Annotated in this window: 46 protein-coding genes, 2 tRNA genes and 2 pseudogenes (1 of these 50 running past the window's edge); 34 read left to right on the top strand and 16 right to left on the bottom strand. The window is 62.4% G+C overall.

Translation table 11 applies throughout. From position 1 onward, the window contains the following. The first annotated feature begins 17 nt into the window (after positions 1-17). From ABIC78_RS18015 to ABIC78_RS18045, 7 genes are all read left to right on the top strand, one after another. Positions 18-94: transfer RNA gene (locus tag ABIC78_RS18015), tRNA-Met, on the top strand. 186 nt (positions 95-280) lie between these two features. Then, a complete protein-coding gene (locus ABIC78_RS18020; protein ID WP_354491129.1) occupies positions 281-1,513 on the top strand; it encodes a tyrosine-type recombinase/integrase in 1,233 nt (410 codons plus the stop codon). Between the two features lie 477 nt (positions 1,514-1,990). Then, entirely contained in the window at positions 1,991-5,413 is a 3,423-nt protein-coding gene (locus ABIC78_RS18025; protein ID WP_354491131.1) for a DEAD/DEAH box helicase, read from the top strand. Then, complete coding sequence (locus ABIC78_RS18030) at positions 5,410-7,155, top strand: MarR family transcriptional regulator (protein WP_354491133.1); 1,746 nt, start codon at positions 5,410-5,412, stop codon at positions 7,153-7,155. Before ABIC78_RS18025 ends, ABIC78_RS18030 begins: the two co-directional genes overlap by 4 nt. A 213-nt stretch (positions 7,156-7,368) precedes the next feature. Beyond that, a complete protein-coding gene (locus tag ABIC78_RS18035; RefSeq protein ID WP_354491135.1) occupies positions 7,369-8,616 on the top strand; it encodes a hypothetical protein in 1,248 nt (415 codons plus the stop codon). A gap of 592 nt (positions 8,617-9,208) precedes the next feature. Then, positions 9,209-10,105: an ArdC family protein gene (locus ABIC78_RS18040; protein WP_354491136.1), complete on the top strand. Its 897-nt coding sequence runs from the start codon at positions 9,209-9,211 to the stop codon at positions 10,103-10,105. Continuing rightward, on the top strand, positions 10,102-10,377 hold the full coding sequence (locus ABIC78_RS18045; RefSeq protein ID WP_354491138.1) for a sigma factor-like helix-turn-helix DNA-binding protein: 276 nt from the start codon (positions 10,102-10,104) through the stop codon (positions 10,375-10,377). Before ABIC78_RS18040 ends, ABIC78_RS18045 begins: the two co-directional genes overlap by 4 nt. 55 nt (positions 10,378-10,432) lie before the next feature. On the opposite strand, the gene ABIC78_RS18050 is transcribed toward ABIC78_RS18045, so the two are convergent. From ABIC78_RS18050 to ABIC78_RS18065, 4 genes are all read right to left on the bottom strand, one after another. Further along, entirely contained in the window at positions 10,433-10,642 is a 210-nt protein-coding gene (locus tag ABIC78_RS18050; protein ID WP_169041624.1) for a helix-turn-helix transcriptional regulator, read from the bottom strand. Between the two features lie 284 nt (positions 10,643-10,926). Further along, positions 10,927-11,511 carry a hypothetical protein gene (locus ABIC78_RS18055; protein WP_354491140.1) on the bottom strand — a complete coding sequence of 195 codons (585 nt, stop codon included), beginning with the start codon at positions 11,509-11,511 and terminating at the stop codon, positions 10,927-10,929. A 433-nt stretch (positions 11,512-11,944) separates the two neighbouring features. After that, a complete protein-coding gene (locus ABIC78_RS18060; RefSeq protein WP_354491142.1) occupies positions 11,945-12,154 on the bottom strand; it encodes a helix-turn-helix transcriptional regulator in 210 nt (69 codons plus the stop codon). Positions 12,155-13,331: 1,177 nt separating this feature from the next. Then, complete coding sequence (locus ABIC78_RS18065) at positions 13,332-13,490, bottom strand: hypothetical protein (RefSeq protein WP_354491144.1); 159 nt, start codon at positions 13,488-13,490, stop codon at positions 13,332-13,334. Here ABIC78_RS18065 and ABIC78_RS18070 point away from each other — a divergent pair. Next, positions 13,459-13,806 (top strand): annotated as a pseudogene (locus ABIC78_RS18070) (IS5/IS1182 family transposase); the annotation flags it as partial. The gene ABIC78_RS18065 and the pseudogene ABIC78_RS18070 overlap by 32 nt on opposite strands. 99 nt (positions 13,807-13,905) lie before the next feature. Here the strand turns inward: ABIC78_RS18070 and ABIC78_RS18075 are convergent. Beyond that, complete coding sequence (locus ABIC78_RS18075) at positions 13,906-14,100, bottom strand: conjugal transfer protein TraD (RefSeq protein ID WP_502915695.1); 195 nt, start codon at positions 14,098-14,100, stop codon at positions 13,906-13,908. Positions 14,101-14,282: 182 nt separating this feature from the next. On the opposite strand from ABIC78_RS18075, the gene traA reads away from it, so the two are divergent. The 12 genes from traA to ABIC78_RS18135 all read left to right on the top strand — a co-directional run bounded on the left by traA (position 14,283) and on the right by ABIC78_RS18135 (position 27,301). Next, on the top strand, positions 14,283-17,234 hold the full coding sequence (gene traA, locus ABIC78_RS18080) for a Ti-type conjugative transfer relaxase TraA (protein ID WP_354491146.1): 2,952 nt from the start codon (positions 14,283-14,285) through the stop codon (positions 17,232-17,234). Between the two features lie 153 nt (positions 17,235-17,387). Then, positions 17,388-17,891 (top strand): hypothetical protein, encoded by a 504-nt coding sequence (locus ABIC78_RS18085; RefSeq protein WP_354491150.1) that lies wholly within the window; start codon positions 17,388-17,390, stop codon positions 17,889-17,891. 183 nt (positions 17,892-18,074) lie between these two features. Then, on the top strand, positions 18,075-18,908 hold the full coding sequence (locus tag ABIC78_RS18090; protein WP_354491152.1) for an IS5 family transposase: 834 nt from the start codon (positions 18,075-18,077) through the stop codon (positions 18,906-18,908). A gap of 199 nt (positions 18,909-19,107) precedes the next feature. Next, the gene (locus ABIC78_RS18095; RefSeq protein ID WP_354491277.1) at positions 19,108-19,437 is read left to right on the top strand and encodes a TrbC/VirB2 family protein; all 330 of its coding nucleotides are present in this window, start codon (positions 19,108-19,110) and stop codon (positions 19,435-19,437) included. 60 nt (positions 19,438-19,497) lie between these two features. Then, entirely contained in the window at positions 19,498-19,731 is a 234-nt protein-coding gene (locus tag ABIC78_RS18100; protein ID WP_354491279.1) for a VirB3 family type IV secretion system protein, read from the top strand. After that, a complete protein-coding gene (locus ABIC78_RS18105) occupies positions 19,710-22,091 on the top strand; it encodes a VirB4 family type IV secretion/conjugal transfer ATPase (RefSeq protein WP_354491154.1) in 2,382 nt (793 codons plus the stop codon). The genes ABIC78_RS18100 and ABIC78_RS18105 overlap by 22 nt, the downstream gene beginning before the upstream one ends. Before the next feature lie 3 nt (positions 22,092-22,094). Continuing rightward, positions 22,095-23,300 (top strand): type IV secretion system protein, encoded by a 1,206-nt coding sequence (locus ABIC78_RS18110; protein WP_354491156.1) that lies wholly within the window; start codon positions 22,095-22,097, stop codon positions 23,298-23,300. Beyond that, positions 23,297-24,127, top strand: coding sequence for a VirB8 family type IV secretion system protein (locus tag ABIC78_RS18115; protein WP_354491158.1), 831 nt, complete (start codon positions 23,297-23,299; stop codon positions 24,125-24,127). The genes ABIC78_RS18110 and ABIC78_RS18115 overlap by 4 nt, the downstream gene beginning before the upstream one ends. Beyond that, a complete protein-coding gene (locus ABIC78_RS18120; protein ID WP_354491160.1) occupies positions 24,124-24,903 on the top strand; it encodes a TrbG/VirB9 family P-type conjugative transfer protein in 780 nt (259 codons plus the stop codon). The genes ABIC78_RS18115 and ABIC78_RS18120 overlap by 4 nt, the downstream gene beginning before the upstream one ends. Then, positions 24,893-25,963: a TrbI/VirB10 family protein gene (locus ABIC78_RS18125; RefSeq protein WP_354491161.1), complete on the top strand. Its 1,071-nt coding sequence runs from the start codon at positions 24,893-24,895 to the stop codon at positions 25,961-25,963. Before ABIC78_RS18120 ends, ABIC78_RS18125 begins: the two co-directional genes overlap by 11 nt. A gap of 1 nt (position 25,964) precedes the next feature. After that, positions 25,965-26,933: a P-type DNA transfer ATPase VirB11 gene (gene virB11 / locus ABIC78_RS18130; protein ID WP_354491163.1), complete on the top strand. Its 969-nt coding sequence runs from the start codon at positions 25,965-25,967 to the stop codon at positions 26,931-26,933. After that, positions 26,930-27,301 (top strand): TrbC/VirB2 family protein, encoded by a 372-nt coding sequence (locus ABIC78_RS18135; RefSeq protein ID WP_354491165.1) that lies wholly within the window; start codon positions 26,930-26,932, stop codon positions 27,299-27,301. Before virB11 ends, ABIC78_RS18135 begins: the two co-directional genes overlap by 4 nt. 69 nt (positions 27,302-27,370) lie before the next feature. Here the strand turns inward: ABIC78_RS18135 and ABIC78_RS18140 are convergent, their stop codons facing one another. The 4 genes from ABIC78_RS18140 to ABIC78_RS18155 all read right to left on the bottom strand — a co-directional run bounded on the left by ABIC78_RS18140 (position 27,371) and on the right by ABIC78_RS18155 (position 33,875). Next, a complete protein-coding gene (locus ABIC78_RS18140; protein WP_354491167.1) occupies positions 27,371-28,249 on the bottom strand; it encodes a Calx-beta domain-containing protein in 879 nt (292 codons plus the stop codon). 503 nt (positions 28,250-28,752) lie between these two features. After that, complete coding sequence (locus ABIC78_RS18145) at positions 28,753-29,016, bottom strand: hypothetical protein (protein WP_354491169.1); 264 nt, start codon at positions 29,014-29,016, stop codon at positions 28,753-28,755. Between the two features lie 24 nt (positions 29,017-29,040). Then, positions 29,041-31,794 carry an RHS repeat domain-containing protein gene (locus tag ABIC78_RS18150; protein WP_354491171.1) on the bottom strand — a complete coding sequence of 918 codons (2,754 nt, stop codon included), beginning with the start codon at positions 31,792-31,794 and terminating at the stop codon, positions 29,041-29,043. After that, positions 31,791-33,875, bottom strand: coding sequence for a hypothetical protein (locus ABIC78_RS18155; RefSeq protein ID WP_354491173.1), 2,085 nt, complete (start codon positions 33,873-33,875; stop codon positions 31,791-31,793). The genes ABIC78_RS18150 and ABIC78_RS18155 overlap by 4 nt, the downstream gene beginning before the upstream one ends. 573 nt (positions 33,876-34,448) lie before the next feature. On the opposite strand from ABIC78_RS18155, the gene ABIC78_RS18160 reads away from it, so the two are divergent. Genes ABIC78_RS18160 through ABIC78_RS18170 form a run of 3 tightly spaced genes read left to right on the top strand, consistent with a single transcriptional unit; the run spans position 34,449 to position 37,652 of the window. After that, positions 34,449-35,375 (top strand): dihydrodipicolinate synthase family protein, encoded by a 927-nt coding sequence (locus ABIC78_RS18160; RefSeq protein WP_354491175.1) that lies wholly within the window; start codon positions 34,449-34,451, stop codon positions 35,373-35,375. Positions 35,376-35,385: 10 nt separating this feature from the next. Further along, positions 35,386-36,384 carry a 4-hydroxyproline epimerase gene (locus ABIC78_RS18165; protein WP_354491177.1) on the top strand — a complete coding sequence of 333 codons (999 nt, stop codon included), beginning with the start codon at positions 35,386-35,388 and terminating at the stop codon, positions 36,382-36,384. Positions 36,385-36,431: 47 nt separating this feature from the next. Beyond that, entirely contained in the window at positions 36,432-37,652 is a 1,221-nt protein-coding gene (locus tag ABIC78_RS18170) for an NAD(P)/FAD-dependent oxidoreductase (RefSeq protein ID WP_354491179.1), read from the top strand. Positions 37,653-37,670: 18 nt separating this feature from the next. Here the strand turns inward: ABIC78_RS18170 and ABIC78_RS18175 are convergent, their stop codons facing one another. Both ABIC78_RS18175 and ABIC78_RS18180 read right to left on the bottom strand, forming a co-directional pair. Beyond that, complete coding sequence (locus ABIC78_RS18175) at positions 37,671-39,920, bottom strand: xanthine dehydrogenase family protein molybdopterin-binding subunit (RefSeq protein ID WP_354491181.1); 2,250 nt, start codon at positions 39,918-39,920, stop codon at positions 37,671-37,673. Beyond that, on the bottom strand, positions 39,917-40,390 hold the full coding sequence (locus ABIC78_RS18180) for a (2Fe-2S)-binding protein (RefSeq protein WP_354491183.1): 474 nt from the start codon (positions 40,388-40,390) through the stop codon (positions 39,917-39,919). The genes ABIC78_RS18175 and ABIC78_RS18180 overlap by 4 nt, the downstream gene beginning before the upstream one ends. Positions 40,391-40,571: 181 nt before the next feature. Here ABIC78_RS18180 and htpG point away from each other — a divergent pair, with 181 nt between their 5' ends. The 5 genes from htpG (at position 40,572) to ABIC78_RS18205 (ending at position 47,642) form a co-directional block, all read left to right on the top strand. Continuing rightward, positions 40,572-42,473: a molecular chaperone HtpG gene (gene htpG / locus ABIC78_RS18185; RefSeq protein WP_354491185.1), complete on the top strand. Its 1,902-nt coding sequence runs from the start codon at positions 40,572-40,574 to the stop codon at positions 42,471-42,473. Positions 42,474-42,583: 110 nt separating this feature from the next. Further along, complete coding sequence (locus ABIC78_RS18190; RefSeq protein ID WP_354491187.1) at positions 42,584-43,270, top strand: 2'-5' RNA ligase family protein; 687 nt, start codon at positions 42,584-42,586, stop codon at positions 43,268-43,270. 387 nt (positions 43,271-43,657) lie between these two features. Continuing rightward, complete coding sequence (locus ABIC78_RS18195; protein WP_168352731.1) at positions 43,658-46,009, top strand: TonB-dependent receptor; 2,352 nt, start codon at positions 43,658-43,660, stop codon at positions 46,007-46,009. A gap of 279 nt (positions 46,010-46,288) precedes the next feature. Next, positions 46,289-47,197 carry a sugar phosphate isomerase/epimerase family protein gene (locus ABIC78_RS18200; RefSeq protein WP_171796494.1) on the top strand — a complete coding sequence of 303 codons (909 nt, stop codon included), beginning with the start codon at positions 46,289-46,291 and terminating at the stop codon, positions 47,195-47,197. A gap of 40 nt (positions 47,198-47,237) precedes the next feature. After that, positions 47,238-47,642: a C-glycoside deglycosidase beta subunit domain-containing protein gene (locus ABIC78_RS18205; RefSeq protein WP_171793662.1), complete on the top strand. Its 405-nt coding sequence runs from the start codon at positions 47,238-47,240 to the stop codon at positions 47,640-47,642. 99 nt (positions 47,643-47,741) lie between these two features. On the opposite strand, the gene ABIC78_RS18210 is transcribed toward ABIC78_RS18205, so the two are convergent. Further along, entirely contained in the window at positions 47,742-48,584 is an 843-nt protein-coding gene (locus ABIC78_RS18210) for a 3-keto-disaccharide hydrolase (RefSeq protein ID WP_054132727.1), read from the bottom strand. Between the two features lie 250 nt (positions 48,585-48,834). Between ABIC78_RS18210 and ABIC78_RS18215 the strand changes: the two genes are divergently transcribed. After that, entirely contained in the window at positions 48,835-49,443 is a 609-nt protein-coding gene (locus ABIC78_RS18215; protein WP_054132728.1) for a TetR/AcrR family transcriptional regulator, read from the top strand. Between the two features lie 113 nt (positions 49,444-49,556). Here ABIC78_RS18215 and dld read toward each other — a convergent pair whose 3' ends face one another. Further along, positions 49,557-51,251: a D-lactate dehydrogenase gene (gene dld, locus ABIC78_RS18220; RefSeq protein ID WP_022674717.1), complete on the bottom strand. Its 1,695-nt coding sequence runs from the start codon at positions 51,249-51,251 to the stop codon at positions 49,557-49,559. A 364-nt stretch (positions 51,252-51,615) separates the two neighbouring features. Here dld and ABIC78_RS18225 point away from each other — a divergent pair. Next, positions 51,616-51,744, top strand: a pseudogene (locus ABIC78_RS18225) (glycosyl hydrolase); the annotation flags it as partial. After that, complete coding sequence (locus ABIC78_RS18230; RefSeq protein ID WP_171796490.1) at positions 51,741-52,946, top strand: MFS transporter; 1,206 nt, start codon at positions 51,741-51,743, stop codon at positions 52,944-52,946. The pseudogene ABIC78_RS18225 and the gene ABIC78_RS18230, both read left to right, overlap by 4 nt. A gap of 168 nt (positions 52,947-53,114) precedes the next feature. Here ABIC78_RS18230 and ABIC78_RS18235 read toward each other — a convergent pair. Continuing rightward, positions 53,115-53,207 (bottom strand) — tRNA-Ser (locus ABIC78_RS18235). A gap of 322 nt (positions 53,208-53,529) precedes the next feature. On the opposite strand from ABIC78_RS18235, the gene ABIC78_RS18240 reads away from it, so the two are divergent. From ABIC78_RS18240 to ABIC78_RS18250, 3 genes are all read left to right on the top strand, one after another. After that, complete coding sequence (locus tag ABIC78_RS18240) at positions 53,530-54,339, top strand: DUF1134 domain-containing protein (protein WP_354491191.1); 810 nt, start codon at positions 53,530-53,532, stop codon at positions 54,337-54,339. 139 nt (positions 54,340-54,478) lie between these two features. Then, positions 54,479-55,654, top strand: coding sequence for an amino acid aminotransferase (locus ABIC78_RS18245; RefSeq protein WP_107717047.1), 1,176 nt, complete (start codon positions 54,479-54,481; stop codon positions 55,652-55,654). Positions 55,655-55,662: 8 nt separating this feature from the next. Further along, positions 55,663-56,721: an NAD(P)H-dependent flavin oxidoreductase gene (locus ABIC78_RS18250; RefSeq protein WP_354491193.1), complete on the top strand. Its 1,059-nt coding sequence runs from the start codon at positions 55,663-55,665 to the stop codon at positions 56,719-56,721. On the opposite strand, the gene ABIC78_RS18255 is transcribed toward ABIC78_RS18250, so the two are convergent. Together ABIC78_RS18255 and ribD are read right to left on the bottom strand one after the other, a co-directional pair. Then, positions 56,712-57,335, bottom strand: coding sequence for a riboflavin synthase (locus tag ABIC78_RS18255; protein ID WP_168352736.1), 624 nt, complete (start codon positions 57,333-57,335; stop codon positions 56,712-56,714). The genes ABIC78_RS18250 and ABIC78_RS18255 overlap by 10 nt on opposite strands. A gap of 22 nt (positions 57,336-57,357) precedes the next feature. Continuing rightward, positions 57,358-57,671: the 3' end of a bifunctional diaminohydroxyphosphoribosylaminopyrimidine deaminase/5-amino-6-(5-phosphoribosylamino)uracil reductase RibD gene (ribD, locus tag ABIC78_RS18260; protein WP_354491196.1), read on the bottom strand. 664 nt of this gene lie beyond the right edge of the window; 314 of the gene's 978 nt are visible here — the last part of the coding sequence; the start codon falls outside the window, past its right edge; the stop codon is at positions 57,358-57,360.

Raw genomic sequence — 57,671 nt, forward strand, 5'->3', positions numbered from 1 at the left:
ACGGGGCCGCAGCGCATCGCGGGGTGGAGCAGCCCGGTAGCTCGTCAGGCTCATAACCTGAAGGTCGCAGGTTCAAATCCTGCCCCCGCAACCATTCCCAATCATACCAAACCGCCTCAGGAAAACCCGAGGCGGATTTTTTGTGTCTTTTTCCGGGGCTTACTCGCGAGTCGCGAAGTCTCAATGTGCATCTCTGGACCTCACCAAACGCCAGGACGTCGATTTGCATTTGGGGGTATTTTGTGGGGTAATCGCTGCAACCCCAGCGGAGTACCCCCACATGGCGCTCAAGGAACTCGAAGTCCGCTACGCGACCAAGCGGCAAAAGGACTACAAGCTCGCCGACGGCGAGGGCCTGTACCTCCTCGTTCGGCCCAATGGCTCGAAGCTGTGGCGGATGAAGTACCGGTTCGACGGCAAGGAGAAGCTGCTCTCCTTCGGGCGCTATCCTGATCTCAGTCTTGCCGAGGCGAGGCTGCGCCGCGCGGAGGCCAGGGTGGCGCTGGGGCAGGGCAGGGACCCAGGCGCCAGCAACAGGTCGCCCGCCGGCAAGACGTTCGAGCAGGCGGCACGGGCCTGGCACGAGAATCGTGCGGGCAATCTCGACGCCGGCCATGCCAAGCGGCTGATGACGCGGCTTGAGCGCGATGTCTTTCCAGTGCTCGGCCATCGGCCACTGCGCTCTATCACCAGCGCCGACGTGCTGGCCATGGTCCGGACCGTAGAAGCGCGCGGCGCGCTCGACGTCAGCCGGCGGATCAAGCAGCATGTGAGCCAAGTCTATCGCTTTGCGATTCCTCAGGGCTGGGCGGATCAGGATCCTGCGGCCTATCTGTCTGACTTGTTGAAGCCGAAACCGCGGGTTCGCCACATGGCACGGGTCGGGCTGCAGGAACTGCCTGCGCTGGTTCGGGCAATCGACTGCTACGACGGTGAGGAGAATCCACGCCGTCGCGCCGTGACACGGGCGGCGTTGCTGTTCACGCTGCTGACCTGGGGACGGACCAACGAGACCCGCCTTGCTCGCTGGGACGAGTTCGAGCAACTCGATGGGCCGGAGCCGCTGTGGCGCGTGCCAACTGCGCGGATGAAGATGGAACGCGAGCACCTTGTGCCGCTATCGCGCCAGGTCGTGTCGCTGCTTCAAGACGTCAGGAGCTATTCGTCGGGTGCTTACGTCTTTGGCGGTGACAAGCTCGGGCAGCCGATTTCTCAGAACAGCATGATCTATGGTTGCTACCGCATGGGATATCGTGGTCGACAGACGGTCCATGGCTTCCGCGGTCTGGCATCCACGTGGGCCAACGAAGCCGAGTGCTATCGGGCCGATTGGATCGAGATGGCACTTGCCCACGTCGACCGCGACGACGTCCGCAGCGCCTATAACAGCGCGCTGTACTTGTCGCCGCGCCGACGCATGCTCCAGGATTGGGCGGATCAGGTGTATGGCTGCTTGAAGCAAATGAGGGAGGCCCCTCACGTTGAAGGTCTCGACCCGGCCCACGTCACTTGACACGCGGCTGCGGGCGAACTGAGGATCATCGGCAGGCAACCGTACCCAATAATGCAGAAACGCGTGGCTGTTCCCGACCAGTGTTGGTCGTTCAAGCTAGAACCAATTTACGTTCGGTTCTGCCGGAAGCCGACGATTGAGGTGGCCGAAAAAAGCCTCCGCGTCGTTCCCGTCGCAGCCATTCCGGGGCGAAGCAACTGTTCCTAATTGCCGGCCGTCCGCTCGGCGTGAGCTGATCAATCCCGATAATGCTGGAAAGGCTGGACCTGGAGAAGCCAGCTGTCTGCTTTGGAGCGCTGATTGAGGATACGTGATCTTTCGTTCATCGCTTAGGATTGAGGGAATGACACTATCGAATTCAGAGGCGATAAGCCTGCCTATATCTCGGTTAGCGGATGAGGACATCAGTCGCGTGAGGGCATTGGCATCTCTGCGCTCAGAGGCTTCCTCGTGTCAGGTTTTCGGCAGGGCAAATGCATGGCGCGCAAGCGGATTGGTAAGCGGGACAGACTCGATGATCGGTTTCGGTTTGCAGACGATTCCTTTTCGGGCGACGTCGGCATCTGGCAGTCGCAATTTCGAGCTGCCATCGGTGTGGAGGATGGCGAACGCTATTTGCTTCGCCTGTTCAAGAAGACCGGTACACCGCTCGATGACGATCTGCGTCGCCTGATCGCGCGTGGGCTACGCCGCGTCCGCCGGCTCCTAACGTCGCGACACTCGCGCGATCTGCTGGTCGATGTGCGTGGGCTCGTCGAGGATAGCGACGAATTCGCCATTCTCATGCTCGATCCCGGTACGCCGGTCTCCAGTCCTGCGCGGATCCGCGCCAAACAGGGGGTTTTCCTCTCCAGTGCAGGGCGAAAGCTGTTCTGGCGCAACATCACCCGTATCGCCGAAGCGTTGGCCGCCTGTCATGATACGGGCATCGTGCACGGCGCCGTCAGCGAAGATGCCATCTTTTCGCATGGTATCGACCGGGAGGACTATCGCCTCGGTGGATACGAGACGTGCGTGCACATCGGTGACGGCGATCTAGGCGGCGCTGGTCAATCGCTCAGGCCCACGGGGGCCATCTCCTTTCGCCAGGACTGGATGGATCTAGGCCGCGCCGCCGCCTCGATCCTGGGCGTGACGCCTGAAGGAGGGCCAGCGTTGCTCGCGATCGAGCGCCGCATGCTCGACCGCCTTGCCAACCCACCCCAGTACCAGCTGTTTGATGGATCGATCGTCTTGCGCGAATTGCGCGAGGTCATCAGCGAGCTCGACCGCGTGGGTTCGAGCACCGAGGGCGAGATGGTCCTCTACCCGACCGCCGACGCACTGCGCAGTGATCTCCCGCAACTCACCTCGGGCACGATTTCGGCAGACGACACACCTGCGGTGCTTCGTTTCGTCGAGGAGGATTTGCTCAGCCCAGGCGTGCGCGCCGACTTTTCGGATCGCACGATCGTCCGGGTGGTAACGGATTTGGCGATTTACACCGTCAGGGTCGGCGAGGGTCGTTTCGGTATGCTGACCTCGGCTAATAAACGTCAGCCCGGTGATCGGGTCTACGATGCGGTCGAACTGAAGCATCGTATTCACCTGTCGCGAACGCGGCTCAACGCTGAGGAACGGGTCCGCAAGCTCGGCCCCGGCGCGATCGCCTGGACACATCCCAGCGCCCAGCCGACCGCGCTTGACGCAGCGCGCGATGTACCGCCGTGGTATGCGCTGATCGTCCTCGAAGCCTTCACTTGGCTGCGCGATCAATTTCGTTTCTACCCCGTTGAGGTCCTTCAATCAGCCCCAGATGACGAGCAAAGCCTAGTCTGGGTCGTTCCGCGCAAGGAAAACGAACGAGACGAGCGTCGTCTTCGCATGGGTATGCGGACCGCGGAGGATGCCGTCCGCCGCGATCTGCGCGACGACGATGGCCGACCGCTGTGGACGCTCACCCTTTCCGACAAGCTTGGTGGCGAACGCGACCGTCCGGCCGAGCTTCGCTATCTTGGCAGCGGCTCCTATCGGGGCCGACAGGCCTTCGCCTTCAGCTCGAGCCAAGCTATCGTGCCACGGCAGGGCTATTATCTCCGTCCCAAGCGAGAGTCCGGCACGGAGCGCGCCATCCGCCGCCGATTGCAGAACGCCGTCGCTGCCAGAAGCAATGTCGAGTTGCTGCGAGCGCTCGATGATCCAGCACAGGTCGCGCTGGACGAGGCGCTTCGGGAAATTGCCGTGCCGGGCGATGCGCCCCCCGATCTTGACGACACCAAGAAGCGCGCCTGGCAATCGATCGCGGCAGGCAAGTCGATCAATATCGTCGTCGGCCCGCCAGGCGTCGGTAAGACGTTCCTGATCTCGCAACTGGTGAAGAGCATCCTGTCAATCACCAGCGACGCGCGCGTGCTGATCTCGGCGCAAAACCATGAGACGCTCGTCCAGATGGAAGACGAGCTCAGGAAGACGCTTTCGGCTGGGGCATCAATCGTAGTACGCGTGGAACGGTCGGGAAAGGAGCAAAAGCCAAGCACATTACGGGCGGCTTCCACTGCCTTGCTCGGCGCGACCGATACCATTGAACCGGCGATCGCGGCGTTCCTCGCCAGCCAGCAATATCAGATCAAGCAGGCGCTGCAGCCCGTTGACGAGGCGGAGCAGGCGGTCGCGGATCGGGTATTCCGAGATACCGACAATCTGCTGTTGCGCTCGTCCGATGTGACGCTTGCCACCACCTCTTCGTATGTCATCGAAGAGATGATCGCGGATGGCGAGCAATTCGACTGGGTTGTGATCGAAGAGGCAGCGCGCGCGCACGGTGCAGAGCTAATCGGCGCGCTCCTGCTTGGCAACCGTCGGATCATGATCGGCGATCATCGTCAGCTCTCGCCGTTCGATCTGGTCGATCGTCAGAAATTCTACGATATCGCGGTCGCATCCGAGCTGCTTGCCGATGCGCGGGCGCAAATCGCGACCATATCCGACTTACCGCCTGAAGTGGACACTACGCTCGAGCTGATCACATCGGACCAGCAGCTCCTTGCCGACGTCCTTGCGATTGCATCGCGGTTCGAAGAGGCGTTTCGATCCATCGCGGAGCGCGAGGAAGAGCGTGAGAAGCTGCTGGGCCGGCCAAGCTCGATCGCGAATATCTTGCTCGAGCAAAGCCGCATGCACCCAGCGATCAGCGAGCTGGTCTCCAACACCTTCTATGCCGGGAAACTCATTGCCTCGGACCGCGTGAAGGCACGACGCGGAACGGTCGCGGCAGACGTTTCGTTTCCAGCCGCGCCCATCGTCCTCGTCAATCTGCCGGCGCTCAGCATCAGCCGGAGGAAGGCTTTTGAGCGGCAGGTGAAAAAATCTTATCGCAACGACACCGAAGCGACAGCACTCCTGGCCGCACTGCGGCAGCTGCATCCGATGCGCATGACCGGGGAGCGCGCGCCGACGCTCGTAATCCTGTCGCCCTACGCGGCCCAGGTTGATCATTTCGAGGCGTCGCTGAAGCACCAGATCGATGGTGACGGTCGGCTGTTCGGCTTCGAGAGCCCGCGGCATGATGGAAAATTCTTCTACACCAGCGACAGTTTTCAGGGCGGCGAAGCCGATATCGTCGTGGCTAGCCTTGTGCGAAACAACGCACTGGTAGGCACGCGCGCACTTGGCTTCATCCGCAATCCCCAGCGTATGAACGTGCTTCTCAGCCGGTCTCGGCAGAAGCTCATTCTCGCCACAAGCCGGCAGTTCGTCGAGGACGCCATCGGGGGCGTCGACCCCGACCATAGAGGCGGCGAACTTGATTTTTTGAGCACCCTGTTCGCCGAGCTCGATCGCCTGGCTCAGACCGAATTCCCCGACGTCGGCTACGGCGCCGCCATCATCAACACCGACGAGCAGGGGAGACTGTGCTTGTGAAGATCTATCTTCCTGCCTGGCATTACCGTGCCCGCGCCATCGTTCAGCGGACTTGGGGATGGAGCCCCATTGAAGAAATGGTGCTTCTCGCGCTCGATCGCGCGCCGGGTACGATCGCAGAGGTCGCCGATGCGCTGCAAATCCCGCGTCAGGTCGCAAGTTCCACCGTCGCGCGCTTGATGCAATTCGGTCTGATCGAGGTGCGCCTGTCGCCGGCGCCGGTTCTGGCCACCAGCAGCGTTGGGCACGACTTCCTCCGATCGGACCGCGCCCTGCCAGAACGGACGGAGGATCGTGAGGTGCCTATCAGTATCGTGCTCGAGAAAGTCGGCCAATCGGTTCTGCGCAACCGTGACGTGTATACGGTTCCGCTCACCAGACTTCCCAAGGATGCACGATCCGTCGGTTTTCCGACAAGCGAAGTTGCCGAGACCGACGACAGTATGGCCGACCGGGTCAATCGCTTCATGGCGCCTATGCTTCGGGCGGGAGAATGGATGCGCGGGGTGCAAGCGATCAGTTCGGTGATCGAACAGCGATATCTGGTGCTTGATCTTGCGGATGTTCAAAACGGCGTCTTGCCAGAAGGTGCCAGCGACCATCTCATCCAGGCGCTCAAGGAGACTCTTAAGACGGGCATCTTGCCGAAGGTATCAAACCCGCCGGCAAATGCATCGCCATCCGCGCAGATAGCATTCGATCCCGATCAGCTCATCGTCGGGGCGGAGCAGCATTTGGAACATTTCGAACGTCTAGTGGCGAATGCGCGGTCCGATGTCTTCGTCCTATCAACTTTCGTCGCCGAACAATCGGATGAGCGGGGTAAAGAGCAGCGCGAGCGGATCTGGCGCGCGCTTGAGGATGCAGTCGGCCGCGGCGTTCGCTGCCATCTATTCTACGGATCAGCGCTCGATGGCCAAGCCAAGCACGCGATCGCAATGCAGGAACTTGGCAAGCGGCTGTCGGCGGTTCGCGCAGCCGCGGGCTTTGTATTAGTGCAGCGGGATTCGGTGCGAAGCCATGCAAAGATTGCCGCCGCCGACGACGGGCACGGCGGGGCAAGTGTAATCCTTGGGTCGTGCAACTGGCTGCAATCCCCCTTTTCATCGGTCGAAATGTCAGTCGAGCTGCACGATGCGTTAGGTGTTGCCATTGGGTTGGACGTACTGCGTACGATCGTGTCGAGCCTCTCAAGCGCAACGCGCGCGGTCGAGACGCTGAGTTTCATGGCGTCCGATCTGCGCAGGAGCCGATCGCTCCTCGCGCCGGCCTTGCACACCAGCAAAGTGGCACGTGCCGCTTTGACGCTGGTCTATGCACACGAGCATGAACAACTGCTCCGTACTGCGGCGCACGATGCCACTCACCGATTTGTCTGTTGCACAAACAAGCTCGGCGCCCCGATGGTGCCGGCTCTGTTTAATCCAGCTGAGGTGGCCGGCCGCCGCATTGCAGACGCGCGCGTTTATTTTTCGCGGTACACCGGGCCGACAAAGCGGCGTCATGTCGTAGCACACCGTGAGCGATTGAACGACGTGGTCGAGCTTTTGCCCGTGCGCGTGCCGCAGCTCCATGCCAAATTCCTTGCTTGGGACGATGACGATATTGTCGTCAGCAGCATGAACTGGGGGTCGCAGTCCGGTCTTCCGAGCAATCGACTCGACGAAATCGGTCTTCACCTTCGTGGTCCTGGGCTCGCAACCGCACTAATCGCCAAATTTGAAGGCGTCTTAACCGAGTAAAAAGTTGATGGGGACCGTTGGATACCATCTTAATAAAGCCATTTGATATTTTGGTAATATTTAGGTGGTTGTCGCCTCAATATTTGTAAGATTTCTGGGTGTTCGATTGCCAAGGTGCCGTGGCCAGCGAGCAATGTTTAGGCACAGGGATGAAAGCTGGCAAATAGGTCGCACAGGTTTGCGAGCTCAACCCAAGGGAATACGAGGGATCTGATGACGCGTACAGTCTTTTGGTCATGGCAAAGCGATCATCCTTTTCGGGAGAACAGGGGGCTCATTCGCGAAGCGTTGGTCCTAGCGTTGGAGCGGATCTCGGCGGATATGGCTGAAGCCGAACGTCCGGAACTTGATCATGACACCAAGGGTGTTCCCGGCTCGCCTCCGATCGTCGAAACCATTTTTAAAAAGATCGAGGGGGCGGGAGTGTTCATAGGGGATGTCACGCCGATCGCCCAATCGGCGGCCGGCAAGTATGTGGCAAATCCGAACGTTCTTATCGAGCTTGGTTACGCCAAGCATGCGCTCGGCACCAACCGGGTCATCACGGTGTGGAACATCGCGATGGCGTCCGCGCGGGTTGAAGATCTTCCCTTCGACATGCGACACCGCCGGGGACCCATCACTTACGAACTTCCCGTTGGGGCAGCACCCGCAGAGTTGAAAGCTGTCCGAAGTCGATTGGCGAGCAAGTTCGAAGAGGCCATCAAAGCGTGTCTTGAAGCTATGCCCCTTCAACAGTCTTTCGCTCTTCCGTGGCATCCAGCAGAGTCGGACGATGCAGGCATCTGGGAGGGCGGGCGGCAACCGCTGGTCGTGTCAATGAAACACGACGGTAGCCTCCGGCTTGCCATGGCTGCTGCACCATACGGCTATGCCCGGCTTTTACCGACGGTTTGGGAGGCAGTAGATGGGTTCTACGAAGTGCTGGAGAAACAGGGCAACCATCCTGTCCCGCTGGGCAGTTTTAGTGGCCTTGATTATGGGCGCACCGAAGGCGGTTACATCGCATTCCGGTCTAGCGAGACGATCCGGGAGATCGGTTTGACGCCAACGGCGACCCGCCTGTTCAAGGACACTGGCGAGCTTTGGGGGATCGCCGGCAATTTTTTCGTCGATTGTCAGAATGGCGCCCACCTGTTTTTCGACAATGCCGCCTATGAAGGTTGGGCATCTTGGCTACGAGCGAACATCCGGCTCTGCAAGGCTCTGGGGGGCAAAGGGCCGTTTCACATCAGGCTTGGCCTTGAAGGCTTGCGGCGGACAGTCTGGGAGTTGGGGTCGCGCGAAGGCGAGAAAGATTTTGAAGCGATTGAGCGTCGATTCAAGATCGAGATGGTTCTTGATGATCCGGTGCCCGACGTCGTGCAAGAACAACTACGGAAGGCCTTCGATCAGATCCGATCCGTCTATGGATTACAGCCCTTGGACGACCGACAGTTCGAGCGCATGGTGCGAGGATAAGGCATTGGTACTGTTTGAATTACCGGTTTCAGCGAAGCCAAGCGTTCCCGGCAGAGGCAGGGGCCGGCAGCCAAGTCCAGATCTCGGCATTCCGCTAGGCCGGGTTTGTCAGAATGCAGACGTCAGCATGTTGCCCTGCACCTGTTAGCGGGCATCATCGACCTGATAGATCATCAGCTTACCCATCCAGTCACGGATGGCATTTCAGGCCGTCTCGGCCTGACCGTGCTCTCCTTCCGCTGCGCTCCAGCCGAGCCGGCGCTGCCGTCTCGTCGGCATGGCCGGTGCGATCGCTGACACCTGGCCCGGCCAGTCTGGCCGGTCCTGTCGGTCCACCTTTGGCTCCCCTCCGGTTGTCGCCGCGCTCCTTGTGCGCGGCGGCGTCTGCCTCGGCTCCAGGGTGACGGGGGGCGTCACGGCCCTGTAGCCCTGCCGCGACCGGGTGCAACCCGGCCCGCTGCGCGGCTCCGGGTGCTCCACGCTGTTGCGCCCTTCGGTGCACCCCGCCGCCTGATGCGGGGCTCTTGGTCCGCTCCTGCCGCCCCCCGCCACCCCGGCGCCGGGCCATGGCGGTTTAAGGAGCTTGAAGATCATGAGCACCGTGAACACGAGCGAACGCCAGTCCCTCTATGCCGAGGTGACCTACCGCATCATTGCCGAACTCGAAGCCGGGCGCCTGCCCTGGGTGCAGCCCTGGGACGCCAGCCGCTGTCCCTGCACGCTGCCCCACAATGCCGGTTCGGGTAGGACTTATTCCGGAATAAACGTTCTCATTCTCTGGACCGCTGCCATCGAGCAGGGCTTTTCCTCGCAGCGCTGGCTGACCTATCGCCAGGCCGAAGCAGCAGGGGGCCATGTCCGGCGCGGCGAGAAGGGCACGGTGGTCTGCTATGCCGATCGCTTCACCCCGCGCGAGGAAGCTGTCAAAGCCAGGGACGAAGACCGCGAAGCGCGCACCGTGGCCTTTCTCAAGCGCTTTACCGTGTTCAACCTCGACCAGTGCGAGGACCTGCCCGAAGACATGATTGCCCCGGTGACACCGATTGCGCCAGAACTGGCGATTGCCGGCGCTGATCGCGTGATCCAGAACAGCGGGGTGACCTTCCACATCGGCGGCGGGGAGGCGTTCTATTCGCCCACCCATGACATGGTGCAGGTGCCGCCCCAGGCTGCCTTCCTCGAGCCGATCAACTGGTTTCGCACGGCCCTGCACGAACTTGGCCATGCCACGGGCCACAAGAGCCGGCTGGACCGGGACCAGACCGGCGAGTTTGGCTCTGCGTCCTACGCAAAAGAGGAACTTGTCGCGGAAATGGCCAGTGCCTTTGCCTGTGCGGCGCTGGGCATTGTGCCGACGGTGCGGCATGCCGACTATATCGGAGCATGGCTCGAAGTGCTGTGCGCCGACGAGAAGGCGATCTTCCGGGCTGCCAGTGCGGCAAGCAAAGCCGCCGACTTCCTCCTGGCCTGTGGGGAGGACCGGCCATGAGCCGGCCTCTCCCGCCCGAATGGGGCACGCCCGTCCTGCCCACCCTGTCGCCCCGCACGTTCTGGCGCCGGGGGCAGCGTGGTCTGCGCCGGATGACCAAGCGGCAGCGGGCGATCTTCGCGGCGGTGCGCTTCGAGGGCGCCAGCTATGCCGAACTGGCCCAGCGCTATGGCATCAGTGTCGAGGCGGTGCAGGCCGAGCTGGCCAAGGCACTCTCCACGCTGACCCGTGCGGTCTATGGGCACTGGTGGCAACGTTGGTGGCCGTGGTGAAAAATTCAGGCCGCCCGATGACTTGCCATCGGGCGGCACCGTTCTGTGGGGCGCATCAGGTGAAGTCGTCGACGGAATAGAACATCGGGTTCTGCAGCCACTGGTCGAGCGCGCTGCGGCGCCAGCCCACGCAGCGCGTGGCGATGCGCGACTGTTTCGGAAAGGTTCCGTTCTGGACCTTGCGATAGAGCGTCGCGCGCGAGAGCCCGGTTTCCTTGAGCACTTGGGGCAGCCGCACGAACGAATTGGGCGAGGCGGTATTCATGTGGCACATCCTTCCTGTTTGATGGGTTGGATTGGCCGGCCACGAGTAGAATTGGGGCGTTGCGGGAAAAGCGCAAGCACCTGAGAATCCAGCACATGCGGCTTTTGCCGTGAGCACACTACCGGGTACACCCAAGCGCTCCGACACGACCTCGCACGAACACTAAAAAAATTTTTGCGAGCAGGCGCTCGGCGGCTGGCAAGCCGCCAGGTCCAGCGGTGTCACGAGGTCGGTTGCACCTATTCGGCATCGCCGCGCGAATCACTCTCGCGCGTCGATGCCGATTAGAACGGTGCCCGGCGCAGTTTCCGTCGACCGTGCCCGGTCACCTCGGCGACGTGGTCTAGCAGCGCGGCGATGATGTCGCGAACCTCCCCGACGGCAAAGCCTCCCGTGTCAGGCTTGATACCGTGCGCGCGGCTGAGGTCGTTCCATTTCCAGTAGGGCGAGAGCACGTCCATCAGTCGCTCGGTCTCCGTGTCCTCGTAGCCAAAGCCAGTGGCGTTGGCATAGGCCAGGGAACGATCGACATGGAGGCCGATGTACTTGGCACACCACGCGTCGGGAAAACCCACGTCAAGAAGGTGCGACGACATCGCCAACTGCGCGACGATGCCGGCTGAGTAGAACAGATAGGCGGTGTCATCGGCCATGGGCGAGGCAAATGAACCCATGAACTCGCCCGCGCGCTGGAAGCGATCCAGGCTGAGCGCGCGGCCTTCGCGGGTGCGCAGGAGCCTGACGGGCCGCGCATCGTAGCGTCGCCATAGCGCGCCGAGCTCATAATTTTCGCTCGGCAACGTGATGATGGCAGCGCCAAGTGCAGGGGCGCCAGGGTTGGATGAAGTAGCAGGAACGATCGTGTCCATATGTACCTCCGGTCCGCGTCAGAAGCGGGAAGCGGAAGGTCTCAGGTCATCACGCGGACTGACCCCGAGCTCCCGCACGCTTGCGCGCGGGAGCCGCCGGAGCTGGTAACATGCCAATGACATGCGCCGCCGCCTTTAACCCGAAGGTTTGGACATGCGCGACGGCACCCCGGAAAACCATGTTTTCCGAGTTGAGCCATTGGCGGGATTACCAGTCCCGGCGCCGCCTTTTGCGCAGCGCGATCCCACGATACCAGACGCGAATCCGCGCGCCAAGTTTTTGCGTGAATTATGGAAAAGCGGGGCCGCGCCTTCAGCCCTGGCGCGAGGATGCCAATCTATCGATGGCCGGTGGTGGCAGTGCTGGTGGCCGCGGTGAAAATTCATGCCGCCCGTTGGCGAGCCATCGGGCGGCACCGTTGTGCGGGTTGCATCAGGTGAAGTCGTCGACCGAATAGAACATCAAGTTCTGCAACCACTGGTCGAGCGCGCTACGGCGCCAGCCCACGCAGTGCCTGGCGATGCGCGACTGCTTGGGAAAGGTCCCGTCCTGGACCTTGCGATAGAGCGTCGCGCGCGAGAGCCCGATTTCCTTGAGCACCTGGGGAAGACGCACGAAGGAATTGGGCGAGGCGGTATTCATGTGGCACATCCTTCCTGTTTGATGGATTGGCTGGCCACGAGTAGAATTGGGGCGTTGCGCGAAAAGCGCAACCGCCTGAGAATCCAGGGTATGTGGCATTTGCTGCGAGCACACCGCCTGGTACATCCGTGCGCACCGGCACGACCTCGCACAAACGCCCAAAAAATTTTAGCAACAGGCGGCTGGCGAACCGCCAGGTCTAGCGGCTTCATGTGATCCGCAGTTCCTTACCTGTGCTGGTGTGCGAATCAGCCTTGCGCGGCGATGCCGATCAGGAGGGTGCCCTGTGTAGTTTCCGTTTGCCGTGCCAGGCCCCCTCCACGGCGATTGTCGCGCTCGGAAGGCAGTGCCTCTTACATGGCAATAGCTGCCACATGCGAAGCGGTGACGCGCCTGCCCGCTGGCGGTGTCAATATCCATACGCCTTTATGTTATTTAGCATCCGTCAATTGCCCTTATCCCTGAAACGAAATATCGCCCCTGGGTAGACGATGTGGCAATTAGTGCCCGTCCGTCGCATGCCGATTTCGTCGCGGTATAGCGGTAATGCACTTGATAGGAAGATTCGCCTATCGGAGTAACATTCAGAAGTTCGATAGGATGCCGCAGATTTCCGTAGAAATTAGACAGTTGGAATGGCGCAAATGGTCCACTCAGCCGCTTTTCGGGTACCACAAGCAGAGCTGCCTCCTGCCCGCGACCATCATGAAGATAGCCGTAAAAACCTTGCACCGCCGCGAGCGCAGTTGCCGCGCCTTCAAGGGGCGGGGCGCTGGGCGCTATAGTTGGGGCCTCAGTCGCCGCTACAGTGGCCTGCGGCGGAACCATCGGTTGTGTCGCTGCGGCGGCATACCCAGTTGAGATATCCGCTGGCGTCGGTGCCGATTGAGTTGCTGCCGGTGGGATTTGCGCCGCGGAGGAGACGGCCGCACTCTGCGCTGGATGAAAGTAGATGAACATCGTCCAGATGCCGCCAGCAATCGTGGCTATAACCGGAAAAATTCTAACAACGGTCTCAATGATCGACCGCTCGCTTCGCGTATTCGTTGCCATAGCTGCCCCACTTCCCCATCAGGAGCGTTAGCATAACGGTGGCTCATTTGGCGAGACGGTACATCACCAAGATTTTCTGCCATGATGATGAAGACAATCCTTGCAAACTGGCAACTCACTGCCCTCACTGACCATCCACCTTGCGGATGGCGGAAACAACCGGCCCGTTATCCCGCACCGGCCACATGGCGCTGCTGTATTCTACGATCTTGAGCGCTGAGTCTTGCAGCGGGTAGCGCGCGAGCACGTCGAAGCGCAGCAATGCCGCCCATGCCTCGATCACAGATACAGACGCACCTCTGTTCAAGAAGGCACGCGGGCAAGCCTCAAAGCTTTGCCACATGGGCCATGTGCTGATGGAAAACCGCCACGGCCTGGTGGTCGATGCCATGCTGACACATGCCACAGGTATCCCGAGCGCGACGCGGGGTTGACCATGCTGGAGCGTTTGAACGGCTGCCACCGTAGCACGCTGGGCGCCGACAATGCCTACGACACCGCCGATTTCGTCGCCAATCTGCGCGCGATGAACGTGACGCTCTATGTCGCCAAAATACTTCCAAAGATGCTCAGTCATCGACGGCCGCACCACCCGGCACATAACCGCTATGCCGCCAGAATTCGTACCCTTGTGTCATGCCGCGCCTGTTGCAGGGGCAAGCGATAGCGGGCGCTGGTCGTGCGGCGCCGCGTTTGCATCATACCTCCCGTCGTTGCGGATCGGTGATGGCGGCGATCGACAGTAGTGCGCCAGCCAGTTCCTCGATGGTGAGGTGATCGGCGCCGGTGGCTTCGACCAGTTCGCCTAACTGGCCCTGCTTGCGCGCCTTGAGTTGCCTGGCCTTGGCGGTGAGGGCCTTGAGGTCCTCGTCATAGTTGCGGGGCTTACGCATGTCTGGTGTCCTGTGACGGCGGTCTGTTGCGCCGCGAGGCCTTCCAGTTATCGGCCTTGACGATCAATGCCAATTCCCTGAAACCTCATGGGATTCCGCCGTCCCGAGAATGATGAAATCTTTTGAGGGCGCGCTTATACGTCGTGCCGACGTGCGCTTTTAGGCGTATCTGGTGTGTCGCCATGGCGATCTACCACTTCTCGGCCAAAGTTGTTTCGCGCGGTGGCGGCTCGAGCGCCGTGGCCGCCGCTGCCTATCGCTCGGCCGATCGGCTCTATGACGCGCGGCTCGACCGGCACCATGATTTCTCCAACAAGACCGGCGTCGTGCACAGCGAAGTCATGCTGCCAGATGGCGCGCCAGAAGAGTGGCGTGACCGGGCGAAGCTGTGGAACGATGTCGAGGCAGTCGAAGTGCGCAAGGACGCGCAACTGGCGCGCGAGATCGAGTTCGCCATTCCGCGTGAGATGACCCAGGCCGATGGCATCCAATTGGCACGCAACTTCGTGCAGAAGGAGTTCGTCGACCGGGGCATGGTGGCCGATCTCAATGTGCACTGGGATGTGGGGGCAGACGGCCTCGCCAAACCTCATGCCCATGTGATGTTGAGCATGCGCGAAGTTGGATCGGATGGCTTCGGTCCCAAGGTGCGCGATTGGAACAGGACCGAACTGCTAAACCACTGGCGTGAAACCTGGGCCGAGCACGTCAATGGTCGGCTGGCCCAGCTCGATATCGATGCGCGGATCGATCACCGCAGCCTCGAGGCCCAGGGCATCGCTCTCGAGCCGCAGAACAAGATCGGCCCGGCTGCCGCGCGCATGGCGCAGGAAGGCCTGGTGCGCGAGCGGCTGGAAGAGCATTTTGCCATTGCCCGGAGCAATGGCGACAAGATTCTCGAAAACCCCGGCATCGCGCTCGATGCCATCACCCACCAGCAGGCCACGTTTACCAGCCGGGATCTTGCCACATTCGTGCACCGGCACAGCGAAGGGAAAGATCAGTTCGACGCCGTGCTGGCGGCGGTGCGCAGTTCGCCCGATCTTGTGCGGCTGGGTCCTGACGGACGCGGCGAGGAGCGTTTCACCTCGCGCGCCATGCTCGAGACCGAACAGCGGCTCGAGGCGGCCACCGCCAGACTCGACGCGGAACGCTATCATGGCGTGCCGGCGCGTCATCTGGCGGCCGCGCTGGACCGCGCCGAAGCGCGTGGCCTGGTGCTGTCGGTCGAACAGCGCCATGCGCTCGAGCATGTCACCGGCGGTAGCGGTATTGCCAGCGTGATCGGCTATGCCGGCACCGGCAAGAGCGCGATGCTCGGTGTGGCGCGCGAGGCCTGGGAGAAAGCCGGCTACGATGTGGGTGGCATTGCCCTCTCCGGTATTGCCGCCGAGAACCTGGAAAACGGCTCGGGCATTGCCTCACGCACGATTGCCAGTCTCGAGCACCAGTGGGCACAGGGACGCGAGACCCTGAAACCCAATTCCATCCTGGTGATCGACGAAGCCGGCATGATCGGCACGCGCCAGATGGAACGCTTGGTCAGCGAGGCAGAGAAGCAAGGCGCCAAGGTCGTGCTGGTCGGCGATCCGCAGCAGCTCCAGGCCATCGAAGCCGGCGCCTCGTTCCGCAGTATTGCTGAACGGCACGGTGCGGTGGAGATCACCACCATTCGTCGCCAGTCCGAGGAATGGCAGCGCGATGCCACGCGCCAGCTTGCCACGGGCCGCACGGACGAGGCGCTGACGGCCTATGAACAGGCTGGTCATGTCCACGCCGCCGAAACGCGCGAACAGGCGCGCGAAGAGCTGATCGATCGCTGGGATCGAAATCGATTAGCCGACCCCGATGCCAGCCGGATCATCCTCACCCACACCAACGACGAAGTGCGCGAACTGAACGAGGCAGCGCGCGAACGGATGCGTGCCGACAGTCTGCTGGGCGAGGATGTTGGTCTTACCGTCGAACGTGGCGAGCGGTCGTTTGCGTCCGGCGACCGCGTGATGTTCCTCAAGAACGAGCGCAGCCTGGAGGTGAAGAACGGTACGCTCGGCACGGTCGAACAGGTGAGCCAGATCGCCATGCGCGTGCGCACCGACGATGGGCGGTCCATTGCCTTCGATCTCAAGGACTATGCCCATATCGATCATGGCTATGCCGCCACCATCCACAAGGCGCAGGGCATGACCGTGGACAGCGTCCATGTGCTGGCAACGCCAGGGCTCGACCGCCATGCCGCCTATGTCGCGCTGTCGCGCCATAGGGACCAGGTCGATCTGCATTACGGCAAGGATGACTTCGCCGATCGTGACCGACTTGTCAGCATTCTCAGCCGCGAGCGCGGCAAGGACATGGCATCGGACTATGCCCGCGTGCCCGAGCCTGCGCCCGAAGTGCAGCCCAGGCGCGGCATCTTCGATGGGCTCAAGCTCAAGGTGCCCAACTTCTCTACCGTGCCCGAACGGGTGAACTTTGATGGCCACCGCCTCAAGGTCTCCAAAGACCTGCTCCAGCCGGTCGCCCCGTCACGTGAAATCGCTGCAATCCCGACCAGCTCCGAAACCCGCGAGGCAGAACTGCGGCGCGAGCGCATCGAAGCGCTGACACGCCATGCCAAAGCGATCGACCGAATCTACGATACGCGGGCCCACGGCCGCCAGGAAAGCCCCGAACAGCTTGCCGAGCTCAAGTCCGCGCGCAAGGCGTTCGAGGAGCTGCGCCCGCATGGGCCGCGCGATACCGAGGCGGCCTATGCCAGGGACCCCAGCCTGGCGAGCGAGGCCGCACGCGGCAATGCCAATCGCGCCATCCGGGCGCTTCAGCTCGAAACCGAGCTGCGCACCAATCCCGAGCTTCGCGCCGACCGGTTTGTTAGCCGCTGGAACGAGCTCTCCAACCAAGCCGATCGGCACTATGCGGCTGGTAACATCGACGCCCACAAGAACGCCCGATCAGCCATGGCAAACATGGCCAGGAGTCTCGAGCGCGATCCACAGCTTGAATCCCTGCTGGCCGTCCGCAAGGCCCAACTTGGCATCACCATGATGGACAGCCAGCGCAAACTGGGCGCCCAGCTCGCGTTCGAGCACGGCCTCGATCTCGGCCGGGGGAGGGGACGCGGGCTCGGGCTGTAGGGCAGGCCAAGGCCCGAGTCGCGGAGCCTTCACAGCTTGGCACAATCTCAAGCCGCCTCAGCAGCATCCGCGCCGACACCCCCTCAAATCTCACCCCTTCCATCGAGGTTCCTGCCTCTGGCGTCCTGAAACTTGCACGGTTTAGCTGCACCCATGACCGAGACAAACGACACCGAAGTGACCACCGCCCAGGCTTTCGAGGCCGTGCGACACGAGCTCAGCCTCCTGCACAATGCCGTCGCCAATCTGACGGCGGCACGCGAGCGAATCCCCGACCACACCGCCGCGCTCGATGGCATCGACCGCAGTCTGGGCAATGTCTGCGCCCGGCTTGTCGCCATCGAACAGGCACCGGCGCTGTCGCTGACGCCTGCTGAAATGGCGAAGCAGATCGACCTCGCCGCCCAGACAGTGCGCATCGAGGATCGGCGTATGCCAATCTCACCGCGCCGCCCGCCCCGAGGCGCTGCGGCAGGCCGCTTAAAAATGGAGCTGTCGATCATCTCAATGGCAGATCACCAAATCCGCGATGGGGGTTTTGCACCAGCACTTCTGAGAAATATTCGACCAGCATTTACAACGGGCATCCCCCGAACAACGTCGGCGAGCCCATGCCTTGGACCGCCGTGGCCTGAGCACACCGCTTCCTGTGCATAGTTCGCTATCGGGATAGGCACCAGCCCGTTCGGCGTAATCCCCACCTTCTGCCTGTCCCGAGGGCGGGCCAACACCGCCGCGCGAACATACCGTCTCAGGGTTGTTTAAAGCCCGATCCGAAAGTTGTTGAGCGATACCAGTATGTTGTGATTCAGCCGTCTTTGCGAAGAGATGGGATGGATCATGGCATGGACTGGTACCGCTCGGGAGGAGCATAGCCGCAAAGGGTTGCGTTATCCATCCGACATGACGGATCGCGAATGGGATTTGCTGGCACCCTTTATCCCGCCGGCCAAGACAGGCGGTCGCCGCCGCACGACGGACATGCGCGAGGTGGTCAATGCGTTGCTCTATCTGGCTTCAGCCGGTTGCGCATGGCGATTGCTGCCCAAATGCTTCGCGCCGGTTTCGACGGTCAGGCGGTATTTCTACGCCTGGCGCAACGCCGGTCTGTTCGAGACGATCAACACGCTGCTGGTCATGAACCTGCGCGAAATCGAGGGCCGCGAGGCCTCGTCCAGCGCGGGGGTGATCGACAGTCAAAGCGTCAAAACCACCGAGTCCGGGGGACCTTGCGGCTATGATGCGGGCAAAAAGATCAAAGGCCGCAAGCGCCACATCCTCACCAACACCTCTGGTTTCCTGATTTCCGTTCTGGTCCACACGGCTGATATTCAGGACCGTGATGCGGCTGTCGATGTGCTCAAGGCGGTGCGTGGTCGCTTCCCGTGGTTGCACCATGTGTTCGCCGATGGCGGATACGCCGGCGACAAGCTGAAGGCGGCGCTGGAGCCCTTGGGCGACTGGACCATCCAGATCATCAAACGCTCGGACGCGGCCAAAGGCTTTGTCATCCTGCCACGCAGGTGGGTGGTCGAGCGGACCTTTGCACGGCTTGGCCGGTGCCGCCGCCTGGCCAAGGATTGGGAGACCACCATCGCTTCTTCAACCGCATGGGCCACCATTGCTTCCATCCGCATGGTCAGCCGCAGAACCGCAACCTATTGCTGGGCATGAGAAACTTTCGAATCCGGCTCTTAGCCCCCCTTGTCCTCCCGCCCGACTTTCCGGTCGGGTTTTATGGGAGGATGTCCTGCTTTGCGGCGGGATCAGTGGCGCCAAATTCTTGGGCAAGATAAATCTTGCTCCAGAGGGCCCATTTGCCGGATGGATATTGCTTTTCTTCAAGGGGATGTCATCAACAGTCCAAATGGGGATGAGAATGAAACGTCTGATCGAACGCTTTGGCTCTTCGCTTGCTGTTTTCGCGATGCTGCTCGGGCAGCGGGCCCTAGCTGCGGTACCGGGAGATCCGCAGGGTTCGGGTGTTCTTGTGTCGGCGGTCAGCTGGCTGCAAGGCACATTGATGGGCACCGTAGCTACAGTCGTTGCCGTGATTGCTATTGCCGCTGTCGGTTTCGGGATGCTCACAGGCCGCATCAATTGGCGCCATGGTGCTGTCGTTGTGCTTGGCTGCTTCATCCTGTTTGGCGCCGCCAGCATCGTCGGCGGTATACGCGCGGCAGCAACCGCAGGGCAGTATTGATCCTCCGTGCCAGGCAACCTGCGCCGTGACACCGTTTTTGTCGCACTCACGCGGCCGCAGATGTTTGCCGGGGTTACCTACAGCTTTTTCGTGATCAACGGCATCCTCTCTGCCGAGCTATTCCTGATTTTTCGGTCCGCTCTGGCGTTGCTGGCTTGCGTGGCAGCCCATCTCGCGGGCATGGTGCTGTGCCGGCACGAGCCGCGCTTTCTCGACCTGTGGATCCTGCGCGTCAGCCGGTGTCCGCGTGTGCGCAATCATAAGCTGTGGCAATGCAACTCCTACCGCCCCTAGCGGCCGATCCTAAAGCTGTGGCGCGTGAAACATCGGCGGGCGTGCATCTGCCCTATGGGCGGCATGTCGACGATGTCACCATCGAGACGCGCGATGGGCTGCTGATCCAGACGATCCGCCTGGGCGGTTTGCTGTTCGAGACGGCCGATACGCAGGACATCAACTATCGCGCCGAGATGCGCGACGCGATGCTGCGTGCGATCGGCTCTTCGCGCTTTGCGGTCTACCACCATGTCATCCGCCGCAAGGTTCAGCCCGATCTGGCCGCGCAATTCGGCGATACGTTTTCCCAAAATCTCCACGCGCGCTGGAGCAATCTTCTCGAAACCCGCGAGCTTTACGTCAACGAACTGTTCCTCACGATCGTGCGCCGCCCCGTCCGTGGGCGGCTTGGCATGTTCGAGCGCCTGGGCGGAATGTTGCGGCGGAAGACGCAGGCAGGTGGCGCCAGCGCGCAGATCGCTGGCGAAGTGCGCCAACTCGATGCGGGGCGCGACGCCTTGATGGCGGCGCTTTCCAGCTACAGTCCCAAATTGCTCCGAGTGTACGATACCCCCGATGGCTTTCGCTCCGAGCCGCTGGAATTCCTCTCCTGCCTCTACAACGGCGATCTACGCCCCGTCGGTCTGCCGCAAGGCGATATCGGCCATTATCTGCCGTATCGCCGCGTGAGCTTTGGTCAGGACGCGTTCGAGTTGGGCCAGGCTGGAGACCAGGCGCGGCTGTTTGGCGCGGTGGTATCGATCAAGGATTACCCGGGGCAAAGCATGCCGGGCATGTTCGACGAGCTCTATCGCCTGCCCTTCGACATGACAGTCAGCCAATCCTTCGCTTTTGTCGATCGGCAGGAAACCCTGGGGCGGATGAACCTGGCGCTGCGGCGCATGCGCTCGACCGAGGACGAAGCCGTGAGCCTGCGCGAGGAATTGCGCGTAGCCAAGGACGAAGTGGCGGCCGGCCGCGCAACTTTCGGCGAGCATCATGCCACGATTGTGCTCTATGCCGAGAACCTGGCCACGCTCGACAAGCAAGTGGCCGAAGTGCTGGCGGTGCTAGGCGATCTCGGCATGGTCGGTGTGCGCGAGGATATTGCGCTCGAACCGACGTTCTGGGCGCAATTCCCCGGCAATTTTCGCTATATCGGTCGGCGTGCGCTGGTCTCGGCGCGCAATTATGCGGGCCTGGCCAGTCTGCATAATTTCCCCGTCGGCCAGGGCAAGGGGAATCACTGGGGCGATGCCGTTACGCTGTTCGAGACGACGGCGGCCGGTCCTTATTTCTTCAATTTTCACCAGAACGACCTGGGCAATTTCACCATCATCGGCCCCTCGGGCTCGGGCAAGACGGTGGTGCTCAATTTCCTGCTTGCCCAGGCACGCAAGTTTGCTCCGCGCATTATCTTCTTCGATAAGGATCGCGGCGCCGAACTGTTCATCCGAGCGATCGGTGGGCAATACGATCAATTGCGGGCTGGCTTGCCCTCAGGGCTCAATCCGCTGCAATTGCCCGATACGCCGGTCAACCGCGCGTTCTTGACCGAATGGATCACGCTTCTGGCCGGCGGAATCGATGCCGAGGAAGCCGAAGCGGTGCGGGCGGCGATCGACACCAACTTCGCCCAACCGGCAGAATTTCGGCGACTGCGCTATCTCGTCGAACTGTTTCGTGGCTATGCCCGTCCGCATGCCCGCGATCTGTGGTCGCGCCTGCGGCCTTGGTGGGGCGATGGCGAGCGCGCCTGGCTGTTCGACAATCCAGAGGACCGCACCGATCTTGCGGCTGAAACGGTCGGGTTCGACATGACCGCGATCCTCGACGATCCGGTGCTGCGCACTCCGGCCTTGCTCTACTTCTTCCACCGCGTGGAAGAACGCCTCGACGGCTCGCCGGCGATTATCGTGGTCGACGAGGGCTGGAAGGCGCTGGACGACGAAGTCTTCGTGCGCCGCATCAAGGATTGGGAAAAGACCATCCGCAAGCGCAACGGCATCGTCGGCTTCGCCACGCAGAGCGCGCAGGATGCCCTGGAAAGCCGCATCGCCAGCGCGATCATCGAGCAGGCGGCAACGCAGATCTTCATGGTCAATCCCAAGGCCCGGACCGAAGACTACATCGGCGGCTTTGGTCTGACCCAGCACGAGTTCGACCTGATCCGTGCCATGCCCGACAGCCAGCGCTGTTTCCTGATCAAGCACGGCAATGACAGCGTGGTGGCGCGGCTCGATCTCTCCGGTGAGAAGGATATCCTGACGATCCTGTCAGGTCGGGAAGCCAATGTGCGCCTGCTGGATGCCTTGCGCAGCGATCTGGGCGACGATCCGCAGGATTGGCTGGCGCCGTTGCTGGAAGGGGCTGCTTGAGCGATGGCCTGTCCCTCCGTTAACACCGGCCAGCAGTTCCTGTCCTCGATGCTGGCGCATGTGGATTGCCAGGCCACGACTCTAGGCTCGATCGGATTTCAGTCCCTGGCCCAATCGGGCGGGCTGGGACAGACGGTCATCACAACCTTGCTCACGCTGCTCATCGCGACTTTTGCGATCCGTTTGCTGGCAGGTCGTGGCGTGTCTGGGAGTGACTTGATCGGAACGTCGCTCAAGGTTGGTATTGCTCTGACGCTGGCGGCCAGTTGGCCGGCTTTTCGCATCGTAGTCTACGATCTGGTGCTGCATGGCCCGGCAGAACTCGCCGCTGGTCTGCATGCGGACAACCAGTTGCCCGGCATGGGGCAGGGCATGGCCATGCGTCTTCAGGCGGCCGACGACGGGATCATGGCGCTGACCACGCAAGGCACGGGGCGCGAAGTCTATGCCCCGGTTGCGGACGGTGGCACGACGTTCAAGGCCATTGCTCTCGACGACCATCCCGCCCTGGGTTGGGCGCGGGTGGCCTTTCTGGTTGGCACATTGGGACCGCTGGTAGCCATTCGGCTCGTTGCGGGGCTGCTCCTCGCGCTGGCGCCGGTTATGGCTGGGGCCTTGCTGCTGGGAGCCACGCGCGGGCTCTTCGCGGGCTGGGCGCGCGGGCTGGTCCTGTGTCTGATTGGATCGCTCGGGCTCACGGTGGTCTATGCTGCGGAACTTGCGGTGCTGGAGCCGTGGCTAGCCGGCGCGCTGCAACTCCGTGGCGCTGGCTATGCGACGCCCGCCGCTCCTACCGAACTGCTGGTCATCACCCTTTCGTTTGCCATCGCGGCGATCTTGCTGGTCAGCATTTTGGGACGCGTGGCGTTTCAGCGGGGCTGGGCCGATATGCAACCCGCCGATGCCCTGCAGGCAAGAGCGCAATTTTTCGGCTCGTCCTTTTTCGGTCAGCATGACCGGAGCGCAGACCGCGCCCGCATAAGCGATAGCCCTGCCCATGTAGCCTCCGAGGGTGGCAGTTTGAGCAGTGGCAGCGGGGCATCGCCAGCGCGCGTGCCGATCCTGGTCGAGAGAGAGCGCAATGTGTCGGTTCCCGGCAATGGGGAGCAACAGTCCGGGCGGATTGGTACGCCGGCTCTTGGAGAAACGTACCGGCGCGCCACGCGCCGCGTCACAGCCGCTGGCCAGCGGCGAGATGGGAAACGATGAAACCGGAACGCAAGAAAGATCTGGACGCCTACTATCGCGAGGCGGCGACCTGGGCGCAGGATCGCGATGCGCGCGACCAGCGTTCGCGGCGTATCGCGTGGTGGGTTGCCGGTGGTGCCTCGTTCGTCGCCATTGCCGAAGCGTTTGCGCTCGTTGCCTTGGCTCCGCTCAAGACCGTCGAGCCCTATACGCTGCTGGTCGATCGCCAGACCGGCTACGTCGAAGCGCTCAAGCCGCTTGAGCGTCAATCCATTGCCCCCGATGCCGCGCTGACGCGGTCTTTCCTCGTGCAATATGTAATCGCCCGCGAAAGCTTCGATCTGGGCAGCGTCAAGGCGAACTACCGTAAGACCGCGCTATGGTCTGCGCCCGAAGCACGTGCCACCTATGTCGCCGCGACCCAGGCGACCAATCCCAACAGTCCCTTGGCCACACTGCCCCGTACCGCGCAGATCGAAGTGCAGGTAAAGAGCGTGTCTTCGCTCGGCCCGGCTACATCGCTCGTGCGCTTCCGGACGCATCGTGCCGATCTGGCGGCTTCTACGGCGGCAGATCAGGACTGGGCGGCGGTGATCAGCTATCGCTATTCCGGCGAGCCGATGACGGTGCAGGACCGCCTGATCAATCCATTGGGTTTCCAGGTCACGCGCTATCGGCGTGATGCCGAGACCATTCCCAATACAGCGCCGGCTACGCTGACTGCGCCTGCCCCTACCGCCGCTACACCAGTAGCGGCGGTATCCCAGCCATTGCCCAGCGGTCCATCTGCCTCAGTGCCCCCCGTCATTCCGATGGCAAGGGCCGGTGCTTCGGCGAAGAAGCCATGAGCGCGCGCGGCGCCCTATGTTTGTTGAGCCTAGCGCTGACGACGCCAGTGGATGCCTACGCCCAAGCTCGCGCATGGCCGATGCCGAGTGCCGGCGACTCTCGCGTCCAGACGGCCATCTGGCATCGCGATGAGATGATCCATGTCCGTGTTGGCTCGGCAACGCCGCTGACCATGCAATTCGGTCAGGATGAACATATCACCAATGTAACCATGGCCGATGCCAGATCCTGGGCAGTGAGCGTGGCACGCGATGCCGGCAGCCTAACGGTTCGGTTTCTGCCCAACGCCGTCGTGACCAGCATGATCGTGCGCACCGATCGCCGAACCTATCTGCTCGAGTTGGAACCCAATGAGGCGTTCGCCGCGGTCATGCTGCGCTTTTCAGTGGTTGCCAATGTATCGCCGCCGCCTGTGCAATCGCAGGGACAGTTCGCTCCGCAAGCCCAGTTTCTCCCGCAATTGCAGGCTGCGAGCGCCAAAGCGGCTGCGCAGCGCTATCGCGTGACCGGCGATAAAGCGCTTTGGCCCGATTCCATCTCCGATGACGGTCAGCACACCTATATCCGCTGGTCGGAAGACAAGGCGCTGCCGGCCGTCTTCGCCGTGGATGAAACCGGTCGCGAAATGACCATCGATGGTTTTATGCGTGATGGTGCCTACACCATCGATCGAGTCTGGCCGGAGTTGGTGTTTCGGATAGACCGGCACAAGGCCGTGGCCGTGCGGTTGACCACACCCAAGCCCAAGGCGGGGGAGAATGCCAATGGCCACTGACGACATCCGGCCACAGGTTGCGGTGCGGACCAGCAATCTTGGTATCTGGGTATTCGGCGCTGCGGCATTGGTCGGCGGCGGTATGCTGTTCATGACGCTCGACGCGCATCGGCAGGCGCTCAACGTGCCGACGACCCTCGTTTCCCCGCAGGACATGGCGATGCCTGGAACTGCGGTTCCCGATCTCCAGGTGCCCTATGCCGAGCCGCAAACGGTTCCGCTCGTGGCGATGCCTTCAGCAACGGTGATGCCCATCGGGGCCGCTCAACCGACAACTATTCCCACCACGCCATCGGCCGTCCCGGCGACGCCGTCACGCACGCGATGGGATAACGCGCCGCTGTCCCCGCCGATCGCGTATGGCTCCGGCGGTCCATCATCCACTGGCCCGACCACTGTGTTCGATGCCCCGCCGCCACCGTCCAGCGCACCTTCGGCTCCATCCGCACCGGCTGAAGGCGCAAGCCCAACCAGTGGCCCTGAGCGCGTCAAGGCCACTCGCTTGCTCAACCCGGCCACGACCGTGACACAGGGTTCGGTGATCCAATGCGTGCTGGAAACGGCCTTGGACACAACCAAGCCGGGCCTCGCCCGGGCCATCGTTTCGCGTGATGTGCGGGGCTTCGATGGTACTCAAGTGCTGGTGCCGCGTGGCAGCCGTCTCATCGGTGAGTATCAGTCAGATGTCGCTAGCGGGCAAAGCCGCGCCTTGATCCGCTGGACGCGGCTGATCCGTCCCGATGGTGTGACAATCGCACTGCAGTCGCCATCGGCAGACACTCTCGGCCGTGCCGGCGTCAAAGGCAAAGTCAACAGCCACTTCCTGGAACGCTACGGCGGAGCAATCCTCCAGTCGGCGCTCAACGTCGGCATGAATGTGGCTACCAGCAAGCTGGCCGACGGCACTTATATAGTCGGCTGGCCAGGGGTAACCACGCCAACCACCGGCTCGACCGGCGGTGCGAACGTGCGCAGCACTGTGACAGTCAAGCAGGGAGCGAGCGTTTCCGTCTTCGTTGCTCGCGATCTGGATTTTTCGTCGATCGACGACAGGCCGTGACATGCATGCGCGCGCTGGCCATTATCTGACTGCGTCGCTGGCACCGCTCGCGCCGTTCCTTAATCGGAACGACGTGACTGACATCTATGTCAATCGTCCGGGCGAAGTATGGACCGAAAGTCTCGGCGGCAAAATCGTGCCGCACCAGGTGACGGATCTGGACGAGGCATCGTTGCTGCGCATGGCACGGCAGGTGGCAGCTTGGACGAACCAGGGCATTAGCCGCGAGCATCCGTTGCTGGCTGCAAGCCTGCCCGATGGCTCGCGCATTCAGGTCGTGATGCCGCCGGCTACGCGTATGGGGGTGGCTTTAGCGATCCGTCGCCACGTCATGCAGAGCCTAACGCTCGATGATTATCCCATGGTCGGTGGTCCTATGCCAAATCGCGTAGAGCAGACGACGGCGTCTGATGGCGGCCGCGAAGTTGGACTCGATCACCCAGCCCAATTGCGGCGGGCCGTCAAAGCCCGGAGAAACATTCTCATCTCCGGCGGGACATCGACGGGCAAGACGACATTCCTCAATGCCCTGATGCGCGAGATCGATAGCAAGGAGCGCTTGATTGCCATCGAGGACACGCCGGAAATCGCCCTGGGCCAGCCCAACAGCCTTGGATTGCTGTCAGCGCGCAATGAATTGCGCGAAGCTGCTGTGAGCACGGACGATCTGCTCAATGCGGCGTTGCGCATGCGTCCCGATCGCATCATCGTGGGGGAACTGCGCGGTAGCGAGGCTTATACGTTTCTGCGCACCGTCAACACCGGCCATCCCGGGTCGATGAGCACCATCCATGCTGACAGTCCGGAAGGGGCGATCAAGCAACTCGCGCTGCTAATTCTTCAAACGGGCGCACGATTGAGCTGGGAGAACATCGTCCATTATGTGCAATCGACCGTTGACGTGATCGTGCAACTCGACCGCGTAGCCGGGCGTCGGCATATCTCCGCCATTTGGAGCAATCGGACATGAACGCTGGAACCGCGTCACTGTTTGAACCGTCCCATGCCCAAGCCTTTGGCGCGATGGCGGATTGGCTGCGGGAAGTGTTGTCTGGCAGCTTGGCAACGGCGCTGGGTGTTGTAGCGATAAGCTTGGTCGGGCTATCTCTGTTTCGGGGACTGTTGCGCTTTAAGCGGACAGCTTTCGTTGTTTTGGGAATATTCCTGTTCCTGGGCGCACCAATGATCAGCGCTGGTATCATCGGCAATCTGCTGCGATCTTTATCCCCCGCCACGTCGATGGCGATTGCGCCATCGCCCCTCATACCTGAAAAGCAACGCCCGCCTTCCCCTGATCCATTTGACCCCTATGCAGGCGCATCTGTCCCAACAGGTTGAAGGCATATCCTACCCCGAAATTTGACACAGAAGGCGCCCAGACATCTAGGACCAACTCAGGTTTAGCAATCATGGGCATGACGCTGGTGGCTTAGGTTTCGGGCCAGCGAGCCCGGCTACCGTTAGACTTACTGTGCCATTTACGGTCTGGCTCCCGTCACCAGACTGGACGGCGTAAGTCGCGCTATAGGTTTGCCTCACCGCGGGTTCGCACGCAGCTGCCTGCCCAATTGTTGGCGCCGTGTAACTAACCGACTGCTTATCGGAGGAAATTACTGCATTACCGCCCGATGGACTGAACGATATAATTTTGGCAGCCTGTCCGTTGGTCGTGGCGAGATTCGCCAATGTAATAGTAGTGACAGATGCACTACTTACGCTGAACGAGGGATTGAGCGCCTTGAAGGGAGTTGCATCGGTGTTATTGATGGTGCCAGTGGCATTGGCAGTGGTAATGGAGGCACCACCGCTAGGAGACGAAATGGTCACTGTCATAGTCAGATTTGAGGTAACGGCACCATCTGCCCTGGTTTGAACAGTGATCGTTTGAGTGGAGACGCCAGCAGGAAAATTAAGCGACCCACTACTAGCGGTATAATTAACGCCAGAAACAGCAGAGCCGTTTGACGTTGCGTAATTTACCGTTGCAGCGTTTGCCATCGTACCCGAGCGTGTCACCGTGAAAGTAAGTGGTGACCCTTCGTTCGCGGTCGCACCCGAGATGCTCAGTGTCGCGCTAGTGTTGGCGACATAGTTTGAGCGATTGCCCGCAGGATCGTAGCTATAGTTGACGGCGGTCCCATTGGCGGGGCCACCGCTTTGTAAGACAGAGGTCACCCGGCCTAGCGCGTCGTAAGTGAACGTTGTGGCTTGCTGAGACCATGCTGCACCTGCTGTTGAAACAGCGATCAACGCGACGGCATTCGAACATAGCTTCAGATAACGCATCAATTTCCCCTACCGATCGGCGGTAATCCTGCGGTATGATGAATGTGTGTATTCGATCTGGCAGTCAATTAGGTTTGGCCATTGCAGCCGCAATCATCCTTTGGTCCACTTCCCTCAACACCATGTTCACAGCTGCGTAGCTGCCCATTCGTAAGCGCCGGCGGACCCCGGCCTTGCGCGGGATTGTGGTGGCGTAGATTTCGCGGGGCAAATCGTCACCGCTATGCTCAGATCAGGCAGTTCTTCGAGGCGTCCAGATTGCCTGTTTCTCGTGTCGCACACGACACATCGCCGCCACCAGAAACGGTGCGTAACGTTCACTACCAATGCACACGAGCACAACCAGCAAGGCTACACCAGATCGGCATTACCGCTGCACCGCTGTCAGGACTTGAGCAGGGAGCAGGTCGCGGGGGCGCTTACCTTCATCACAGACGCCGCGAACGCGCACTATTTAGGGGTTTTCGCACCTGTCACGGTAATTTCCAGAACCGTGCGATCGGTCACTTACCTCTATTACTTCGCTGGCAGCCTCTTATTCGCTTAATCCCGGCCGTAAATAGAATAATCCCTATCATAAAAAACATAGATGATAGTAATAATATTACTCCATTGTACTCTCTAGATAAATCAATTGAGTAGTATTGAATGCCGCCCCTTCTTAAAGCATCTACAAGTGCCAATACATAAAAATAAAGAGGAATCATGGAAAGCAAAGAAATTGCTAATCCACAAATAATCATGACAACTTCAAATACCTTCGCCATCGGATCGTTCCATTTTAGATAAGATCACTGCCCTCTTTCATACGCGAAAATCGCGATATCGTCTGCATTCCGCAAATGATACCAGGTAGGCCAACCTCGATTAGCCCCTTCATAAGATTCGGGGAGAAATATGTTTCCCATGACGTGAAATGGCTCATGGAGGACGGTAACCACTTGATTCCTAAAGGACGTTGAAAAAAATGGATTCCCCAGTTTTATGTTAGTAAATGGGTTGGCTTTACCAAAATCTTTTCCAATATCCTGTCTCGTGAAATTGTATTTTTTCCCATTGTCAGCCAATATGTTATCAATTCCTCTCAATGATGATTGAACAGACTTCACCGTCGATCCGGACGAATCTCCAAACCATTTTGTCAGGAGTCCTTCTGTCTTCTTCGCTCCAGCAGACAATTCTTTTTGACTGCCATTGGCAACAGCGGCTCGTTCATTGGTTAAGCCGGTTAAAGCAGACTGAGTTGCGGCAATATCCTTACGAGCTTGTGCCTGCGCAGCCATCGCTGTAGCGCAATCCGCTTGAGCCATTCCAGATACGCAACCAGCCAACCCCGAGAAGTCCGTGCGGTCCACCGGATCGTCTGCGACGTACGCATAGAGGTTGACTTGATCTTTATATCCGATGGGATCGGTTTGGAGGAATCTGCCGAGCGTTGGCGAGTAGATGCGGGCCTTGTAGTAATACATGCCCACTTCGCCAAGCCATGCCTGGCCGGTGTACTGGAAGCGCCCCTTGTTGTCGGCGCCAGGAATACCATACTCGTCATAGGTGTTGATCGCAATCGGGGTAGTCCCAGTGCTGTCGGTCGTGAGCACGATACTGCCCTGCCAGTCTGGCCGCAGCATGCGTTCCGAGGTTGCCGTGAAGTCTGCACCTTCATACCAGGCGATGGGATCGTCGGCGGCGATGTCTGCGCCATGGGCATAGCGACGGAGCAGAGTGCCAGCCGTGTTGTATTCGCCCACCAGCGCGTCGCCATCGTTCAGGAAACGCGTCGTGCCGGATGTACCCGTTATCTCGTACAGCCGCCCCAAGGGGTCATAGCGCAGGGTTGCGGTTGCGCTGCCCGAGACTGTCACCAAGCGATTTTCGACGTCGTAGGTATATGAGTTAGTGCCATCCGACGTGAGATTGCCATTGGCGTCGTACGTGAAGCCCGCCGAACCCGCGGCCGTATACTGATTGAGCCCGTTGGCGGTGTAGCTCCGGTTGACATTGTAGGTGCCGGTGAAGACGAAGGCATTGTTGCTACGCGTCAGAGACGTGATCTGGGAAGCAGGATTGTAGCCAAACGTGTATTGGCTGGAATAGGAAGAGGTTTGGGGCGTGTTGGTCAGTGAAGATAAGCGGCTAGCGCCGTCGTAACCGTAGCTGGTTGCGATCGCGCCGCCGGTCCCGTTTGTGAAACTCACGCGCCGACCTGCCGAATCATACGAGTAGCTAGCAAGGGCAGCCGATCCGTTTCGCTGGATCAGCAGCGGACGATCAAGGCCGTCATAGCCATAGCTGACATAGTTTCCATCGGGAAATGTCACTCGAGTCCGATTGCTGTCCGCATCATACTGATAGCCCAGGGCACGAGTGACGCCGTCGATCGCTTGTGTGCTGGATACCTGGCGGCCAAAGCCATCCCATGCATTGACAATACCTTCGCCCGAGGCGCTATCGAAGCGAGCATAGAGTTGGTGACCTTGAAGGTCATAGCCGTAATAGACGTCACGGGTGTTGGTGGCAGCGAGGCCCGAGCGCTCGGGCACGATCTTTTTGATCACCCTGTTAAGCGCGTCGAAGCTATAAGTCAGTATAGAGCCATCACGTTTGCGCAAAGACGTGCGGTTGCCATTTGCATCGTAGCCGTAGGCTTCGTAGTCGGCACAATTAACCGATCCGGCGCTGCCGAAACTGCTGGCTGTGCTAACTGCAATGGACTGACCCGCGCAATTTGTCGTGGTGGTGCTCGTCGCTGCAGCGCTTGCTGAGTAATTTGTAGGCTTGCTCGTCGACGGGAAATACCATCCTGTTTGCCGGTCAAAGCCATCGTAGATGAATTGTGCGCGGTTGCCGTTTGCATCGATGACATCGACCTGCTTGCCATTGGGACTGTAGCTGTAGGTCGCATAGGCCTGCTCCAGCGATGTCCCAACTGCCCTGCGGATTTGGACAAGTTGGTTTGCTGTGTCGTAGACATTGCGTGTGATGCGGTCAGGGCCTGCATCTCCTGTGCTGCCTTGCGAGCATGCATCAGTTGGTAGACTGCCGCCGGACAACGTATTGGCAGCTGTTACCGTTGGAAACGCCGCCTTGTTCATCCTAGCCACGGTGCAAACAACGCGATCCAGGCCATCGTAGCTGAATTGCTGAACAGCGGCGACAGACCGATCGGATGCTACGACGACTTCTGCAATCTTACGATCTTTTATGTCGTAAGTGGAAATCACGCTTTTGACGATTGTAAAACCTGACCAAGTTGCAGGCGCAACCGCTTCACTTTGCCACGACGATAAGTAGCCACTCTCGACATTTACAAGTCGGCCGCTGGCGTCATATGTGCTGCGCGTAGCAACGAAGCCGTTCCCTTGGCCGCTTTGCGCGGAGGGTTTAATTTCCCCTGTTATCCGACCTGCGGCGTCATACCGATATCCAGTAGTGAAAGGTGAACTTGCAGCTTGTGCCGCGGCTTTGTGAGAGACGCCAAGCGCCGCAACCAAGCTCAGGACGCTACAGCTGTACCAAGCATAGCGGCTTACCGACAAACGTTTCATGAGCACGTCCCCCCGGTGCCGTTTGGTTGCGTTTGCGAAATCTTGCGTCCACGCGCATCGTACGAAAAGCAGGTTCTGATGGTATTGCCATCGGCCGTCACCGCCATACCTCGCACCAACAAGAAATTTGGACCCGAATCAGGACCATAGTCAAATGTGGTCAAGATTTCGTCGTTTCCTTGGCAGGGGCTAGCTGGATTACCGGTGGCAGCACTGTTCCGGCAGCGGCTCTCGCTCACCTTGACCCAGATCGGCGAGGCGGCTTTGACGTAACCACCGCTCCCATCGCTCCACCAAGCATACCGTTGCGCGTAGCTATAGCGCACCTGTGGCCGCACCCCATTCATGTCTGCGGGATCGGTTTGCGTCAGCATCAATCCGGTATCGACTTGCCACGTATAATCCGTCTGCTTGCCGTTTGCGTCTTTGATCCAAAGCGGGCGAGTGCACGTTATCGGGGGCGGTTTGGCGCCGTTGGTCGTCGTAAATTTCCAAGGAAAGCACGCACTATCCTGAGGAAAGCCAATCTGAACGACAGCGGTGGCAAGCGAGCTTCCAGGCTTGGGAATCCGCTGCACCTGCGTCACGTTACCCATATTGTCGTAGGTAAAGAGTTCCTTGTTCCCTTCCGGATAATCCGCCTCTGACATTACGCGTCCATAGGTCATGCCAGTCGAGTCTGTGAGCGTCGTGTAGACGTAAGACACACTGCGCCCAAGACTGTCCGTATCCTTAGAGATTACCGCATTAACGTCCTTCGTCGGCTGGTCTATGCTAATAGTGCGGCTGTATCCGTTCGGGCCAACGATTGATACCGAACGTGTAGAATTGCCTAATGCCGTGTTGCTTTGCCCACATTGGCTGATGGGCACCCCGTTGGAGTAATTATATGTCCAGCTATCCCCGCCCTTCGAGAGCGAAGTTAATATCTGATTTGCAGCGATGTAAGCTCCAACCCCCGTGCCGACGATACTGTTCGAGCAAGCGTTGGATGAAGCATTTATCTGATTCGTAGAGGCGGATGGGGCAAGAAGAGTTCCAGCATAAGTTGGAACCGTTTGACCCCATATTTGATTGAAAGTTCCGTACCAATTGTTGCCGTTTGCATCCGTTACAGTCTGGTTGAGATTAGAATCCGGCTTGGAAAAAGATATTGATGCAAGAGGCGCATTGTACGACCCGATTGCATACATACTAGCCGATTTGGGCGTAAGCCAATCAAGGGCCGAAGACGATGAATTTGGATCGAGGGTGTCAGTTTGATATGCAATCCTCAATTCGAAACCGCGATTACTAGATATCCTCGATGGCCGAGGCAGGCTCGCAATCACGCTTCCAGTAGGGGTGCCACCGTTCGGTCCGGTCGTGGGAGCTGTCGTGGTTAAAGATTGAGTGTCATAGCTAATCGTCAAGATTTCGCCGTCAGCATAAGTTATTGAATTTGCATAATAAATTGAAGAGCTTGACTGGTGGAGCGCAGTGTAGGAGCATTGCCCTGAGCTGGGATAGCATTGTGCCCCAGTGGGTATGGTGTCGTAGAGTGCGCCAAAAGTAATTGTGCGACCGGTGCGGGCCTCATAGAAGTTAAGACCGGCTGGACCCTTCGCATAAGATGGCAATGGTGCGTGTGAAATACATGGCATGGCGCTACTATCTGCCGAGCCATAGTCAGTACTACAGTCAAAAGTTTCAGACTCTCCGTCGCCTTTGTTGTAGTTTATGACAGCGGTAATGGGTCCATCCTGAGGCATGGACTTGGAGATTCGCATAAAGATGTTGAAATCATTTATATTTTGAAACTTAAGGCGCGGATCAGCTTCAACTGCTAGAACAGGCGACTGGAAAACCATTCGCCCCGACATGAGGTCAACACCGTTTCGATCGGGAGCGATTGCTGGGGGATCAAAACCCTTAGGCAGTGAATAATCTTGCGCGTGAGAACTAACGGAACATGCCCAAAATAGCATCAAAGATAGTGAAAATCTTGAGAAATACCTAGCCGTACTGGGAAAATACCCACAAGCGAGGCGCTGTTTCCCATTGAGCCCGCTCTTATTCTCGAGCGGCAAAGCCTCAGGCATTACGTGTTCTCCGCGCATTTTATCTCCACCCTCACCGTCGTAGGTAGCGCGGGCGAGTTGCAGTCTCAAGCCCATTTAAAGCAATGCATGACTGGGCACTTTGACCGCAGAACGACTTCCATCGGCGGGTTGCATCGAGTGTTTGGTGCTCACTGCGTAAAACCGTGATAAGCTCATCAGGTCGCCGGATAAGCCGTGCCCGCAATGCTGACGTACGCATACTGACCTACCAAACCAGAATGTGCCAAAGCAGTGTTAGCTTTCGTCGCACGTTTCGGGCGCCCTATCGATTCAGTCGCTGGTGGGGGTATAAGCAGGGGTATTGCTTGAGATAATTTGATTTTTATATAGTAAAAACAATTACATGTTGATTTTTGAAAGAACTAGGAAAATCCTGCCCCCGCAACCATCTCTCAACACAGCCTAACACACAACAGCCCCGGCCAAACAAGGCACGGGGCTTTCTGGCGTCCGGCGCGCCCTCTGCTGCGTCACCAGCCCAAGACACGATTGCCGACCACTCCATAATATCGTATACGATCTTGCGGCTAAGCAAGATCAGGACGACGATAGATGGCAATCGGTTGGAAGGGCGTGTTCCCGGCAGTCACCACGCAGGTTCGCGAAGACCTGTCGATCGATTTGGCCGACACCCAGCGCGTGGTGGACGACCTGATCCGCGACGGGGTCACCGGCGTGATCGCGCTGGGCACCGTGGGGGAAAACAACTCTCTCGAATTCGACGAGAAGGTCCAGGTTCTTTCCGCCATCGTGGAAGTGGTCGATGGCCGCGTGCCGGTGATCACCGGCTGTTCGGAATACGACACCCGCCGCGCCGTGCGCTATGCGCGGGCTGCGCAGAAGGCTGGGGCGGATGGCGTGATGCTGCTGCCGCCGATGGTCTATGTGCCCAAGCCGCACGAACTGGTCGCCCATTTCCGGGGCGTTGCGCAAAGCATGGACCTGCCGATCATGCTCTACAACAACCCCCCGGCCTATCGCACCGTGATCGACAAGGATGTGCTGGCGGCCCTGGTCGAGGTGGACAACATCGTGGCGGTGAAGGAATCGGCGCCCGATACCCGTCGCTTCACCGATTTTCGCAATGCCTTCGGCGATCGCTACGTGCTGTTTGCTGGCTTGGACGACGTGGCGCTGGAAGGCCTGTTCCTAGGCGCGCAGGGCTGGGTGTCTGGCCTGACCAATGCCTTTCCCCGGGAATCGGTGGAACTGGTCAATGCCATCCAGCGTGGCGACCATGCCAAGGCCCTGGAAATCTATCGCTGGTTCATGCCGTTGCTGCATCTCGATGCCGAACATGACCTGGTCCAGTCGATCAAGCTGGCCGAGCAGGTGATGGGCCGTGGTTCGGAACGGGTGCTGCCGCCGCGCTATGTGCTCGAGGGTGCGCGCCGCGCCGAAGTGATCGCCATGGTCGAAAAGGCCGCCGCCACCCGGCCTGATCTGACCCCGACGCGCGCCGAACCCGTGCTGGCCTGAGCGGGCGACGATGCGCCACACTTTCTTTTGCATCGATGGGCACACGGCCGGCAATCCCGTGCGCCTGGTGGCGGGCGGGGCGCCGTTGCTCAAGGGCGCCACGATGTCGGAACGGCGGCAGGATTTCCTCGCCCGGTTCGACTGGATCCGTACCGCCCTGTGCTTTGAACCGCGCGGGCATGACATGATGTCGGGCGGGTTTCTCTATCCGCCGGTCGATCCGGCCAACGATATCGGTATCCTGTTCATCGAAACCAGCGGATGCCTGCCGATGTGCGGCCATGGCACGATCGGCATCATCACGTTCGGACTGGAACATGGCCTGATCCAGCCGGCAGTGCCCGGCCGCCTCAAGGTGGAAGTGCCAGCCGGCACGATCGAGATCGCCTACCAGACACAAGGCGCCAAGGTCACGTCGGTGCGGATCACCAATGTGCCATCCTATGTGGCGGCGCGGGGCATTGCCGTGGAGGTGGAGGACATCGGCGCGCTATCGGTCGATGTGGCCTATGGCGGCAACTATTACGCCATTGTCGAGCCGCAGGGCGCCTATACCGGCCTGGACGACCTGGGCGCGGCGCGGATCGTGGCGCTGTCGCAACGCGTGCGCGAGGCCGTGCGCACGCAGTTCGAGCCGGTGCATCCGCTCGATCCCACCATTCGCGGCGTCAGCCACGTGTTGTGGACCGACCAGCCCAAGCATGACGGCGCCGATGGGCGCAATGCCGTGTTCTATGGCGACAAGGCGATCGACCGCAGCCCCTGCGGCACCGGCACCTCGGCGCGCCTGGCGCATCTGGCAGCGCAGGGCAAGCTGGGCGTGGGCGATACCTTCGTGCACGAAAGCTATATCTGTTCGCGCTTTATCGGGCGGGTGGAGCAGGCAGTGACATTGGGCGACCAACCCGCGATCATTCCCTCGATCGAGGGATCGGCCATGGCGACCGGCTTCAACACGATCTGGATCGATCGTGACGATCCATTCTGGGCAGGTTTCCAGGTTACCTGAGTGAATGTGCCTGGCGCGGGATGCGCGCAAGGGGGAGTGGCGTCGTCGTGGCGGTGATCGGAATTGTCGGTGGAGGTGTGGTCGGCCTCTGTGCGGGGATCGCGCTGGTCGACGCCGGGCACAGCGTCACCATCATCGATGACGATCGCCTGGGCCAAGCCGCATCGTGGGGCAACGCCGGGCATATCGCGACCGAACAGGTCGAGCCACTTGCGTCGCCTGCCACCATCCGCGCCTTGCCCGGCCGGCTGTTTTCCCGGGGCGGGCCGCTGGCCTTTCCGCCGGGCGCCATCGGGCGATGGCTGCCGTTCGGCCTGCGGCTGATGGCAGCGGCGCGCCCGGCGCGCTTTCATGCCGGTTGCGCGGCCATGGCGCCGCTGATGGCGCAGGCCCGGCCGGCCTGGCGCGACCTGGTGGCGCGGATCGGCACCCCAGACTTGCTGCGCGAAGAAGGGCATTTTGTCGCCTGGCATGATGCCCACGCTGCCGCTGCGGGCCGTGCGGCATGGCAGGCGGCCCAGACCGGCACGGCAAGGGTGGCGCGAGCCACCCATGAGGATATCGCGCGCCTTTCCGCCCTGTGTGGGCAGCCGGTGGCGGGCGCTGTGCGCTTTGCCGGTACGGCGCAGATTGCCGATCTCGATGCGCTGCGCCAAGCGTTGCGGCATGCCTTTGTGGCGCGCGGCGGGCGCCTGCACGCCGAGCGCGCGCAAGTGGCGATCGCGCATGGTCGGGCAGACATACCGGGGCTGGGGGCTGACACCGTGCTGGTTTGCGCTGGCGTGCGTGCCGCGCCGATCTTGCGGCGCCTGGGCCACGCGGTGCCGATGATTGCCGAGCGCGGCTATCACATCCGCGCCGACGCACGCGCTTGGCCGGCTGATCTGCCGCCGGTGGTGTTCGAACAGCGCGCGATGATCGTCACGCGGTATCGCGATAGCGTGCAGGCGGCGAGCTTTGTCGAACTGGGCGACCCCGATGCCCCGGCCGATCCGCGCAAGTGGGACCGGTTGGAACGCCATGTGGCGGACCTTGGCCTGCCCATGGCCGGCCCGTTCCAACGCTGGATGGGCTGCCGGCCGACGCTGCCCGATTATCTGCCGGCGATCGGCCGTTCAGCGCGCGCGGCCAATCTGCTTTATGCCTTTGGCCACCAGCACCTGGGGCTGACGCTGGCGCCGGCCACCGCGCACCTGATCACGGCGCTGATCGACAAAACGGCGCCAGCTGTGTCGCTGGCGCCGTTCGATCTTTCCCGTTTTGGCTGAGGATCAGGCGCGCCTGGCTCAGCTCAACGTGCCGATGGGCAGAGTGCGCACGCGCTGACCGCGCAGGCGCGACACGGCATTGGCCACAGCCGGCGGCACCGCCGGCAGGCCGGGCTCGCCGATGCCGCCCATCTTCTCCCCGCTTTCGACAATGCGCACGTGCACGCGCGGCATGCGATCGGGGGTGAGGATCGGATAGCCATCGAAATTGCGGGCTACGCGTTCGCCGTTCTTGTAGGCGGCTTCCTCGATCAGGGCTTGCGACAGGCCGAGCGCCACGGCGGAATTGACCTGCGCGGTGATGATGGCGGGGTTGACGATGCTACCCGGATCGATCGCCTGCCACACATCGTGCACCTTGACCTGGCCATCGGCGATCGAGACTTCGGCAATGGCCGCCGTCTGCGTGCCGAAGGGCGAGGCCATGGCCATGCCGCGTGCGCGGGTGGTGCCATCGGGCGCGGTAAACGGGCCGCGCTTCCAGCCGCCGGAAAGATCAACCACGGCCTTGAGCAGCGTGGTCAAGCGGGCGTTGCCCGAGAGCAGGTGCAGGCGCACGGCATAGGGGTCCTGCCCGCCCTTGTCGGCCAGTTCATCGAGGAAGGCTTCATAGAAGAAGTCGTTCATCGAATTGCCGACTGACCGCCAATAGGCCACCGTGGTGGGGCTTTTGACGAAGATCTGGGCAATGCGCGCGTTGGGCAGGGCATAGCTCTTGCCCGCCAGCCCTTCGAGCGCGGTGGGATCGATTTCTCCGCTACGCTTGTCGGCAATGCCCTCCCTCGGGCCTTCGGTGGCGCTCACCGCCTCGACCGCCAGGGGCATGCCGCTGGCATCGACCACGCCGCGAAACCGCACCGCTGCCATCGGGCGCAGCGGATCGCGCAGGAATTCCTCTTCGCGCGTCCAGATCAGCTTGACCGGGGCGTTGACCCGCTTGGCCAGTTCGATCGCCTGGGGATAGGGATTGCCCTTGGGATAGAGGAAGTGGCGGCCAAAGAACCCGCCAAGCAGGGGCGAGTGGATGCGGATTTTTTCCGGCGGCAGCCCGGATACCTTGGCCACTTCGGCCAGGAACATGTCGGGCGCCTGGTTGGGGAACCACATGTCGAGCGTGCCATCGGCGTTGAACCGCGCCAGGGCCGAGGGCGGCTCAAGCTGGGCATGGTTCAGGTATTGGCTGTGATAGGTGGCGCTGAGCGTGCCCTTGGCGCCGGCATCGGCAAAGGCCTTGGCAACATCGCCCGCGGTTTCGGCCACTTCTTGCGTGCCCTGCACCGTGGCGAGGTGGGCGGCATGGTCTGCCGTGGAAAAGGTTGCCGGCATCGGGCGATAGCTGGCACCGGCCGGCTCCACCCAATCGACCTGGGCAGCTTCCACCGCGCGGCGCGCGTGCCAGAACCGCGGGGCGACAACGGCGACCGCGCCATCGAGGACATGCACGGAATGCACGCCCTTCATCGCCTTGACCGCAGCCTCGTTGCGGATCTTGCCAACGGCGAGGCCCAGGCGCGGGGCATGCTGGACGGCGGCGTGGAGCATGCCATCAACCTTGCTGTCGATGGCGAACTGCGCTTTGCCGGTCGATTTGGCGCGTACGTCGAGCCGGGCCTGCGGCTTGCCGATCCAGCGGAAATCCTTGGGGTCCTTGAGCGCGGGCGGCGTGGTCGGCGCGGGCAGATCGAGCGCGTGGGGTGCCAGTTCGGCATAGCTCAGGCTGCGGCCCGAGGCCTGGTGCACGACGCGGCCGGGCTGGGTGCTGAGCGCGCTGGCTGGAACCGACAGGCGTTGCGCGGCGGCCTGGATCAACATGGCGCGGGCCGATGCGCCCAGGCGGCGCATGGTGTCGTAGCTGCTGCGCACCGACATCGATCCGCCGGTGATCCGCATCTTGCCATTGATGACCTGGTAATCCGGCCCGGTGGGCGCGTTTTCCACCACGAAGGTGGCGGGATCGGCATCGAGTTCTTCGCCCACGATCTGGGCCATGGCGGTCCACACCCCCTGGCCGCCTTCGGCGAAGGGGCTTTGCAGGCGGATCGTGCCATCGGGGTTGATCGCCAGGAATGCCGGCACGCGGGTGCCGGGCACCACCGCCGGGGCAGCGCCGGCTGCCTGCGCGCGGGCTGCGCCCACCGGCAGGCCAAAGCCGAGCACCAGGGCGCCGGCGCTGGCGCCGCCGAGGAAGCCACGGCGCGATACGTTTACCGGTTCGCCGGTGGGCAGCACCTTGGCCAGCGCGGGATCAAGCGGGGTCCATTCGGTCATGCGCCGTGCTCCTGCGTGGCAGCCAGGCCAGCGACATCGCGCACCGCCGCCTTGATCGCGTTGTAGGTGCCGCAGCGGCACAGGTTGGTCATTGCCGCCTCGACATCGGCATCGCTGGGCTTGGCCTTCTGCTTGAGCAGCGAGGTGGCCGCCATGACCTGGCCCGATTGGCAATAGCCGCACTGCGGCACCTGGTGCTTGACCCAGGCTTCCACCACGCGGGCGCCCACCGGATCGGCCTCTACCGCCTCGATCGTGGTGATCTGTGCGCTGGCGACCGCTTCCACCGGCGTCACGCAGCTGCGCGTCACGGTGCCGTCGATCATGACTGAGCAGGCGCCGCACTGGGCGATGCCGCAGCCATATTTCGTCCCGGTCATCCCCAGGTCGTCGCGCAGCACCCACAGCAGGGGGGTATCGCCATCAGCGTCGATCTGACGCTTCTGGCCGTTGACGGTCAATTCGATCATGAAAGGCAGCCCATTCTTCGCAAAGCACGTATGCTTGGGTTTCATATCGCAATCTAATCGCCGTGGCACGATGAATATCGGGCAGGGCGCCATATTTTCCGGGCTTGAACTCGGCTTGGCGGGGGCACACCTAAGGCGCCTATTGCATTGTCTTGCCAAACAGAGGGAGCCGAGCCCACCGATGACCGCCGACGTTCTGGACGATACCGCCGCCAGCCCGCAGACCCACGCCTTCGAGGCGGATGTGGCCAAGCTGCTGCAGATGATGGTCCACTCCGTCTATTCGGACAAGGATGTCTTCCTGCGCGAGCTGATTTCGAACGCGGCCGATGCGTGCGAAAAGCTGCGCTATGAAGCGATTGCCCAGCCCGATCTGCTGGGTGACGATCCGGCCCCGCGCATCACCATCACTGTCGATGCCGATGCGCGCCGCCTGACGATCGAGGACAACGGCATCGGCATGACCGCCGCCGACATGGCCGAAACGCTTGGCACGATCGCGCGCTCGGGCACCAAGGCGTTCATGGATCGCATTGCGGCGGCGCAGGGCGGGGAAGGCACCCAGCTGATCGGCCAGTTCGGCGTTGGGTTCTATTCCGCGTTCATGGTCGCGGCCAAGGTCGACGTGATCTCGCGCCGGGCCGGGCAGAATGGCGCGGCGATGTGGTCGTCCGATGGCCTGGGCACTTATTCCATCGGCGCGGTTGCGGCGCAGGATGCACCGGCGCGCGGCACGCGCATCGTGCTGCACCTGCTGGATGACGCGGCCGACTATGCGCAAGCGCCGCGTATCGAGCAGATGGTGCGCGCGCAATCGGGCCACGTGCCCGTGCCGATCACGGTCAAGGACAAGCCCGATGCCGAAGGCACCCAGGTGGCCGATGGCACTGCGCTGTGGACCAAGTCCAAGAGCGCCATCACGCCCGAGGAATACAAGGATTTCTACCGCAGCGTGGCCGGGCAGTGGGACGATCCGGCGCTGACCCTGCATTACCGCGCCGAGGGGCGGCACGAATATTCCGTGCTCGCCTTCGTGCCCGAAACGCGCCCGTTCGACCTGTTCGATCCCGATCGCAAGGGACGGATGAAGCTCTATGTCCGCCGCGTGTTCATCACCGACGAGGCGGAGCTGCTGCCCCGCTACCTGCGCTTCGTGCGCGGCCTGGTCGACTCCGCCGATCTGCCGCTCAACATGTCGCGCGAGATGATCCAGGACAGCCCGATCCTTGCCGCGATCCAGAAGGGTCTGACCGGCAAGGTGCTGGGCGAACTGGAAAAGACCGCCAAGGACGATCCGGCGGCCTATGCCAAGCTGTGGGACACGTTTGGCGCCGTGCTCAAGGAGGGGCTCTACGAGGATTTTGAGCGGCGCGAGGCCCTGCTGCGCCTGGCGCGGTTCAAGACCACGGCGTCGGGCGGGGAATGGCGTTCGCTGCAGGACTATGTCGCGGCGATGAAGGAAAACCAGACCGCGATCTATTACGCCACCGGCAGCGATCTGGATCGCATCGCCAGTTCGCCGCAGCTGGAAGGATTCCGCGCGCGCGGCGTGGAAGTTCTGCTGCTGCCCGACCAGGTGGACAGCTTCTGGGTGCGCGGCGCGATCGATCTGGATGGCAAGCCGTTCAAGTCGGTCACGCAAGGGGCAGCCGATCTCAGCCTCATCCCCTTGCCCGAAGGCGCCGACGCGCCCCAGGCCGAGCCGAGCGATGCGGTGGGTGCGTTCCTGGCGTTCGTCAAGGATACGCTGGGCGATGCGGTTTCCGAGGTGCGCGCGTCTGACCGGTTGACCGACAGCGCGGTGTGCCTGGTGGCCAGCGAAAGTGGCCTCGATCGCCAGCTGGAAAAGCTGCTGGCCAACGCTGGGCAACTTCCGGCCGGCGCGGCGCCGGTGCTGGAGGTGAACCCGGCGCACGTGCAGATCGCGGCGCTCGCTGCTCTGCCGGAAGGCGATGAGCTGCGCGCCGACGCTGCCGAACTGCTGCTGGACGAAGCGCGTATCGTCGATGGCGAGCCGCCGCGCGACCCGCGCGCCTTTGCGTCGCGCCTGGCCCGGCTGATCGCCCGCGCCACCATGGCGTGATCGGGCCTTTGGGATAGGTGGGGCAGCCAGCGCGCCCATTTGCGGTTGCAAGTGCGGCGCGTGGCTGCCACGCCGATGGCAATGATGCAGGCCTGTGCAGGGACGATACGATGATGCGGCGCGCGTTTTTCTGGGGCATATCCGCAGCCTTGGCGGCGTCCAGCCCGGCGCTGGCCGCGCCAGCGGACAAGGTCAGCATCGATATCTATGCGATCCCCTCGCGCCCGATCGTGGCGGCGGTGGACCAGGCCAGCGCCGATCTGGCGCAACTGGGCATGACCACGTTCCGCCAGCGCGGGCAGGCGGTGCATGCCACGCTTTATCTGACCCAATATCCCGCCAGCGCGCTGCCCCGCCTTAAGGCCACGATCGCGCGGCTGGCGCGCGGCCACAAGCGCTTGCCCCTGGCAATCGACGGCACCGAACGCACGCCCACCAACTGGCTGTTCCTGCGCGTGGTGCACACCCCCGCGCTGCAGCGCCTGGCCGATGAAGTGACCCTGGCGGCCGAGCCGCTGCGCGACCATGACCTGGCGCCGCCGGCCTGGATGAAGGACTATCCGGCCAAGCTGCCCGCGTTCCAGCGCTATGGCTCGCCCAATGTATTCATGCAGTTCGATCCCCATCTGACCCTGCTGGCCAACGAGGCCAATCCCGCGCTGGCCACCTATATGGCCAAGACCGGGCAGCAGCCGCCGCGCGCCCAGGGGCAGGTCGATGGAATCGGCATCGCGCTGGTCGATGCCAATGGCCAGATCGTCAGGACTCTCGCCGAATATCATTTCCGCTCGCGCTGACGCGGTAGCGGACGGTCAACGCAAGCAGCCACGGGTCAGCGCTGTGCTGGTCGCGTTGGCGCGCGCCGCGTTGGCGGCATTAGCCAGCGTGATCGCCGGCGCATCACGCCCGGCGGCTGATCTTCATTTTCTATCTGCGCCCCCCTCGACGCGTCGCGCCTGTCTGCACGCATCGGCAGCTGGCGAGCGTCGTGTGCGTGGCGATCGGGCGAAGCCGCTTGACATGGCGCCCGACGGAAAATATTGGCGACTTTAATCGGTGATTAAAAATGTATCGCCTAACGCAGGACGCCGGAGGAAAGACCGATAATGCGCGCACGCCCGCAGTGGCGAAAGGGCGCCTTGGGTCTCCTTCTGGTGCTTCACGACATGGAGAGGGAGGCCATCATGATCAGAACGTCCATCCACACTGCGCTGTTCGTCGGCGCTGCATTGGCCCCGCTGGCCGCCGCATCGGCGCAGGACGCCGCGCCGGTTGCGCAGGGCCAGGTTGCGGCCCCGGCTGCCTCTGACGGTCTTGGCGAAATCGTCGTGACCGCACAGCGCCGGTCTGAAAACGTGATGAAAGTGCCGCTCAGCGTTTCGGTGGTCACCGCCGAAACGCTGGTGAAGCGCGGCGTCAACGACCTTAGCGCCGTCACCAAGCTGGCACCCAGCCTTCAGGTGGCGCAGGACAACACCTATTCGATCCGCGGTGTCGGCACGGCGACGTTTGCCACGACGGTGGAATCGAGCGTTTCGCAGATGGTCGACGACGTGGTGCTGGGCAATGGCGAGTTTGCCGCCAACGCGTTCTACGATCTGGAGCGCGTCGAGGTTCTCAACGGGCCGCAGGGGCTGCTGTTCGGCAAGAATGCCTCTGCCGGCCTGATCAATATCACCACCGCCAAGCCCAAGATCGGCAAGCTGGAAGGCAATGCCGACCTGGAACTGGTCACCCGCGACCGCCCGGTGAAGAACGGCCACGGCATCCAGGGGCGGGCCACGTTGAACCTGCCGGTCAGCGAGAACAGCGCGCTGCGCCTCAACGCGATCTACAGCGGGCAGGATTCGGTGACCTGGCCTGAAGTAAATCCCAAGGTTCGCAATGACATGGGCCTGCGCAGCCTGGGCCTGCGCGCCAAGTACCTGTGGGAGCCGGACACCGCGCTCAGCGTCTATATCCTGGGCGATTACAACCGCCAGCGCGGCGTGACCGGCCGCTATGACATCACCTATCGCGAGCTTGGCACCGGCAGTGCCTATACGGGCTTGGGCCTGCCGTCTGGCACCACCAATCGTATTTTCCAGGCCGATGCCCCCAACTTCCGCGACACTGAAACCGGCGGTGCGCAGGCCAATATCAGCTACACGTTCGATAGCGGCGTCCAGCTGATCAACATTGCCGCGTGGAAGCACATGACAACGGGCTTCTCGTTCGATTCCGACGAAACCCAGTACAACTTCTTCAACACCAATTCGGCACATCAGAACTATAACCAGTTCTCGGAAGAACTGCGCCTGGCGCTGCCCTCGGGCAACCGCCTCACCGGCCAGGCCGGGCTGTATTACTTCCACTCGCAGCTCAACCAGCAGAATCTGCTGGGCGGCAACAACGGCCTGCCTTCGTTCCTGCTGCCGACCTTCCCGTTCTGCGTTGGTGCCACCCAACTTGGCGCGCCGCCGGCGGCTTGCCCGGTCAGCAACACCTCGTTCCTCGGCCAGGACTCGCGCTTTACCCTCAAGCAGAACAGCTTCGCCGGTTATGGCCAGGTCAGCTATGGCCTGACCGACACGCTGAAGGCGACCGCTGGCGGCCGCGTCACGTATGACAAGGCCAGCATCGACCTGCTCGAAAACACCGGCCAGTATTTCGTCACGCTGGGCATTCCCAACAACCACTCGGTCCAGAGCACCGATGCCACCAACTTCAGCTACAAGGTCGGCCTCGACTGGCAGGCAACGCCCACGACGCTGGTCTATGGCTTCTACGGCCGTGGCTACAAGGGGCCGGGCTTCTCCAACACCGCGCCGGCGCCGGGCGCCAACCTGGCGGTGCGCCCGGAAATCTCGAAGGGCGGCGAAATCGGTATCAAGACCCGGTTGTTCGACAATCACCTGACGCTCAGCCTTTCGGGCTTCTACACCCGCTACACCGACCTGCAGGTGCAGTCGTGGATCACCGTGCTGCGCACCTTCGTGCTCGCCAATGCGGCAACCGCGACGACCAAGGGTGTGGACGCCTCGTTCACCGCGCGCGTCGCACCGGGCCTTACGCTGTCTGGCTCGGCCACGTATGCGGATGCAAAGTACAACGATTTCCCCGGCGCGCAGTGCTACCCGACGCAGACCACCGGCGGCTGCTCGGCGACGCAGAGTTCGTTCAATGCGGCGGGGTATCAGATTCCACTCTCGGCCAAGTTCAGCACCTCGCTTGGCGCTGATTACCAGCATGCGCTGACCAACACGCTCGATGGCCTGGTTTCGTTGAGCTATTACCACCGTTCGTCGCTGTCAGCCGGCTTTGGCCCGGCGTTCCAGATCCCGAGCTGGGATACGCTGGATGCCAGCCTGGGCCTTAAGGCGGCAAACTGGACGCTGTCGGTGTTCTGCAAGAACTGCACCAATGCCATCCGCCCGATCTCGATCGGTTCGGACGGCGGCGATGCGTCGCTGAGCCCCGCAGTGCTGACGCTCAACCAGCGCTTCAGCTTCAACTCCGTTCGCACCATCGGCGTGCGGGCAGGGATCAACTTCTGATCTCTCTCGATCGGAAGTGATGCAAGGCTTCGGAGCGTGGGGGCGCTTCCGAAGCCTTGTTTTTGGGCCGGCGCTCAACCCCGGCATGTCCACCGGGCGCGTCAGGGATGCGGGATAGGCAGCCGCGCGATGGCGGAATGACCGCTTGCCAGAAATTTGATCACCGATTAAATCGTAATTAGAATGTAGTTCCTGTTCTGGCTTTTGCAGCAGGCCAGGAACGCAGAACGGGCCGGATGGCCCGATCCACCACGGGATTGACAGAACAGGGAGTTGAGCATGTCCGGGCAGTTCAAATACGGGGTATCGCTCTACAGCTATACCGAAGACTTCGGCAGCATCATGACCCTTGAGGATGGCTTTGATCACGCCGCCGATACCGGGGCCACGGGGATCGAGATCCTGGGTGAGACGCATGTGGAGTGCTATCCCGAACCCAGCAAGGAATGGCTCGACACGTGGTTCGGCCTGCTTGACCGCTACCAGCTTGAGCCGACCAACATGTGTTCGTGGGTGGATACCAAGCTGCGCCTGGGACGACAGCTGACGGTCGAGCAAGGTGCCGGAGAGCTTGAGCGTGATTTGCGCCTGGCCCACCGGCTTGGCTTCAAGTTCCTGCGTCCCAAGTTCGGCGTGATCGACGCGCAGCTCACCCCCGATCCGATCTGGTCGGGCGCGGTCGAGCGGGTGCTCGATCTCGCCCATAAGTTCGACATCGTGATCTGCCCCGAAATCCATTCGCCCACGCCGATCAGGCACCCGGCGGTGGAAGGCTACATCGATTTCATCGAGCGCACCGGAACCCCCAACTTCCGCCTGCTGATCGATACCGGCATCTTCCAGAACCGTCCGCTCAAGGGCTGGCAGCATGAAGTGCCCGAGGGTGATAGCGATCACGCCAAGCTGATCAACGGCATCGCGGTCGATCCCGAAGAGTTCCTCGACATCGCCAAGTACGTGGCGTTCATCCAGGCGAAGTTCCACTACATCAACGATGATCTGCAGTGCGAAAACATCCCCTGGGACAAGGTGATACCGGTGCTCAAGCGCGCGGGCTACAGCGGTTACCTGTCTTCGGAATACGAAGGTGCGCGCGAGCCGTGGGTGGCGATCGACCAGGTCCGCCGCCAGCACGTCATGATGCGCCAGCTCGAGGCGCAATACGATGCCGCGCTGGCCGACGCCTGATCCGCTCGCACCCTAGACCGCCATTTTCCAGGAACATGCCATGTACGAATATCAACTTATCCAGGCCACCGGCTTCCGCAACTACGGCCCCGAAGATGCGCGCGAGGGGGTGGAAGTGCGCCTGCGCCTGCCCAACTATCGCGGCATGCGTCTGTCGCTGCTCGACGGCGTGGACGTGACGCTCGACGACGAGTTCTTCAGCTATGAAATCACCAAGCTGCGCCTGCATGGCGAGGTCTATGATCTGGACGCCATGCGCGACGCCACGACGGTGCGTTGGGCGATGGGCGACTTTGGCAGCGTGATGGTGCCCAAGGCGGGTGGGCTGGCCCCCGGCATCCATCGCGTCAAGGTGGCGGCCCGCGTCCGTTCGCCCTATTTCCCGCCGCACCTGCAGCCTCTGCCGGTGAACGGGGAGCGCCTGGCAACGATTGTCCTGCCCTGAGCGGGCAAAAGCGCGCCGCGCCTTGCAGGGCCGGCGCCAAAAGCAATGGCCTCCGGTGCGCGCGCACCGGGGGCCATTGCTTTTCCATGACGGCGCAAGTCAGAGCTGGCGGATCTTCACGTTGCGGAACATGATTTCCGCAGCCTCGATCTGCAGCAGGATGCGGCCGCGCGTGAGGGGGATGTAGCGCGAGCGATCGGCTGGGTCCTGGCGTTGCAGGCCGTAGAGCGCGGTCACGATGCGGCCGTTGACGATATGGGCGGCCTTGTCACCCTGGGCGATCAGTTCGACCGTGTTCCACCCCTCCAGCGTGTCAAAGCTGCCATCGGCGCGGATCCACTGGCGCAGCGATCCGCCGGCATCGACTTGCGGTGCGTATTGCGTATTGCCGGGAAGGTCTTCGGGCCAACCGGGCAGCCCGCCTTGCGAGATGGCCGGAATGGCGCGGTGGTTGATTGGCAGGGCATCGCCGGTGTTGCGCTCCATGATCTGGTATTCGATGGAATCCGGCCAGAGCAACTCGCGGCCAAGGGGATTATGATAGAGGATGCCGCTGTCCCGCTTCCACAGTGTGCGCGGTTCGTAGCGGCGCGTGCCCCACTGGTATTCGAGGCTGAGGTGATAGTTCTCGTACTCGCGATCGGTGGCGAGGTAGCCCATGCCCGCCTTGGCCGGGCCGCGATAGCGCGGGCCGAGCAGGTGCAGCATGCCATCGTGGACATCGACCACGCCATCGCGATCCTGCTGGCCCACTCCATCCTGGAAGAACGTCCAGCCGGCCATGTCGCGGCCATTGAACAGCGGCTGCCAGCCGTCAGCCGCGGCCCCGGCGGGCGCTGCGGCTGGTGCCCGGCTGGCGGCGGATGCCACGTGCGGCAGCGCGGCGGTGGCAACGCCGGTCGCGGCCAGGCGCGTCAACGCGCCGCGTCGGGTGGTTTTCATGCATATCTCCCTGGATTCCATACCGTCTGATCGGCGGATACCCTGTGTTTTTAATCAGCGATCAAATTATCGCAAGCGGTGATTGCGAGTACTCACACCGTTGCCCAGCCACAGTGCGCTGTTCACGTTTTGACATCGTCTGGCGCGCGGTACAAAAGGCAAGGCGCTGGATGCCAATGCCGCTGATGCAGGCGGAGCGGGGCGGCTATTGCCCGCCCCAGGCAACCGGCACATCACCGGGCGGGAACGAATGAGCGACAAGAAGCAGTATCACCGGGACAAATTGCGCAACAGCCTGCTTGATGCCGGTCGTGCCTACCTGAAGCAGCACGGGCACAACGGGCTTTCCATCCGCACCCTGGCCCAGGAGGTCGGGGTGTCGCCCGGCGCGCCCTATTATCATTTTCCCGACCGGCGTTCGCTGCTGCTGGCGCTTGCCACCGAGGGGTTCAACGAAATGCTGGCAGGCACCGAGCAGGTTCTTGCCGGCAAGGCCAGCCCGGCCGACAAGCTCCGGCGCATGGGTTTGCTGTTCATCCGCTTCGCCGAAGAGAACCCGCATCTGCTCGATCTCATGTACGAAAGCGAGCTGACCACGCCAACGCTTGATCCCACGCTGCTGGAATTCCAGCGCGCGGGCCATAATGCCCTGCGCGAACAGGTTGTCGGCGCGCTCGACGGCGTGGACAAAACCCATGCCGACGTGCGTGTCGTGGCCTATTGGTCAGCGATCTATGGCTTTGCCACGATGCGCAAGAAGGGGGTGTTGCGCCCCAGCGATGATGGTGCCTTGCCCAGCGTGGATATTGCCGAAACGATCGTCGATATCACCTTGCGCGCCGTGCTCGCTCCCGACTGACCGCGCGCCGGAGATGGCGGGGCAGAGATGCTGTTCCGCAACGTGATGATCCGCCAACTGGATGCCGCAGACTTTGCCGACATCCGCAAGGGATAAGTCGTCCTGGCGCCGCGCTATTGCCAGTCGCGCTGCCGGCTCGTTTGGCCAATGCCGGGATTGAGGCGGTTGCCGGGATCGAGCGCCCGGTAATGCGCCGCCAGCGCCGGCTTGGCCGGATAGAGGTGGCCAACGTTGTGCTCTGCCGGATACTCGGCACCGCGCGCGTCGAGCAGGTCCCACATGCGGTGCTCCAGCGCGAGCGGGTCGACGCCTTTCTTCAGGATATAGTCCTGGTGGAACACGTGGCAGAAGAAATGGCCGTAATAGAGCCGGGCCTCGATCGCGTCGGCGATGGCCGGGGGCAGGACTTCCAGCCAGTCCTCGTCATTGCGGCGCAGGGCGATGTCGAGGGCAACGATGTCACCAACCCGATCCGCGTGCATGGCGCGGTAGCGGATTGCCGCGCCGGCCACGGCAAAACGGTGGAGGAAGGCCTTCTGCGCTTCGTGCGGGGTGCACTCGAACATGTCGCCCGTGGCACTGGGAAACATCTGCGCCAGTAGGGTGCGTGCCTCGTCCACGCCATCGCGTGGCATCTTGAGGATTAGGTGGTGGGTAAAGTGATCGCGCCACGCCCGCATGCGCGGCGGAAGATGCTGCGGCAGCAGCCGGCTTGCCGCCTGCATGACCCGGTCGGAGAGGTTGGCCGGCAGGATGCGCCAGCGCCGTGCCACAGCGTCGATCCGGTTCTTCAACGCAAAGAGGCGGGGCAGGCGATCGGTACCGAACCGCTCGATCGCGACAAACACGTCCTTGCCATAGACCGCAGCGATATCGAAGGCGTCGCGGTGGATATATTCGCCCGAGATCGGCAGTTCGCGAAATTGCGCCAGGATCGTGCGGCGCAAGCGGGTGAGTTCGGCGGTATCGTTGGTGCCGATGTAGAACGTTGCCGTCTGTTCCTCGCGCGGGAAGGTGTCGAGCCGAACGGCAAAGACCATGACCTTGCCCGCGCTGCCTGACGCCTCGAACAGGCGCTCTGGGTCGGCGTTATAGCGAGCGGGCGAGGGGGCGGCGATGTCGCGCACCCGCGCGGCATAGTCCTGGCACGAGGCAGCGCAGGGCGCCGCGCCGGCCTCACCGGTGACGGGCAGGTGCCCTTGGCCGATACGGCCGAGAATGTCCTCGGGCGTGGTGCCGAGGTCCAGGCCGAGATGGTTGACCAGTTCGACCGTGCCATCGGCCATGACCCGGGCAAACAGCGCCATTTCGGTATAGGCGGGGCCACGCCGGATCAGGGCGCCGCCCGAATTGTTGCAGATGCCGCCGATTACCGAGGCACCGATGCACGACGATCCGATGACCGAATGCGGTTCACGGCCGAGCGGCGCCAGTTCACGCTCGAGATCATAGAGCGTGGCGCCGGCCAGGCAGACCACCTGCGTTCCGCCGGCCAGGGAGTGGACGCCCTTGAGGCGCAAGGTGTTGATGATCACCACCGGACGGTCATAGTGCCCGTCCGGGGTGGAGCCGCCGGTGAGGCCGGTATTGGCAGCCTGGGCAATCACGATCACATCGGCGGCGACGCAGGCGCAAAACGCGTGATACTGTTCCAGCGGCGTGCCTGGGCGCACCACGGCAAGAACATCCCCGGTTCCATAGCGATAGCCGGTGGCAAAGGCGCGGGTCGCATCGCTGCCAGTAAGGACGTGGCGCGCGCCGACAATGGCGCGCAAGCGATCGAGCAGCGGGGTAGTGGTAGAGAGCATCAAGCAAGCTCTTACTGCTGGTACGGCCAAGGTGCACGGGGGAAAACACCCCCATCGACCCACAGTGTCTGCCCGATGACGAATGCCGCAGCCGGGCTGGCGAAGAACAGCACCGGTCCGGCGACGGCTGACGACACGACCGATCCGGCTTGCTTTCCATTTGATCGCTGATTAAAAATGGCGTGGTGCCACGGTCGGCGCCGTTGACGACGCTGCGCTGCCATCACCGATGCCAGGGGCCGATGTCAGGGAGAGAACAATTGCCTAGACGTTTCGTGGGCCTTTCCCGCGCCGCCGGCCCGATGCTTGCCCATGGCGCGGGCAGGTCCATCCGGCGCCCGACGCGCTTGCCGACCCGCCGGTTACGGCGCAGCCGCGGGTGTGGTGGCCCTGGATGAACGGCAACATCACCAAGGACGGCATCGCCAAGGACCTCGCCTGGATGAAAGCCGTCGGCATCGGTGGCGCACTGCTGAAAGGACGAGCAACATGAGTACCGCAACCGATATTGGCGCACCACGCCAGGCGGGCCTGCCCCAAGGCATCGTCGTGGTGATCGCCAGCTTTCTGCCCATCCTGGCGATCGTCGCCCTGGCGCCGGCAGTGCCGCGCATGATGGCGCATTTCGCCGGTGTCCCCGGGGCGAGCCTGTGGGTGCCGCTGGCGGTCACCGCGCCGGGCCTGATGGTCGCGCTGCTGTCGCCGGCGATGGGCTGGCTGGTCGATCGCCATGGCCGCAGCCGGCTGCTCGTCGTCGCCACCGCAGTCTATGGCCTGGTCGGTATCGCGCCGGTGTTCATCGACGGCCTGCCCGCGCTGTTCGCCTCGCGCCTTTTGCTCGGCGTGTGCGAAGCGGCGATCCTGACGGTGACCAATACGCTGGTGGGTGACTATTTTGACGAAGGCCGGCGCCGTTTCTGGTTGACCGTGCAGTCCGCCGCGCAGCCGTTTTTCGGCGTCTCGCTCTTGGTGCTGTCGGGCATGCTGTCAGGGGTGGGTTGGAACATTCCGTTTCTGGTCTATGCCTGCGCCATCCCGATCGCAGTGGCGATGGCATTCCTGCTGTTCGAGCCGGCAAAGCGCAGCCAGACGCTGTTGGCCGGGGCCGTGGCCGGCTTTCCCACCCGCCATGTCCTGATCACCAGTGGCGTGACCCTGCTCGCTTCGAGCATCTACTACGTCTATATCGTCCAGGTTGGCCTGCTGTTTCCCGGTGTCGGCGTCACGTCGCCCGATACGATCGGCATGCTGATCGGCCTCGCGAACATCGGCGTCTTCTTTGGTGGGCTGTTGTTCAAGCCCGCATCGAGCCGGCTTGGCACCGGCTGGCAGATTGGCATCTTCTTTGCGCTCATGGGCGCTGGCCTGCTCGGCATTGGCGCCAGCGCTTCGGCCGCCCAGCTGACCGCGTTCTGCACCGTCCAGCAACTGGGCGCCGGCCTCTGCATTCCCACGCTGCTGTTGTGGACCATGCGCGGGTTGAGCGATGAGAACCGCGGCCGCGGCATGGGCTTCTGGAGCTGCGCGTTCTTCGTGGGCCAATTCGTCAGCCCGGCGCTGGTCTCGCTGGTTACCGTGTTCAGCCACGGCCTGCCCCTGACGTTCGTGGCCATCGGCGGAGGCAGCATCGCCCTGGCAATCATTGTCGGCATGGCCCTGAGCGCCAGCGCACGCCCGGCACCGGCCCGCGCCTGAACCGCAAAGCGCCGCCGCCATTCCCGCCTTTCAGCAAAAAACGCCCGGGTGACCATCGTCATCCGGGCGTTTTTAAGCCGTGTGCGGTCAGAACATCAGGCCGGCTCGCACCGGTGGGTGCGTTGCGGCTGGGATGCGCGTTTGATGGGGATCGCCATATGCATGATGTGGCGGAGACGGAGGGATTCGAACCCTCGGTACCGGATTTACCAGTACGACGGTTTAGCAAACCGTTGGTTTCAGCCACTCACCCACGTCTCCGGATCGCAGCGGCGAGGGCGGCCTATAACGGGGGTTGTGGGGCGGGGCAAGCGCTGTCTTGTGATTTTTCCCCAGGCTGGCGCAGGGGCTGTGGACAGCTTTGTGTGGCGGTGTGATGCCGCCCTTTCGGCTGGCTGGCGCGGTGCGTGGCCGGTTGGGCGCAATTTCGACTCGGCTCATCGCCCGTTCATTGTGGTGGGGCAAACCTGTGGCGGATGGAAACAATCGGATTGCCGTGGCGCCACCTTGGCGCCATGTCGAACCACCATTGAGCCGGGTCACTGCCGCAATCGGCGCTCGCAGTTAGGGGACGGGAAACAAGATGAAGCGTGCCATCCAATATCGCCTGGCCCTGGGGCTGGCGGGTCTTTCCCTGCTTGCCGCCCCGCTGGCCCAGGCGCAGGTCCAGACGATCGATCCCAATTCGGCGATCGACAGCGATCTGGCGCCACAGCCCGGCACCACGCCGGCCGCACCGCGCGCCACGCCGGTGCAACCCAACCCGGCCCCAGTCCCCGCCACGCCAGCGCCCTACACCCCGCCGCCAGCGACACCGCCGGCAAGTGGCGCGCCCTATGCCAGCCCCGCGCCGATGGGCGCCGCCCCGCCGCCGGCCGGCACTGCCGGTGCACAACCGGGCGCGGCCGGGCAATCTTGGCATGAAGACGATCTGATCGGCGCGGCCGAGGGCGTGTTCGGCAAGGGCGCCAAGGGCCTGGCCATGATGATCCGCGACATCCTGAAAAAGCAGGGTGAGCCGGTGGGCTATATCACCGGGCGCGAAGCCGGCGGCGCCCTGGTGGTCGGGCTGCGTTATGGCTCGGGCACGCTGCACCACAAGGTGGAGGGCGACATGCCGGTCTATTGGACCGGGCCTTCGGTGGGATTCGATGCCGGGGCCAATGCCGGCAATACCTTTGTGCTGGTCTATAATCTTTATGACACGGCCGACATGTACCATCGCTTTGGCGCGGGCGAGGGGCAGGCCTATCTGATCGGCGGCTTCAATGTCAGCTATCTCCGCCGCGGTGATGTGGTGCTGATCCCGGTGCGCATGGGCGCGGGCCTGCGCCTGGGCATCAACGCGGGCTATATGAAGTTCAGCCGCAAGCAGACGTGGATGCCGTTCTAAGGGGGATGCCATTCTAAGCGCGTTGCCGTTCTGATTGCCTGGCGCCTTGGCGCAGCGGGGTGCAAACCCTCTTGCGCCGGGGCGCCGGCGGCGGCATGGGGGCGGCGTTCCTTTCAGACAGCCGTGAAAGAAAATCCCCATGCTCGAAAACCTGGCTCCGCAACCGGCCGATGCCTTGCTGGCGCTGATCAAGCTGCACAATGCCGATCCGCGCGATACCAAGATCGACCTTGGCGTGGGCGTCTATCGCACCGCCGATGGCGCAACCCCGGTGTTCAAGGCGATCAAGGCCGCCGAAGCCAAGCTGCTCAACGAGCAGGACTCCAAGGCCTATCTTGGCCCTGAAGGTGACATGGGCTTTGTCAACGCGCTGGTCCCCTATGTGTTTGGCGCCGATTTCGATGCCGCCAAGGTAGATGGCATGCAGGCGCCGGGCGGCACCGGCGCGGTGCGGCTGGCGATCGAAGTGGCCAAGCGCGCGGGCGTGAAGCGCGTGTGGATGGGCACCCCTTCGTGGCCCAACCACGCCCAGATCGTGGCGGCCGCCGGGCTCGAACTCAAGACCTTCAAGCACACCGCCGCCGATGGCACGGCCGATCTCGCCGCGCTCAAGGCCGCGCTGGAAGAGGCCGAGGCGAGCGACCTGGTGCTGCTGCACGGCTGCTGCCACAACCCCACCGGCGTGGATTACACCCCGGCGCAGTGGGACGAAATCGCTCCGCTGCTGGCGGCCAAGGGCGTGCTGCCGCTGATCGACCTGGCCTATCAGGGCCTGGGCGAGGGCATGGAAGCCGATGCCTATGGCCTGCGCAAGGTGCTTGCCGCCGTGCCCGAGGCGCTGGTCGCCTATTCGTGCGACAAGAACTTTGGCCTCTATCGCGATCGCGTTGGCGCCTTCTATGCCGTGACGGCAGACAAGGACGCCCTTGCCAAGGCCATGTCGAACGGTGCCACCATTGCCCGCGCTTCGTGGTCGATGCCGCCCGATCATGGTGCGGCTGCCGTGCGCCTGGTCCTGTCGGATGCCGAACTGACCAAGCTGTGGCTGGCAGAGCTGGACGAAATGCGCGACCGCATGCGCTGGGTGCGTGACCAGCTGGCCGCCGCCGGCCAGGTTGGCCCCATCGCCATGAACGTGCTGGGCACGCAGAACGGCCTGTTCTCGATGCTGCCGCTGTCGCCCGAGCAGATCTTGACGATCCGCGAGCGCCATGGTGTCTATATGGCCGGCACTGGCCGTATCAACATCGCCGGCCTTACGACGGGCAACATCGCCCAGTTCATCGAAGCCCTGCGCGACGTCGCCACGGCCTGATGCAACCGATGGCGGGCCGGGATGCTGCAACACACCTGTGGCAGCGTCTCGGCCTGCGCATTCCCCTGATCCAGGCGCCGATGGCGGGTGTATCCACGCCGGCCCTGGCGGCGGCGGTGTCAGATGCCGGCGGCCTGGGCTCGATCGCGGTGGGCGCCACCGATGCGCCCGGCGCACGCGCCATGATCGCCGCCCTGCGGGCTGCCACTGGCGCTGCATTCAACGTCAATGTTTTCGTCCATGCCACGCCGCGCGTCGACACCGTGCGCGAGGCAGCCTGGTGCGCGGCGCTGGCGCTGCAATTCGCCGCGTTCGGGGCGCAGCCGCCCAAAGAACTGGCCACCATCTATCGCAGCTTTGCCGACGATGCGGCCATGCAGGCGCTGTTGGTGGAACTGGCGCCGCCGATGGTCAGTTTTCATTTCGGGCTACCTGCTGGCGATGTGCTTGCGGCCCTGCGTGGCGCAGGGTGCGTGATGGCGGCCACGGCGACCAACGTGGCCGAGGCCCGCGCGGTCGCCGATGCGGGCCTTGACCTGATCGTTGCGCAGGGTTGGGAGGCCGGCGGCCATCGCGGCATGTTCGATCCTGCGGCGCCCGATGCCAGGCTGCCGACGCGCGACCTGGTGCGTGCCGTGCGCCGCGAAACCGTGCTGCCGGTGGTGGCAGCGGGCGGCATCATGACCGGGCAGGGCATGCGCGCGGCGATTGCCGATGGCGCGATGGCCGCGCAACTGGGCACGGCCTTTGTCGCCTGCCCGGAAAGCGCGGCGCGGCCGGGCTATCGCGCGGCGCTGCTGGCCGCGCGCGACACGGTGATGACCAGCGCCATTTCCGGTCGCCCGGCGCGGTGCCTGGCCAATCGCTTTACCGCGCTGGGCAACCTGCCACCGGTGCCCGACTATCCCCGTGCCTATGCCGCCGGCAAGGCGCTGGATGCCGCCGCCCAGTCGCACGGCGAAGACGGCTTTGGCGCGCAATGGGCCGGCAGCGGCGTGGCCCAGGCGCGGGCCATGCCCGCCGCAGACCTGGTGGCGCAACTGGTGCGTGAGATGGCTCAGGCCTGACGCGACAGGCTTTGCATGCGCTGCAGATAGCGGGCAAGGACATCGATCTCGAGGTTGACCTGGCGCCCGGGCGCAAACTGGCCCAGCGTGGTGATCTGCGCGGTGTGGGGAATGATGTTGAGCGCGAAATGGCAGGTGCCGTCGCTCTGATCGGCCACCTCGTTCACCGTCAGGGACACGCCATCGACAGTGATCGAGCCCTTGGGCGCGATATAGTGCGCAAGGGCAGGCGGGGCGGTAATGATCACGCGCAGGCTACCGCCTTCGGGGGTAATGCTGGCGATCTCGCCCAAGGCATCGACATGGCCGGTCACGATGTGCCCGCCCAGTTCATCGCCCAGCCGCAGCGCCGGCTCCAGGTTGACCGGTGCGCCGGCCTGCCATTGCGCCGGGGCAGTGCGGCTGATGGTTTCGCCCGAAACGTCGACGGCAAACCAGGCCTCACCGGCAACGCCGCCCTTTTCCACCACGGTGAGGCACACACCCGAACAGGCGATCGAGGCGCCGATAGCGATGCGCGCCGGGTCCATCGCACAGGAGATCGTCACGCGCTTGTCGCCCTTGTCGGCAATGGCAATCACGTTGCCCACTTCGGTGACGATCCCGGTAAACATGGCGCTTGGCTTTCCTTATGCGTTAGCGGCGGCGGTGGTAGACGGTGAGGGTGTCGCTGCCAAGCCGGCATGCGGGGCCCATGTCCCATCGGCCATGCGCGGCGGAGAGGGTTTCCAGCCCGAGATCGCCCACAGCGGCAAGGCCGGGACCAACCAGGATCGGCGCGCGATAGAGCAGCAGGCGATCGACCATGTCGGCTTTGAGGAACGCGGCGGCAGCGCCTGCGCCCCCTTCGACGAACAACCACTGCGCATCACCAAAGGCGCCGGGCGCGGTAATATCGGCCGCGGCGCGCCAACCCTGCGGCGCGGAGCCACGGGTCAAGACCCAGCGCT

The sequence above is a fragment of the Novosphingobium sp. 1529 genome (assembly GCF_040544855.1).
Classification (GTDB): domain Bacteria; phylum Pseudomonadota; class Alphaproteobacteria; order Sphingomonadales; family Sphingomonadaceae; genus Novosphingobium; species Novosphingobium capsulatum.

Bases quoted from the DNA above. Each gene is read 5' to 3' on its own strand.
- ABIC78_RS18150 (WP_354491171.1), bottom strand. From the start codon at position 31,794: ATGAAACGTTTGTCGGTAAGCCGCTATGCTTGGTACAGCTGTAGCGTC.
- ABIC78_RS18190 (WP_354491187.1), top strand. From the start codon at position 42,584: ATGATGCGGCGCGCGTTTTTCTGGGGCATATCCGCAGCCTTGGCGGCG.
- ABIC78_RS18110 (WP_354491156.1), top strand. From the start codon at position 22,095: ATGGCCTGTCCCTCCGTTAACACCGGCCAGCAGTTCCTGTCCTCGATG.
- ABIC78_RS18250 (WP_354491193.1), top strand. From the start codon at position 55,663: ATGGCGGGCCGGGATGCTGCAACACACCTGTGGCAGCGTCTCGGCCTG.
- ABIC78_RS18095 (WP_354491277.1), top strand. From the start codon at position 19,108: ATGAGAATGAAACGTCTGATCGAACGCTTTGGCTCTTCGCTTGCTGTT.
- ABIC78_RS18180 (WP_354491183.1), bottom strand. From the start codon at position 40,390: ATGATCGAATTGACCGTCAACGGCCAGAAGCGTCAGATCGACGCTGAT.
- ABIC78_RS18025 (WP_354491131.1), top strand. From the start codon at position 1,991: ATGGCGCGCAAGCGGATTGGTAAGCGGGACAGACTCGATGATCGGTTT.
- ABIC78_RS18140 (WP_354491167.1), bottom strand. From the start codon at position 28,249: ATGCGTTATCTGAAGCTATGTTCGAATGCCGTCGCGTTGATCGCTGTT.
- virB11 (WP_354491163.1), top strand. From the start codon at position 25,965: ATGCATGCGCGCGCTGGCCATTATCTGACTGCGTCGCTGGCACCGCTC.
- ABIC78_RS18120 (WP_354491160.1), top strand. From the start codon at position 24,124: ATGAGCGCGCGCGGCGCCCTATGTTTGTTGAGCCTAGCGCTGACGACG.
- ABIC78_RS18100 (WP_354491279.1), top strand. From the start codon at position 19,498: ATGTTTGCCGGGGTTACCTACAGCTTTTTCGTGATCAACGGCATCCTC.
- htpG (WP_354491185.1), top strand. From the start codon at position 40,572: ATGACCGCCGACGTTCTGGACGATACCGCCGCCAGCCCGCAGACCCAC.
- ABIC78_RS18155 (WP_354491173.1), bottom strand. From the start codon at position 33,875: ATGCCTGAGGCTTTGCCGCTCGAGAATAAGAGCGGGCTCAATGGGAAA.
- ABIC78_RS18215 (WP_054132728.1), top strand. From the start codon at position 48,835: ATGAGCGACAAGAAGCAGTATCACCGGGACAAATTGCGCAACAGCCTG.
- ABIC78_RS18245 (WP_107717047.1), top strand. From the start codon at position 54,479: ATGCTCGAAAACCTGGCTCCGCAACCGGCCGATGCCTTGCTGGCGCTG.
- ABIC78_RS18075 (WP_502915695.1), bottom strand. From the start codon at position 14,100: ATGCGTAAGCCCCGCAACTATGACGAGGACCTCAAGGCCCTCACCGCC.
- ABIC78_RS18090 (WP_354491152.1), top strand. From the start codon at position 18,075: ATGGCATGGACTGGTACCGCTCGGGAGGAGCATAGCCGCAAAGGGTTG.
- ABIC78_RS18165 (WP_354491177.1), top strand. From the start codon at position 35,386: ATGCGCCACACTTTCTTTTGCATCGATGGGCACACGGCCGGCAATCCC.
- ABIC78_RS18175 (WP_354491181.1), bottom strand. From the start codon at position 39,920: ATGACCGAATGGACCCCGCTTGATCCCGCGCTGGCCAAGGTGCTGCCC.
- ABIC78_RS18085 (WP_354491150.1), top strand. From the start codon at position 17,388: ATGACCGAGACAAACGACACCGAAGTGACCACCGCCCAGGCTTTCGAG.
- ABIC78_RS18255 (WP_168352736.1), bottom strand. From the start codon at position 57,335: ATGTTTACCGGGATCGTCACCGAAGTGGGCAACGTGATTGCCATTGCC.
- ABIC78_RS18145 (WP_354491169.1), bottom strand. From the start codon at position 29,016: ATGGCGAAGGTATTTGAAGTTGTCATGATTATTTGTGGATTAGCAATT.
- dld (WP_022674717.1), bottom strand. From the start codon at position 51,251: ATGCTCTCTACCACTACCCCGCTGCTCGATCGCTTGCGCGCCATTGTC.
- ABIC78_RS18105 (WP_354491154.1), top strand. From the start codon at position 19,710: ATGCAACTCCTACCGCCCCTAGCGGCCGATCCTAAAGCTGTGGCGCGT.
- traA (WP_354491146.1), top strand. From the start codon at position 14,283: ATGGCGATCTACCACTTCTCGGCCAAAGTTGTTTCGCGCGGTGGCGGC.
- ABIC78_RS18050 (WP_169041624.1), bottom strand. From the start codon at position 10,642: ATGAATACCGCCTCGCCCAATTCGTTCGTGCGGCTGCCCCAAGTGCTC.
- ABIC78_RS18200 (WP_171796494.1), top strand. From the start codon at position 46,289: ATGTCCGGGCAGTTCAAATACGGGGTATCGCTCTACAGCTATACCGAA.
- ABIC78_RS18045 (WP_354491138.1), top strand. From the start codon at position 10,102: ATGAGCCGGCCTCTCCCGCCCGAATGGGGCACGCCCGTCCTGCCCACC.
- ABIC78_RS18035 (WP_354491135.1), top strand. From the start codon at position 7,369: ATGACGCGTACAGTCTTTTGGTCATGGCAAAGCGATCATCCTTTTCGG.
- ABIC78_RS18205 (WP_171793662.1), top strand. From the start codon at position 47,238: ATGTACGAATATCAACTTATCCAGGCCACCGGCTTCCGCAACTACGGC.
- ABIC78_RS18230 (WP_171796490.1), top strand. From the start codon at position 51,741: ATGAGTACCGCAACCGATATTGGCGCACCACGCCAGGCGGGCCTGCCC.
- ABIC78_RS18115 (WP_354491158.1), top strand. From the start codon at position 23,297: ATGAAACCGGAACGCAAGAAAGATCTGGACGCCTACTATCGCGAGGCG.
- ABIC78_RS18210 (WP_054132727.1), bottom strand. From the start codon at position 48,584: ATGAAAACCACCCGACGCGGCGCGTTGACGCGCCTGGCCGCGACCGGC.
- ABIC78_RS18240 (WP_354491191.1), top strand. From the start codon at position 53,530: ATGAAGCGTGCCATCCAATATCGCCTGGCCCTGGGGCTGGCGGGTCTT.
- ABIC78_RS18135 (WP_354491165.1), top strand. From the start codon at position 26,930: ATGAACGCTGGAACCGCGTCACTGTTTGAACCGTCCCATGCCCAAGCC.
- ABIC78_RS18055 (WP_354491140.1), bottom strand. From the start codon at position 11,511: ATGGACACGATCGTTCCTGCTACTTCATCCAACCCTGGCGCCCCTGCA.
- ABIC78_RS18040 (WP_354491136.1), top strand. From the start codon at position 9,209: ATGAGCACCGTGAACACGAGCGAACGCCAGTCCCTCTATGCCGAGGTG.
- ABIC78_RS18160 (WP_354491175.1), top strand. From the start codon at position 34,449: ATGGCAATCGGTTGGAAGGGCGTGTTCCCGGCAGTCACCACGCAGGTT.
- ABIC78_RS18060 (WP_354491142.1), bottom strand. From the start codon at position 12,154: ATGAATACCGCCTCGCCCAATTCCTTCGTGCGTCTTCCCCAGGTGCTC.
- ABIC78_RS18195 (WP_168352731.1), top strand. From the start codon at position 43,658: ATGATCAGAACGTCCATCCACACTGCGCTGTTCGTCGGCGCTGCATTG.
- ABIC78_RS18125 (WP_354491161.1), top strand. From the start codon at position 24,893: ATGGCCACTGACGACATCCGGCCACAGGTTGCGGTGCGGACCAGCAAT.
- ABIC78_RS18020 (WP_354491129.1), top strand. From the start codon at position 281: ATGGCGCTCAAGGAACTCGAAGTCCGCTACGCGACCAAGCGGCAAAAG.